General features: G+C 68.8%; 57 protein-coding genes and 1 pseudogene. 32 read left to right on the top strand and 26 right to left on the bottom strand.

Going from position 1 to position 53,315, the window contains the following annotated elements:
* The coding region (locus C475_RS14080; protein ID WP_006884520.1) for a hypothetical protein at positions 1-230 on the bottom strand (230 nt) is incomplete at its 3' end.
* Positions 231-419: 189 nt separating this feature from the next.
* Between C475_RS14080 and C475_RS14075 the strand changes: the two genes are divergently transcribed.
* On the top strand, positions 420-1,166 hold the full coding sequence (locus tag C475_RS14075) for a proteasome assembly chaperone family protein (RefSeq protein WP_006884519.1): 747 nt from the start codon (positions 420-422) through the stop codon (positions 1,164-1,166).
* 20 nt (positions 1,167-1,186) lie between these two features.
* Here the strand turns inward: C475_RS14075 and C475_RS14070 are convergent, their stop codons facing one another.
* A complete protein-coding gene (locus C475_RS14070) occupies positions 1,187-1,423 on the bottom strand; it encodes a hypothetical protein (RefSeq protein WP_006884518.1) in 237 nt (78 codons plus the stop codon).
* Between the two features lie 113 nt (positions 1,424-1,536).
* Between C475_RS14070 and C475_RS22405 the strand changes: the two genes are divergently transcribed.
* Together C475_RS22405 and C475_RS25340 are read left to right on the top strand one after the other, a co-directional pair.
* Positions 1,537-2,172, top strand: coding sequence for an IS6 family transposase (locus C475_RS22405; protein WP_082223324.1), 636 nt, complete (start codon positions 1,537-1,539; stop codon positions 2,170-2,172).
* Positions 2,159-2,431, top strand: a complete 273-nt coding sequence (locus tag C475_RS25340) for an HNH endonuclease (RefSeq protein WP_082223323.1) — start codon at positions 2,159-2,161, stop codon at positions 2,429-2,431. Before C475_RS22405 ends, C475_RS25340 begins: the two co-directional genes overlap by 14 nt.
* Before the next feature lie 108 nt (positions 2,432-2,539).
* Here C475_RS25340 and C475_RS25335 read toward each other — a convergent pair whose 3' ends face one another.
* Together C475_RS25335 and C475_RS23180 are read right to left on the bottom strand one after the other, a co-directional pair.
* The gene (locus tag C475_RS25335; protein ID WP_394295280.1) at positions 2,540-2,734 is read right to left on the bottom strand and encodes an FxLYD domain-containing protein; all 195 of its coding nucleotides are present in this window, start codon (positions 2,732-2,734) and stop codon (positions 2,540-2,542) included.
* A gap of 48 nt (positions 2,735-2,782) precedes the next feature.
* Positions 2,783-3,376, bottom strand: a complete 594-nt coding sequence (locus C475_RS23180; RefSeq protein ID WP_152436423.1) for a twin-arginine translocation signal domain-containing protein — start codon at positions 3,374-3,376, stop codon at positions 2,783-2,785.
* A 140-nt stretch (positions 3,377-3,516) separates the two neighbouring features.
* Between C475_RS23180 and C475_RS22390 the strand changes: the two are divergent.
* Positions 3,517-3,627, top strand: a pseudogene (locus tag C475_RS22390) (IS6 family transposase); the annotation flags it as partial.
* Between the two features lie 20 nt (positions 3,628-3,647).
* Here the strand turns inward: C475_RS22390 and C475_RS14055 are convergent.
* Positions 3,648-4,499, bottom strand: a complete 852-nt coding sequence (locus tag C475_RS14055) for a translation initiation factor eIF-2B (protein WP_006884515.1) — start codon at positions 4,497-4,499, stop codon at positions 3,648-3,650.
* 175 nt (positions 4,500-4,674) lie between these two features.
* On the opposite strand from C475_RS14055, the gene C475_RS14050 reads away from it, so the two are divergent.
* Entirely contained in the window at positions 4,675-5,163 is a 489-nt protein-coding gene (locus C475_RS14050; RefSeq protein ID WP_006884514.1) for a type IV pilin N-terminal domain-containing protein, read from the top strand.
* A 13-nt stretch (positions 5,164-5,176) separates the two neighbouring features.
* Here the strand turns inward: C475_RS14050 and C475_RS14045 are convergent, their stop codons facing one another.
* Positions 5,177-6,640 (bottom strand): RtcB family protein, encoded by a 1,464-nt coding sequence (locus C475_RS14045; protein ID WP_006884513.1) that lies wholly within the window; start codon positions 6,638-6,640, stop codon positions 5,177-5,179.
* Positions 6,641-6,749: 109 nt separating this feature from the next.
* Here C475_RS14045 and C475_RS23175 point away from each other — a divergent pair, with 109 nt between their 5' ends.
* Positions 6,750-7,328, top strand: coding sequence for a hypothetical protein (locus tag C475_RS23175; protein WP_152436422.1), 579 nt, complete (start codon positions 6,750-6,752; stop codon positions 7,326-7,328).
* Between the two features lie 74 nt (positions 7,329-7,402).
* Here C475_RS23175 and C475_RS14040 read toward each other — a convergent pair whose 3' ends face one another.
* The 3 genes from C475_RS14040 to C475_RS14030 form a co-directional block, all read right to left on the bottom strand.
* Positions 7,403-8,494, bottom strand: a complete 1,092-nt coding sequence (locus C475_RS14040) for a DoxX family protein (protein ID WP_006884512.1) — start codon at positions 8,492-8,494, stop codon at positions 7,403-7,405.
* 70 nt (positions 8,495-8,564) lie between these two features.
* The gene (locus C475_RS14035) at positions 8,565-8,996 is read right to left on the bottom strand and encodes an archease (protein ID WP_006884511.1); all 432 of its coding nucleotides are present in this window, start codon (positions 8,994-8,996) and stop codon (positions 8,565-8,567) included.
* Positions 8,993-10,054, bottom strand: a complete 1,062-nt coding sequence (locus tag C475_RS14030; RefSeq protein WP_006884510.1) for a DUF502 domain-containing protein — start codon at positions 10,052-10,054, stop codon at positions 8,993-8,995. Before C475_RS14030 ends, C475_RS14035 begins: the two co-directional genes overlap by 4 nt.
* A gap of 106 nt (positions 10,055-10,160) precedes the next feature.
* Between C475_RS14030 and C475_RS14025 the strand changes: the two genes are divergently transcribed.
* The 4 genes from C475_RS14025 (at position 10,161) to C475_RS14010 (ending at position 14,482) form a co-directional block, all read left to right on the top strand.
* Complete coding sequence (locus tag C475_RS14025) at positions 10,161-10,646, top strand: GNAT family N-acetyltransferase (RefSeq protein WP_006884509.1); 486 nt, start codon at positions 10,161-10,163, stop codon at positions 10,644-10,646.
* Between the two features lie 72 nt (positions 10,647-10,718).
* Positions 10,719-12,260 (top strand): tryptophan 7-halogenase, encoded by a 1,542-nt coding sequence (locus C475_RS14020; protein WP_082223321.1) that lies wholly within the window; start codon positions 10,719-10,721, stop codon positions 12,258-12,260.
* A 70-nt stretch (positions 12,261-12,330) separates the two neighbouring features.
* Positions 12,331-13,491 (top strand): DNA primase small subunit PriS, encoded by a 1,161-nt coding sequence (gene priS / locus C475_RS14015; protein WP_006884507.1) that lies wholly within the window; start codon positions 12,331-12,333, stop codon positions 13,489-13,491.
* A gap of 16 nt (positions 13,492-13,507) precedes the next feature.
* The gene (locus C475_RS14010) at positions 13,508-14,482 is read left to right on the top strand and encodes a DNA replication complex subunit Gins51 (protein ID WP_006884506.1); all 975 of its coding nucleotides are present in this window, start codon (positions 13,508-13,510) and stop codon (positions 14,480-14,482) included.
* Between the two features lie 67 nt (positions 14,483-14,549).
* On the opposite strand, the gene C475_RS14005 is transcribed toward C475_RS14010, so the two are convergent.
* On the bottom strand, positions 14,550-15,722 hold the full coding sequence (locus C475_RS14005; RefSeq protein WP_006884505.1) for a S1C family serine protease: 1,173 nt from the start codon (positions 15,720-15,722) through the stop codon (positions 14,550-14,552).
* 134 nt (positions 15,723-15,856) lie between these two features.
* On the opposite strand from C475_RS14005, the gene C475_RS14000 reads away from it, so the two are divergent.
* A complete protein-coding gene (locus tag C475_RS14000; RefSeq protein WP_006884504.1) occupies positions 15,857-16,177 on the top strand; it encodes a hypothetical protein in 321 nt (106 codons plus the stop codon).
* A gap of 36 nt (positions 16,178-16,213) precedes the next feature.
* Here the strand turns inward: C475_RS14000 and C475_RS13995 are convergent, their stop codons facing one another.
* Positions 16,214-16,570: a hypothetical protein gene (locus C475_RS13995; RefSeq protein ID WP_006884503.1), complete on the bottom strand. Its 357-nt coding sequence runs from the start codon at positions 16,568-16,570 to the stop codon at positions 16,214-16,216.
* 132 nt (positions 16,571-16,702) lie between these two features.
* Here C475_RS13995 and C475_RS13990 point away from each other — a divergent pair, with 132 nt between their 5' ends.
* Positions 16,703-17,434, top strand: coding sequence for a metal-dependent hydrolase (locus C475_RS13990; protein WP_006884502.1), 732 nt, complete (start codon positions 16,703-16,705; stop codon positions 17,432-17,434).
* A 57-nt stretch (positions 17,435-17,491) separates the two neighbouring features.
* Here the strand turns inward: C475_RS13990 and C475_RS13985 are convergent, their stop codons facing one another.
* Positions 17,492-18,877, bottom strand: a complete 1,386-nt coding sequence (locus C475_RS13985; RefSeq protein WP_006884501.1) for a sensor histidine kinase — start codon at positions 18,875-18,877, stop codon at positions 17,492-17,494.
* Positions 18,878-19,023: 146 nt separating this feature from the next.
* Here C475_RS13985 and C475_RS13980 point away from each other — a divergent pair, with 146 nt between their 5' ends.
* Complete coding sequence (locus C475_RS13980) at positions 19,024-19,422, top strand: OsmC family protein (RefSeq protein WP_006884500.1); 399 nt, start codon at positions 19,024-19,026, stop codon at positions 19,420-19,422.
* A 271-nt stretch (positions 19,423-19,693) separates the two neighbouring features.
* On the opposite strand, the gene C475_RS13975 is transcribed toward C475_RS13980, so the two are convergent.
* The gene (locus tag C475_RS13975; RefSeq protein ID WP_006884499.1) at positions 19,694-19,993 is read right to left on the bottom strand and encodes a PRC-barrel domain-containing protein; all 300 of its coding nucleotides are present in this window, start codon (positions 19,991-19,993) and stop codon (positions 19,694-19,696) included.
* 144 nt (positions 19,994-20,137) lie between these two features.
* On the opposite strand from C475_RS13975, the gene trxA reads away from it, so the two are divergent.
* Positions 20,138-20,605, top strand: coding sequence for a thioredoxin (trxA, locus tag C475_RS13970; protein ID WP_049930650.1), 468 nt, complete (start codon positions 20,138-20,140; stop codon positions 20,603-20,605).
* 101 nt (positions 20,606-20,706) lie between these two features.
* On the opposite strand, the gene C475_RS13965 is transcribed toward trxA, so the two are convergent.
* Positions 20,707-21,780, bottom strand: coding sequence for a hemolysin family protein (locus tag C475_RS13965; RefSeq protein ID WP_049930654.1), 1,074 nt, complete (start codon positions 21,778-21,780; stop codon positions 20,707-20,709).
* A gap of 212 nt (positions 21,781-21,992) precedes the next feature.
* Here C475_RS13965 and C475_RS13960 point away from each other — a divergent pair, with 212 nt between their 5' ends.
* Positions 21,993-22,667, top strand: coding sequence for a metal-dependent hydrolase (locus C475_RS13960; protein ID WP_049930645.1), 675 nt, complete (start codon positions 21,993-21,995; stop codon positions 22,665-22,667).
* Positions 22,668-22,685: 18 nt separating this feature from the next.
* Here the strand turns inward: C475_RS13960 and thrC are convergent, their stop codons facing one another.
* Positions 22,686-23,921 (bottom strand): threonine synthase, encoded by a 1,236-nt coding sequence (gene thrC / locus C475_RS13955; RefSeq protein ID WP_006884495.1) that lies wholly within the window; start codon positions 23,919-23,921, stop codon positions 22,686-22,688.
* Between the two features lie 251 nt (positions 23,922-24,172).
* On the opposite strand from thrC, the gene C475_RS13950 reads away from it, so the two are divergent.
* The 6 genes from C475_RS13950 to bioD all read left to right on the top strand — a co-directional run bounded on the left by C475_RS13950 (position 24,173) and on the right by bioD (position 29,979).
* Positions 24,173-24,877: a protein sorting system archaetidylserine synthase gene (locus tag C475_RS13950; RefSeq protein ID WP_049930643.1), complete on the top strand. Its 705-nt coding sequence runs from the start codon at positions 24,173-24,175 to the stop codon at positions 24,875-24,877.
* 66 nt (positions 24,878-24,943) lie between these two features.
* Positions 24,944-26,113, top strand: coding sequence for a biotin synthase BioB (gene bioB, locus C475_RS13945; RefSeq protein ID WP_006884493.1), 1,170 nt, complete (start codon positions 24,944-24,946; stop codon positions 26,111-26,113).
* 24 nt (positions 26,114-26,137) lie between these two features.
* On the top strand, positions 26,138-27,271 hold the full coding sequence (locus tag C475_RS13940; protein WP_006884492.1) for a hypothetical protein: 1,134 nt from the start codon (positions 26,138-26,140) through the stop codon (positions 27,269-27,271).
* 80 nt (positions 27,272-27,351) lie between these two features.
* Entirely contained in the window at positions 27,352-27,951 is a 600-nt protein-coding gene (locus tag C475_RS13935) for a hypothetical protein (protein WP_006884491.1), read from the top strand.
* Positions 27,952-28,033: 82 nt separating this feature from the next.
* On the top strand, positions 28,034-29,245 hold the full coding sequence (locus C475_RS13930) for an aminotransferase class I/II-fold pyridoxal phosphate-dependent enzyme (protein WP_006884490.1): 1,212 nt from the start codon (positions 28,034-28,036) through the stop codon (positions 29,243-29,245).
* Complete coding sequence (gene bioD, locus C475_RS13925; protein ID WP_006884489.1) at positions 29,242-29,979, top strand: dethiobiotin synthase; 738 nt, start codon at positions 29,242-29,244, stop codon at positions 29,977-29,979. The genes C475_RS13930 and bioD overlap by 4 nt, the downstream gene beginning before the upstream one ends.
* 257 nt (positions 29,980-30,236) lie before the next feature.
* On the opposite strand, the gene C475_RS13920 is transcribed toward bioD, so the two are convergent.
* Entirely contained in the window at positions 30,237-31,391 is a 1,155-nt protein-coding gene (locus C475_RS13920; protein WP_006884488.1) for a phosphotransacetylase family protein, read from the bottom strand.
* A complete protein-coding gene (locus C475_RS13915) occupies positions 31,388-33,490 on the bottom strand; it encodes an acetate--CoA ligase family protein (protein WP_006884487.1) in 2,103 nt (700 codons plus the stop codon). Before C475_RS13915 ends, C475_RS13920 begins: the two co-directional genes overlap by 4 nt.
* 210 nt (positions 33,491-33,700) lie before the next feature.
* Between C475_RS13915 and C475_RS13910 the strand changes: the two genes are divergently transcribed.
* Together C475_RS13910 and dpsA are read left to right on the top strand one after the other, a co-directional pair.
* On the top strand, positions 33,701-34,087 hold the full coding sequence (locus C475_RS13910) for a hypothetical protein (RefSeq protein ID WP_006884486.1): 387 nt from the start codon (positions 33,701-33,703) through the stop codon (positions 34,085-34,087).
* A gap of 123 nt (positions 34,088-34,210) precedes the next feature.
* Positions 34,211-34,759 carry a DNA starvation/stationary phase protection protein DpsA gene (gene dpsA / locus C475_RS13905; protein ID WP_006884485.1) on the top strand — a complete coding sequence of 183 codons (549 nt, stop codon included), beginning with the start codon at positions 34,211-34,213 and terminating at the stop codon, positions 34,757-34,759.
* Between the two features lie 3 nt (positions 34,760-34,762).
* Here the strand turns inward: dpsA and C475_RS13900 are convergent, their stop codons facing one another.
* On the bottom strand, positions 34,763-34,957 hold the full coding sequence (locus C475_RS13900) for a hypothetical protein (RefSeq protein ID WP_006884484.1): 195 nt from the start codon (positions 34,955-34,957) through the stop codon (positions 34,763-34,765).
* Between the two features lie 134 nt (positions 34,958-35,091).
* Here C475_RS13900 and C475_RS13895 point away from each other — a divergent pair, with 134 nt between their 5' ends.
* The 3 genes from C475_RS13895 (at position 35,092) to C475_RS23910 (ending at position 37,608) form a co-directional block, all read left to right on the top strand.
* Positions 35,092-36,189 (top strand): Gfo/Idh/MocA family protein, encoded by a 1,098-nt coding sequence (locus C475_RS13895; RefSeq protein WP_006884483.1) that lies wholly within the window; start codon positions 35,092-35,094, stop codon positions 36,187-36,189.
* A 79-nt stretch (positions 36,190-36,268) separates the two neighbouring features.
* Positions 36,269-36,997: a DUF7547 family protein gene (locus C475_RS13890; protein ID WP_006884482.1), complete on the top strand. Its 729-nt coding sequence runs from the start codon at positions 36,269-36,271 to the stop codon at positions 36,995-36,997.
* Between the two features lie 128 nt (positions 36,998-37,125).
* Positions 37,126-37,608, top strand: a complete 483-nt coding sequence (locus C475_RS23910; RefSeq protein ID WP_006884481.1) for an HTH domain-containing protein — start codon at positions 37,126-37,128, stop codon at positions 37,606-37,608.
* 125 nt (positions 37,609-37,733) lie between these two features.
* Here C475_RS23910 and C475_RS13880 read toward each other — a convergent pair whose 3' ends face one another.
* From C475_RS13880 to fabG, 5 genes are all read right to left on the bottom strand, one after another.
* Positions 37,734-38,111, bottom strand: coding sequence for a Zn-ribbon domain-containing OB-fold protein (locus C475_RS13880; RefSeq protein ID WP_006884480.1), 378 nt, complete (start codon positions 38,109-38,111; stop codon positions 37,734-37,736).
* The gene (locus C475_RS13875) at positions 38,111-39,259 is read right to left on the bottom strand and encodes a thiolase family protein (protein WP_006884479.1); all 1,149 of its coding nucleotides are present in this window, start codon (positions 39,257-39,259) and stop codon (positions 38,111-38,113) included. Before C475_RS13875 ends, C475_RS13880 begins: the two co-directional genes overlap by 1 nt.
* Positions 39,260-39,349: 90 nt before the next feature.
* Positions 39,350-39,706, bottom strand: a complete 357-nt coding sequence (locus tag C475_RS13870) for a hypothetical protein (RefSeq protein WP_006884478.1) — start codon at positions 39,704-39,706, stop codon at positions 39,350-39,352.
* Positions 39,706-41,328, bottom strand: a complete 1,623-nt coding sequence (locus C475_RS13865) for an acyl-CoA carboxylase subunit beta (RefSeq protein WP_006884477.1) — start codon at positions 41,326-41,328, stop codon at positions 39,706-39,708. The genes C475_RS13870 and C475_RS13865 overlap by 1 nt, the downstream gene beginning before the upstream one ends.
* Before the next feature lies 1 nt (position 41,329).
* Positions 41,330-42,073 (bottom strand): 3-oxoacyl-[acyl-carrier-protein] reductase, encoded by a 744-nt coding sequence (gene fabG / locus C475_RS13860; protein ID WP_006884476.1) that lies wholly within the window; start codon positions 42,071-42,073, stop codon positions 41,330-41,332.
* Positions 42,074-42,376: 303 nt separating this feature from the next.
* Here fabG and C475_RS13855 point away from each other — a divergent pair, with 303 nt between their 5' ends.
* Genes C475_RS13855 through C475_RS13830 form a run of 6 tightly spaced genes read left to right on the top strand, consistent with a single transcriptional unit; the run spans position 42,377 to position 50,198 of the window.
* Positions 42,377-43,546: an alpha-1,4-glucan-protein synthase gene (locus C475_RS13855; RefSeq protein ID WP_006884475.1), complete on the top strand. Its 1,170-nt coding sequence runs from the start codon at positions 42,377-42,379 to the stop codon at positions 43,544-43,546.
* A gap of 49 nt (positions 43,547-43,595) precedes the next feature.
* Positions 43,596-44,768: an extracellular solute-binding protein gene (locus C475_RS13850; RefSeq protein WP_006884474.1), complete on the top strand. Its 1,173-nt coding sequence runs from the start codon at positions 43,596-43,598 to the stop codon at positions 44,766-44,768.
* Entirely contained in the window at positions 44,769-46,373 is a 1,605-nt protein-coding gene (locus C475_RS13845; protein WP_006884473.1) for an ABC transporter permease, read from the top strand. It begins immediately after the preceding gene.
* 19 nt (positions 46,374-46,392) lie between these two features.
* The gene (locus C475_RS13840) at positions 46,393-47,544 is read left to right on the top strand and encodes an ABC transporter ATP-binding protein (protein ID WP_006884472.1); all 1,152 of its coding nucleotides are present in this window, start codon (positions 46,393-46,395) and stop codon (positions 47,542-47,544) included.
* Positions 47,544-49,604: an ArnT family glycosyltransferase gene (locus C475_RS13835; protein ID WP_006884471.1), complete on the top strand. Its 2,061-nt coding sequence runs from the start codon at positions 47,544-47,546 to the stop codon at positions 49,602-49,604. The genes C475_RS13840 and C475_RS13835 overlap by 1 nt, the downstream gene beginning before the upstream one ends.
* Before the next feature lie 6 nt (positions 49,605-49,610).
* On the top strand, positions 49,611-50,198 hold the full coding sequence (locus C475_RS13830; protein WP_006884470.1) for a gluconate 2-dehydrogenase subunit 3 family protein: 588 nt from the start codon (positions 49,611-49,613) through the stop codon (positions 50,196-50,198).
* A 21-nt stretch (positions 50,199-50,219) separates the two neighbouring features.
* Here C475_RS13830 and C475_RS13825 read toward each other — a convergent pair whose 3' ends face one another.
* From C475_RS13825 to trmB, 3 genes are all read right to left on the bottom strand, one after another.
* Positions 50,220-50,924: a dolichyl-phosphate hexose transferase gene (locus C475_RS13825; protein WP_193366312.1), complete on the bottom strand. Its 705-nt coding sequence runs from the start codon at positions 50,922-50,924 to the stop codon at positions 50,220-50,222.
* A 161-nt stretch (positions 50,925-51,085) separates the two neighbouring features.
* Entirely contained in the window at positions 51,086-51,877 is a 792-nt protein-coding gene (locus C475_RS13820; protein ID WP_006884468.1) for a helix-turn-helix transcriptional regulator, read from the bottom strand.
* 357 nt (positions 51,878-52,234) lie between these two features.
* Positions 52,235-53,293, bottom strand: a complete 1,059-nt coding sequence (gene trmB / locus C475_RS13815; protein ID WP_006884467.1) for an HTH-type sugar sensing transcriptional regulator TrmB — start codon at positions 53,291-53,293, stop codon at positions 52,235-52,237.
* Positions 53,294-53,315 lie beyond the last annotated feature (22 nt).

The following is a 53,315-nucleotide window of genomic DNA, read 5'->3' as shown; positions in this document are numbered from 1 at the left end:
AACTGTGAGACGAAGTAGGCGAGCGCGATGACGACCAGCGACTGGGCGAGGTGGATCACGGGGAGGGGTGTGGCGTCGAGGACGCTCCGCACACCGTCGGGGAGCCACGAGTAGTCCGTCGCATCGCTGCCGGGCGTCGCGGTCGCGTCGCCGCCGGGCGTCCCGGTCCCCTCGGTCGGCGTGGCCGCCTGTCCGACCGCGATCGAGAGCGCCCGCACCCACTGGACCATGCCGAGGTGTCCGTCCCACCCGGCAAAAGGGTTGTGTCACAGGCAGTTCGAGCGACGGGGTCCCCGCGGGTCGACGGCGAGCCACGGACCGCCGGTCGTGCGTCGAGGCGAGGTGTTCGACCCGATCGGCCGGCGACACCCCCGTCGAGGCCGGGCAACCGCTTTGTGGTTCGTGGTCGTAGCGCCCCTATGGACCCACAGTCGGCGACGGACGCGACGTTCGAGATCCACGAGACGGGCGACACCACGGGCGAAGCGCTGGTGGCTGGATTCTCGGAGTTCGGGCTCGCTGGCCTGACAGCGGTGGACTACCTGGTCGAACAGCTGGGTCTCGAACCGGTGGGGCACGTGACCGCGCCCGACCTACCGACGATCACACCGTTCGACCAGGGAACGCCGCGCCACCCGGTCCGGCTGTTCTCCGGGGAGTCGGTCCCGGTCGTCGTACTCGTGAGCGAGCTGTTCGTCCCGACCACCGCAGCGCGGTCGTTCAGCGACGCCCTGCTCTCGTGGACCGAAGACGCGGATATCTCTGAGACGGTCGTCTGCTCGGGCGTCCAGATGCCCCACGCCGAGACGGACCACCGCACGTTCTACGTCGCTACCGAGGACTACCGGCAGGCGCGGCTCGACGACGCCGACGTGCCGCCGATGGCGACCGGGTTCACCGACGGCGTCAAGGCGAGCGTCCTGGCCCGCGGGATCGACTCGCCGCTGGGAGCCTGTGTCTTCGCCACTCCGGCACACGCGCAGGCACCCGACGCGGAGGCGGCCCTCCGCCTCGTCGAGACGGTCGACGACGTGTACGGCCTGGGCGTCGACACCGGCCCCATGGAGTCGTTCGCCTCCGAGGTCCAGCGCCACTACCAGGATCTGGCCGAACGCGTCGAATTGGCCCGCGAGGAGCAACAGCCGGAAGACCGCATGTATATGTAACCGGTCGCCGTCGGCCGCGGTTACTCGGTGTCGCCGCCAGTGCCGGCCAGCGGCGACGCGCCGGCGACGATAGCCCCCGCGGCCAGGATGGCCGCCGAGAGCGCGACGAAGTCGCCGCTCGGCGAGTACCCCGCCAGTCCCGCCCCCACGTCGACGATGAACACCGTGACGAAGAAGCTGAAGATGGCGAACACCAGCAGTACGAGTGACGCGACGATACTCCCAACGAGCGCTCCGAACGAATCCAGAATTCCCATCGAACTTGTCTCCACGCACCGTTCAGCTACCAGATACTAATGCGTTGGCCCCGATCGGCCGGTCGTGTTTAGTTACGCGTGAAAAGTGGGGCAGGCGAATTTCTTGCTGATTCATGGCAGAAATTGCCCGCCTCAGCGGTCATAGAGACTGGATAGATTTGGATTTTGTGGAGCGCGAGCGGACACCCAAGCCCGCGATGGCGCAAGGTGTTCAATCGCACGTTGCGGGATTGTCGCTGTCGAATACCACCGATCTACTCGAAGCCCTGGGTGTCGAACGGAGTCCCAAAGCGGTCCACGATTGGGTCCAGAAAGCCGATCTACAGCCTGAATCTGGCCGATCGCCGAATCAAATCGCGCTCGACGAAACAGTGATTCGGATCAACGATCAGCAATTCTGGCTGTACGCCGCTGCAGACCCCGAAACAAACAACCTGCTTCACCTCCAGCTCTTTGCAACGACTACGACAGCTCTCACCGAGATTTTCCCCCGCGAACTGCGGCACAAACACGATGTTGAAACCGCCGTCTTTCTCGTCGACGGCGCGAAACACCTCCAAACCGCACTGCAACGAGCTGGACTCCGATTTCAGATGCGTCGCCACGGAAATCGCAACGCTATCGAGCGGATCTTTCGAGAACTGAAGCGTCGAACGTCGTCGTTCTCAAACTCCTTCAGTCACGTTGAACCGAAAACCGCCGAATCATGGCTGCAAACCTTCGCACGCTGGCACAATGCCACTAACTAAACACGACCTATCAAACACGCCTGAATATTACGGCGCAAAGTGGCATCGGTATCGGAAGAAGGCATGGAAACGGGATTTTTACCAATACCAACACTGCGGGATGGGGCAAGAAGAGCACCGCGAAAAACACGGAAGAGGATTAGATGTCCATCACATTCAGCCAGTCCGTGCATTTGATTACGAGAGCACCGCTCATATATTAGAAAATCTCGTGACGCTGTGTCGTGCTTGTCACGCCAACGTAGAACCAGATGGCTAACCGAACGGGAACGCGTTCGAGGTGTCCACGACCAAGCCTGTGGGTTAGCCGAGGAGACCGAAGACCCGCTAACAGATACCTGCAAAGTGCCGAAGACACAGCCGGAATCTACGTAGTCAGTACCACGCTGTAGTCGCTGACCGCGCCGTTTCGACCGTTTGTTATCGACTCTTGCTCGAACGAGACGCTTCCTCCTGCGGAGATCTCGGTGAAGTTCGTCCACACAGTCCCAATGATAGCGCCGGTATCGTTCCATGCCTGGGCGATCACCTCGATGTAGTCAAGCGCGGTTGTTCTGGATATCGCCTCGGATGAGGACCTGCTGCTCGCTCGCCAGGAGTTCGTCGTTAGTTACGGAGACTCCATCGTGGGGCGCACGACCTCGTAGGTGGTCTGAGCATCAAAGTCAGTGAGGCGGAACTGGACGGTCATCGGCTCTGAATAGGCGAACGGTCTCTCCTCGGTGCCTGTTTCGCCTGGTTCGAGCGGGCCGATATTCAGTGTCGCCGACTCCCGCCACTCGTCCAATTGTTTCCTGCTGACTTCCAGTTCCCCTACGAAGGTACCGGCCTGTCCACCGGTGTTTCGGATCTTAAGCCCGTAGCTGTGCATTTCGTCGACCTTGACTGAGTCAGGGACGAGCCACTCGACGACCTCGAACTGCGCGGGTTCGGGGGTACCTGTGTCAATCGGTGTCGGCGAGTTGGTCGGGGTCGGATTCGGCGTCGGCGAGTCGGTCGGGGTTGGCTCCGGCGTCGGCGAGTCGGTCGGGGTTGGCTCCGGCGTTGGAGAGGGAGTCTCACCGCCCGACTGATCTGCCGGCCCGGGCGTCGGTGTCGAGTTATCGCCGCCGCCTCCGTCGCCGCTCGTGCCCGAACCGTCATTCCCGCAACCGGCCAGTAAGAGACTTGCTGGCACCGCTGCGAGGAACTGTCGTCTGTTCATAGTCTGGGGATTGTGTCTGGGTACATAGAAGTACTCCCCAGAGACGGACCGGATCCATCAGATCCACCCCCGTTGATTATCTTACCTAGGTAAATTCGTGCTCCTCGGCTGGTGGGCATCTCTGCTCTGGACCACCGCTGGAACTCAAACGTCGAACGTCGTCGTTCTCGAACTGTTTCAGCCATGCCGAACCAGAAACAGCCGAATCATGGCTTCAAGCCTTCGCTCGCTGGCACAATGCCACTAACTAAACACGACCGATCGGCCGGCCTCAGAACTCGTGGACCTGCTCGTCGGTGATGGCGGCGTCGAGCAGGCGCGTCGGCGTCGCGTCGTAGGCGGGGTTCTCGACGGTGAACCCGTCGGCGGGCTCGCGGATCACTTCGCTGACCGAGCGGTGTTCGTTCTCGAAGGCGAACCCGCCGGTGACGACCTTCGCCTCGGCGCCGACGACGCGGACGGGCACGTCCGAGTCGTGTGCGGTCGCGGCCAGCGGGTAGGTGCCGATGCGGTTGTACAGCGTGTCCTCGACGATGCAGTCCATCCCGACGACGAACTGGTCGATATCCGGGAGGAAGTGGCCGGCCGCGCCGTCGACGATCAGGTGCGCGTCGACGCCGTCGAGGTCGGCCAGCGTCCGCACCATCTTCCGACCCAGGTAGCGCGGTCGGGCCTCGGTGCAGTACACTTCCAGTTCGGCGCCCGCGGCGACGGTCCGCTCGATGGCTTCGAGGACGGTCGAGGAGTAGTCGTGGGTCAGCAGCGTCGTCCCGTCTTCGATGTACCCGACGGCGCGTTCGGCCGCTCGCTCCTTGGCGGACTCGACGCGCTCGGCGACCGACTCGACGGCGTCGTGGGTCCGGTCTTTGGCCGCGTCGACGGAGTCGGCGTCGGCCTCTTCGACGGTCGAGAGGATCTCCCGCTGGGTCGTCTGCAGGGAAGCGTGAGAGGGGTTTGCCCGCCTGAGCGCGTGGCTGTTGCGTTCGAGCGTCCGGACGTACTCCTCGACGGTCGGATACTCCCGCTCGGTGAGCGCGAGCAGCGCCTCGGCCGCCTTCACCGCGACGACGGACGAACTGTGCGTCTGCATGTCCGCGATCTCCTCGACCGTCTCGTCTATCATGCTAGGACCGTCGCCGCTCGCGCTCAAAGGCTTTCCCCCTGCCGATCACGCCCGGCAGGACGGGCGCCTCGCTCCCGGATGCCCGCCCCGTTCGGTCGCCGGCGCGCCCTCGTCCTATCGATTCTGATACTCCCGCCGAAGCTGGTTTAGTGTCGGCCCGCGCTACGACGAACACATGGCGGGTGGCGACGGGAGAGGAAAGCGGACCGACCGCGCGGCGAGCGACCGTCCCGGCGGTCGGGGCGAGAGCGACCGCGGCGTCTCGGAGTTCGCCGGCGTCGCGATCCTGGTCGGGATCACCCTGATCGTGACGGGATCGGTCGGGCTGTACGTGCTCGTCGGTACGACCGCGGACGGTCCCGGACAGAACGCGAACTTCTCGTTCCGGTACATCGACGACGCGTCGGTCCTCATCACCACGTATGACCGCGGGGACAACTTCACGGCCTCGAACCTCACCTTCCGGGGGCAGGGAACCGACGTGCGGTGGTACGAACTCGCCGGTACCGACCCCAACGGGACCGTGGCTCCCGGTGCGACCGTGCAACTGAGCGACCAGAACGCGTACGGCCGAGAGGTCACGTCCGGAGCGAACATCTCCATCGTTCACGTGCCGCCGGGCGGCAACGAGACGGTCCTCGACCGCTGGACCGGAACCGTCTGACCGCCCGCTCCGGCTATCCTTTGATGTTACAGACCGGGAACGTCCGCGCGACGCGGTCGCCGATACCCAGCGCGTCCGAGACCCGGACGACCTCGTCGACGTCCTTGTAGACGCCCGGCGCCTCTTCGGCGACCGTCGCGCCGCTCTGGGCCTTGACGTAGATCTGCTCGCCCTCGCGCAGGTCGTCCTGCACGTCGCCCCCCCAGAACTCCTGTTTGGCCTGCGTCCGGCTCATCAGCCGCCCCGCGCCGTGGGCCGTCGAGCCGAACGTCTCCGTCAGCGACTGCTCGCCCCCGCGCAGGACGTAACTCCCAGCGCCCATGCTCCCCGGGAGCAAGATTGGCTGGCCCACGTCCCGATACGCGGGCGGCACCTCCGGCCGCCCGGCGGGGAACGCCCGCGTCGCGCCCTTCCGGTGGACGTACACCTCTCGGTCCTCGCCCCCCTCCACCTCGTGAGTCTCCTTCTTCGCGATGTTGTGGGCCACGTCGTACAGCAGGTCCATCTCCATCTCCTCCCACGAGCGGTCAAACACCGTCTCGAAGACCTCGCGAGTGCGGTGCATGATCAGCTGACGGTTCACCCACGCGAAGTTGATGGCCGCACACATCGCGCCGTAGTAGTCCTCCGCCAGCTGCGAGCCCGCGGGTGCGGCGGCCAGCTCCTTGTCCGGCAGCTGTGAGAGCAGCCCCGAGTGGGCCTGTTCGATCTCACGCAGGTAGTCCGTACAGACCTGGTGGCCCAGCCCCCGGGAGCCGCAGTGGATGAGGACGACGACCTGGTCGGATTCGAGGCCGAAGTCGGCGGCCACGTCCTCGCGATAGATATCCGTCACCCGCTGGACTTCGAGGAAGTGGTTGCCGCTGCCGAGGCTGCCGATCTGGTTCTTCCCGCGGTCCTTGGCCTTCTGCGAGACCGTGCTCGGGTCCGAATCGTGACGGACGCCCTCGTCTTCGCAGTGCTCCAGATCTTCGGGGACGGCGACCCCCTCCTCCAGCGCCCACTCCATGCCGCGGTCGAGGATGGCCTCCACGTCGTCGATCGACCCCTCGTAGACGCCGCCGCCGCCCAGCCCCGACGGAACGTTCGCGAACAGCGCGTCGACGAGTTCCTCCTCGCGGCCCCGGAGGTCGTCGTAGGTCAGATTAGTTGTCATCATTCTGACGCCGCAATTGATATCGTAGCCCACTGCCCCGGGCGAAATACAGCCGTTCTCCGCATCGATCCCGGCGACGCCCCCGACCGGGAAGCCGTAGCCCTGGTGGCCGTCGGGCATGCAGACGGCGTACTTGCGGACGCCCGGCAGATGGGTCGCGTTCTTGAGCTGCTGGAGCGTCTTGTCGTCGCTGATCTCGTCGAGCAAGTCTTCGCTGGCGAGCACGCGCGCCGGGACGTTCATGTCGCCCTCTCGTGGGATTTCCCAGACGTAGTCCCTGACCTTCTCCAGGGTGATGCCGTCGGCGTCGTAAGTAGTCATACGCGAACGTCCGCCCGGCGCGCCGAAAGCGGTTTCGCTGTTCCGTGAGACGGTGTTCGGTTCGCGTGCAAGCGTAACAGTAAGTTCAGCCACGCTGTCCCGAAAACATATGCCAGTCATCAACAAAGCTGGAGTCATGACTCGCCCTTGGTCCCGGCGGGCAGTTCTCTGTTCGACAGGCACAGGAATTGTGCTCCTAAGTGGCTGTGCTTCCTTCGGCTCAGAGCAATCCACAAACTCACCGATAGCGCCGGTATCGGTGGAAGAGATTGCGAGCGTCAAGTGCCCACCATCCGGCGATGACGACGCGACGGTGTGTTCGCAGACGGTTGAAGCTGACGCTGCCTCGGTGTACCTTCTTCCAACGCCGACTGTCGGTGAGACCCCGGATTCACTCGAACTGACGTTCACGAATGCATCAGGGGCCGATCTTACGTTCAACCCGTATTCGTGGTCGGTCTGGAGAAAGAGCGCGTCCGGCTGGTCTGAGATCGAACAGGAGAGTTCGGGTGGCGGGGAGCTAACGGTCGCAGCTGGTAACTCGGAGACGTGGACTGTCGAAACAGTCGTTGGGTACATCGACGAGTCGGCCGCGCTTCATTCGGGAGCGTACGCTGCGGGAATCAATGTCCCAAACCCGGACGGTGACGACTGGATAACGTGTCTCGCCGTGTTCGGCCTTCGGTGACGACTGGCGAATTACTGTTCGTTTCCCCTGTCGACGATCGATGCACTCCCTGTGCCGAGCACCGCGCGCGACGGTCAGTCGGCCGTCGGAACGGCGCCGCCCTCGCGCTCGCGGCCCTCGGCGGCGCTCAGCCAGGCGTCGAGCGAGAGGGGGCCGCTGCCGAGCGTGAAGATGGCCGAGATCATGCCGAACAGCGTGATGTGGGCGAGGACGGGGTCGTCGGGGAGGCCGAACAGGGTCATGACGAGCATGGTGAACGCGACGGCGGCGGCGCCGCGGGTGTAGTAGCCGACGACCAGCAGCAGGCCCACGCCGATCTCGGTGAGGCCGGCGCCGAGCACCCACAGGCCGGGGTCGACGGGCACGACGGCGGTCAGGTCGTACCTGTAGACCACCTCGACCGCGCGGGAGGGGTCAGCGAGTTTCTCGACCAGCCCGAGGTAGGCGAACGCGAGGCCGACACCCACTCTGAGAACGGTCGCGACGTAGCGCTCGTAGGGGGCGATCCGCTCGGCGAACCGCGCGGCGACGCCGCCGACGGGGTCGATCCGGCCGTAGTAGGTTCCGGCTGTACCCGCGACTTCGCCGAGCATGTGGTCCGCACTGGGCCGCCCACCGCCGACGAGGACGATGGCGAGGAATCCGGGGACGTACTCGATCGCCAGGACGAGCCCCGGGTTGAACGCGAAGGCGGCGAGATACGTCAGGAGCCCGGCGGCGGCGACCGCACGTGTCGCCAGCCCGAAGAGCAGGAAGAAGCCGAGTCCCACCTGGAGGACTCGGGCCTCGGCGGGAACGGCCGGGCTGAAGAGGTAGCCCGCGAACCCGGCGCCGACGAGCGGCAGGCCGAGGCTCAGCCGCAGCATCCACGGGACGTACTCCCGGTAGGACGCCAGCGCGGCCCGCAACGCCTCGATGTCGGGCACCGTCGGTCGGACCACGAGCAGCGCGGTCAGGAGGCTGACGACCCCGACCGTTCCGCCCGCGACGAGCGCGAGGTTCAGCGGGTCGGAGAGCACTTCGAGGGCGAACTCGATCGCGTCCCGCGTCGCCGTCGGCGGGTCGGTGACGTAGTCGACGTGCGCGCTCGCCCGGCCGACGAGCGCCGTAAGCGCGAATCCGACCAGAAGCAGGCCCGAACCCGGCCGTACACCCGGTTTGCTCATATCCGACAGTTGGTATCGGCCGGGGATAAATGGCGTCTTCTCGGCCGGTCGGCGGTCGGGACGGGCCGACTCACACGTCGAAGACGACGTAAGCGTGCCAGCCGTCGTCGGTCTCCGAGACGTCCATGTCGGAGTAGGTGACCGCTTTCAGGTCCCGCGCCGCGACGTCGGCGAGGGGGACGCCGCGGGCCGACCCCGAGAGGGTCCATTCGTCCGGTACCTCGTCGTCGGATCGGGGGGCCGAGACCGCGGCGTCGTTGTCGACCGGGAGGACGACGCGCACGTCGCGCTCGTAGATGAGTTCGTCGAGGTAGTCGAACAGTAGCGCCTCGCGGCCCTCCGCAGCGACGGTGAACTCGAAGCGCTCGCCGCCCTCGACGGGGATATCGTCGCACATGGCCGCGGCCATGCCGTCGGCGACGGCGCCGAAGACGGCGTCGAGCGACTCGCCCGTTGCCTCGACGGCCACGTCGGCGGTGTGCTCGCGCAGTTCGAAGCTCACGCGTCACCACCCCCAGGGCCGTCGACCGTCGTGTCACCGTCGGACGGCGTCTCGTCGGCGGGTTCGCCATCCACTTCGGCAGGTGCTCCGTCGGTCGGCTCGCCGTCGCCGTCGGCCGGCCGCTCGCTCGCGGCGCTGCTCTGTTCGAGCATGTAGTGCCGGACGGCCTCCTCCTCGTCGATCTCGGACTCGTCGATGTCGGGGTGGAGCGCGGCGAACTCCCGGCGGGCCTGCGCCCGGAGGTCCTCGGCGGCGTCGCCGGTCAGCTCGCTCAGGTCGTCGACGGTGCGGGTGCCCCACGCGCTCAGGTCGCCGACGCCGTCGCGGGCCTGCTCGCGGATCGTCTCCAGATCGACCAGTTCGTCGGACGGTTCGTCGTCACCGCGGTCGCCGGTCGCGACCCCGCTGGTGACGATCGACCGGATCCCCTGCTCGACGGTCAGGTCGATGTCGTACACCCGATCCGAGGAGACGTGGATGACGTACCCGCCCATCACGGGATTCGGTGCCAGCGGCATGAACAGCGTCGTCACGTCGTCGTGGCCGGTAGTCTCGGCGATGGTCGGCGGCGAGTCGGCGGTGACGAAGGCGAGCGAGTAGGAGCCGTCGGTCGGGAACTCGACGAGTTTCACCTCGCGGAAGCTGTCGGCGTCGTTCGACAGCAGGAGTTCGGTCATCTCGTTGAAACTCGTGTAGACGGATCCGATACCCGGGATGCGGGCCATGAGCGTGTCGAACACGCGTTCGAAACCGCTGCCCGAGCGGGCCTCGGCGACGAGTCCGACGACGAATATCAGCGCGACGAGGGTGAGAACCGCGAGCAGTTCCATGGCGAGCGGCGAGACGTTCGACCCGATCCCGTAGGTGTCGTCGAGGAAGACGACGACCGGGCTGATCGCCTGGAGAATGAAGTTGACGACGAACGCGAGGATAATCACCGTGATGAGGAGGGGGATGGTCAGCGCCGCACCGGTGAGAAACACCTGCCGGACCGCCTCAGAAAGCGTCGTGCCCGACCCGGTGGTGTCCGGTGTCGGCCCGGACGAGAGCAACACCATACTCACTGCTGGCCGCGACCCCCCGAAAGGTTTGCGGCCGTTGGGTGCCCAGCGGCCGCGTCGACGCCGATGGAATTATAGTGGCTTACTCGCTATACCACGGTTAGTGAGCGTCAACGTCGAGCGACGGGTCGTCGACCCAGGGGACGCCGACTACGTCGAGCAGGCCTGGCAACTCAAAGAGCGCATCCGCGCCCGAGACGGTGTGCTCCGCCAGCGCCGCGGGTTCTTCGAGAACGCCTACGAGCGCTCGACCGTCTACCTGTTCGTCGACCGCGCCGACCGCAACGCGATGGTCGGCTTCGCCGCGGTCCGCCGCGACGGCTACATCCTCTTTCTCGCCGTCGACTCGGCCTACCAAGGCGAAGGGTTCGGCGAAGCGCTGGTCGCTCGCGTCGCCGAGGACTACAGCTCGGTGACCTGCCACGCCCGGACGACCAACCGCGACGCGCTCAGGTTCTACCAGCACATCGGCTTCTCCATCGAACGCCGCATCGACAACTACTACGAGGACGGCGGCGACGCCTACTACCTCAAGCTCGGCGAGGAGGAGGGGCTGGCCGACCGGCTCTCGAAGTTACTCGGCGGGTAGCGGCGCCGGGACTGCCCCCGAATCGACGACCAGTCGATATCGTTTTCACCGTCCCGTCCTGTACGATAAAGGATGTCTGGCAGGGCAGACGACATAGTGATCGCAGGTGGTGGCGACGTCGGGCTGCTGACGGCGCTCAGTCTCCGAAAGCTGGCGCCGGGGACCACCGTTCGAGTAGTCGACGACTTCCAACGGGAAGTTCCGCAGGTCGGCAAGAGCACGTACCTCGACATTCAGCGGGTCCTCCACGGGGCGCTCGATATCGACGAGATCCGGTTCGTCTCGGAGGTGAAGCCCGTCTGGAAGGCGAGCGTCTACTTCCGTGACTGGTGTGAGTCGCCGCCGTTCCAGTACACGTTCGACTCGGCGGATTCGTTCACGGGACCGCAGGCGGGCGACCTCGCCGGCCGGAGCCAGTTCTACTACGAGGCGCTGGCGGGGAACGCGGACTACGAGAGCCGCGCCGGAGAGCTGGTCGAACAGGCGAAATCGCCGTGGTACTACGGGCGAAACGGCGACCTCGCGAAGTACGACAAGTTCGCCTACCACCTCACCACGAAGCGGTTCAACCCGTTCCTCCGGGAGCTCTGCCGAGAGCGCGGCGTGCGTCTGGTCGACGACGAAATCGTGGCCGTCGAGACGACCGGAAGCCACATCGACGCGGTCCGGGGCGAACGCGAGGGCTACGAGGCGGACCTCTACGTCGACGCGACGGGGTTCAACCGGGTGCTCCGGTCCGAACAGGACGCCGCGTTCAGGACCTTCGACTTCCCGCTAGACAGGGCGTTCAACGCCCGCATCGAGCGGCCGCTCTCGGAGGTCGTTCCCGCGACGGTCATCGAGAGCGGCGACCACGGCTGGTTCTGGCAGATAGACACTTACGACAACCGCGACCTCGGATACGTTTACGCCTCGGAGTTCGCCGACGAGGCGGCCGCTCGCGAGGAGTTCCGCGAGTTCGTCGCCGACGTGGCGCCCGACGGCGTCGACCCGTCGGTCTCGGCGGACGAGATGGACACCTACGAGTTCACGTCGGGCTATCACGACCGGGCCTGGGTGGACAACTGCATCGCCATCGGGAACGCGGAGGGGTTCGTCGAGCCGCTGCAGTCGACGGCGCTCACGGCCAACGCCTCGCTCGGGCTCGCCCTCGGCGAGCAACTGGGCGGGAACGACCGCGTCGTCGACGACGGCGTCCGCTCGGCGTACAACGAGCGGGTCCGCGAGACCTGGGAGTCCATCTACGACTTCGTCGCGACCCACTACGTCTACGCCTCGGGGGAGACGCCGTTCTGGCGGCGGGCGTCGTCGATCGATGTCAGCGACCGGCTGGAGCGGATAATCGACCTGTTCGACGAGCGCGGATTCGACCCCGCGGTCGTCGAGAACCCCGGGGAGGACCTCTCGGACCTCGCCGTCTTCCAGCCGTGGGACTTCTTCGTCGTCATGCGGAAACTCGGCGCGTCGTCCCAGGTACACGAGAACGGCAGCCGTCGGGACGACGGGACGTTCCGCCGCGGGGCCGAGCGGTACTACCGGGAGATGCGCGAGGAGGTCGAGGCGTCCCATCTGACCACGGAGGAGTTCTACGTGGGCGTCCTCCAGGGCAGGTAACTGGCCCGGCCCCGACCGCACCGACCGCTGAGCGAAACCGCTTTCACGCCCGGTCCGAAACCGGGTAGCCGTGCAGGAACAGACGCGGGCGTACCTCCGGGGTCGGTTCGGCGACCACTACCGTCGGTCGGAGCTGTCGCCGCCGCCGGAGGCCAACGAGCGCGAGTGGGGGTACATCCCCTGGACCGACGGCCCCGGCGAGACGATGATCCGCCATCGCTCGCTGCTCGACATGGGCAACCTCGAGGACTTCCTCGCCCGCGAACGCCCGAAACACGTCTACTTCTCCGCCGGCCGCTACGAGAGCCCCGGCGCGAGTTCGATGAGCGAGAAGACCTGGCGCTCGTCCGACCTGGTGTTCGACCTCGACGCCGACCACCTCCCGTCGGTGACGCTGGGCGAGGACAGCTACGCCGAGATGCTCGCCAAGTGCAAGGACGCCCTCCGCCGGCTGCTCGATTTCCTCGACGACGACTTCGGCTTCGACGACACGACGGTCGTCTTCTCCGGCGGTCGGGGCTATCACGTCCACGTCCGCGACGAGGCGGTCCAGGACCTGGGGAGCGACGCCCGCCGGGAGATCGTCGACTACGTGCGGGGGATCGGGCTGGACGAGGAGTACGTCCAGACGAGCGAGATGCGCGGCGGCGTCAGCCGGCGCGTCGTCGAGACGGAGGGCGGCTGGGGCCGGCGCGTCCACGAACGGCTTCTCGAATTCGTCGACGAGCTGCTCGCGATGGGCGACGAGGAAGCGACGGCGCGGCTGCGAGAGCTCGACGGCATCGGCGAGGGGCGCGCCGACACCATCTACGGCGCCCTGGAGAGCAACGCCGAGGCGCTGGAGGCGGGCAACGTCGAACTCGGCGGCGTCGGGCTGCGGACGCTGCTCGACGCGTTCGTCGACGAGGTGGTCGAGGAGCAGAACGCGCCCATCGACGAGCCGGTGACGACCGACGTGAACCGCCTCATCCGCTTGCCGGGGAGCCTCCACGGCGGGAGCGCGCTGGAAGTGCAGCGGATCGACCGTGCGGCTCTCGACGCGTTCGACCCACTGGTCGACGCCGTCCCGGAGACGTTCGTGGGCCACGAGATCAACGTCGAGGTGACGACCCCCGGGGAAGTGGATCTCCGTGGCGATAGCTTTAATCTCCAGGCGGGAGTCCGTTCCGTTCCGGAGTACCTCGGCGTGTTCCTGATGGCCAGAGGTCGCGCCGAGAAGGCACCAGAATGAGGACCAGACCGCGATGATGGACCTGAACGAACTCCAGTCGGCCCAGAGCCGCGAACGGCAGACCGACAGCCTCCAGCAGCTGCGCGAGTCGTTCTACAAGGACGCCGGCGAGTTCATCCAGCAGCTCCACCGCGAGCGCGAGCGCGCCGCCGAGGAGGCCGACGACCCGTGGGACGCCCCCGAGGTCAACCGCCTCAGCGACGACATCGACACCGCTGAGGGGACCGTCGAGGCCATCTACGAGCGCCGCGTCGGCAAGATCGTCAAGATGGCGTCGCTCGCCGCCGCGGACATGCCCACCGAGGACGAGGGGCTCACCACCGAGGAGCGGTCGCTCTTCGAGACGCTGGTTGGCACCATCGAGGAGAACCGCGCGAGGGTCGAGGCCGTCATCGACGGGGAGAACCCCGCAGCGGCCGCGGCCGACGTTGATACCCCGGAGCCGGAGCCCGCGGTCGGCGGGGACTCGGCCGACCCAGCGGACGCGGACCCGGTCGCCGACACCGCCGCGGCGGACGCCTCGCCCGCAGACCCGACACCGGAACCGTCGCCCGCCGACGGCGATCGACGCGACGTACCGAGCGACCCCGACGAGCTGGGCGACGCTCCCGGAACGGCGCCGCCTGCGGATGCACCCCCAGCGGACGCACCTGCAGACGACTCGGTGTCGGCTCCGAGCCCGCCGCCGGACGACCCCCCGGAGGGGTCCGGCGTCGACGCGGCCGACCTGATGGGCGACGGCTCGGAGACGGCCGAATCGATCGACTCGGGCGACCGGTCGTCGGACGCGGACGCCCGCGACCGGCCGCCGCAGGCAGACGGTGGAGCGGACGCGGTCGACCGCGCGACGGTGAAGATCACGAGCGACGTGGGCGAGATCTTCGGCGTCGACGAGCGGTCCTACGACCTCACCGCAGAGGACGTGGTGACGCTGCCCGAGGCCAACGCCGGGCCGCTCGTCGAGCGCGACGCTGCCGAGCGGCTGGACTGACTGTGCTTCTCGATCTCGGGAAAACGAGCCCGCGAGCGGCGGCCGTCTGCCGGTGGTCCCCGACCGGTCAGACCGGGTCGGGCCGCGAGCCGAGCGTGAGTTCGACCGTCTGTTCCTCGCCGTCGCGGAGGACGGTCACGTCGATGGTGTCGCCGGGGCTGGTCTCCAGCGCGAGGTAGCTCGCGAGCGCTTCCCTGGTCGGGACCGGAGCGCCGCCCATCGAGACGACCACGTCGCCGCCGGTCTCGACCCCCGACTGGCCGGCGACGGTCTCCTCGCCGGTCGACCCCTGCAGGACGCCCTCGGAGGGGCCGCCGTCCCGGACGACGGCGATGTAGACGCCGACGCGCTCGTCGATGTCGTTCGCTTCGGCGAGCAGCGGACCGACCGTCTGGAGGCGGACGCCCATGTAGGAGTGTTCGAACTCGCCGTCCTCGAGCAGGGCGGGGACGACGCGGCGCACCAGCGGCGCCGAGATGGCGAAGCCGAGATTGTTGCCGCCGCCGGAGTTGATGACGCCCGCCACGGACCCGTCGAGGGTGACCAGCGGCCCGCCGGAGTTGCCGGGGTTGACCGGCGCGTCCGTCTGGATGGCGTCGGGGATGCTGAAGTTGTTCGGCGCCGGGAGCGTCCGGTTGACGCCGCTGACGATGCCCGAGGAGACCGACCCGACGAACCTGCCGAACGGGTTGCCGATGGCGATGACCTCCGTCCCCACGTCGGGGTCGGACTCCCGGAGCGCCAGCGGATCGGCGCTCTCGGGCAATTCATCGACGGAGAGGACCGCCAGATCGCTGTACACGTCCGTCCCCTCGACGGTGGCGTCGATCCAGCCGCCGTCGCTGAACCGGAGGTAGATCGTCTCGGCCCCTTCGACGACGTGCTGGTTCGTGACGACGTGGCCGTCGCTGTAGACGAAGCCGGTGCCACTGGACGGGCCCGGTCGGTCCGTGTACACCTGGATCTGGGCGACCGAGGGGACGGTCGAGCGGTACACGTCGGTGTAGGTGCTCTCCTCGTCGGCGTCGAACTGCTCGAAGTCACCGGCAGCGCCGTCCCCACCGCCCGCGCCGCCGTCGCCCCCGGGATCGGGAATGGGCGTCGACGGCTCGGGGTCGACGGGCGTCGTATCCTCGGTTTCGCCGCCGAGGATCGAGTCCGAACAGCCGGCAACCCCGGCCGACAGCGCCGTCCCGCACACCGCGAGGAACCGTCGCCGCGACGAGTCGGAGTCGTCCATACCGGCACGTAGGCCACCAGCCGAATAAAACCGCGGACGAGCGCGCCGGTCGGGGGGCGTGGCTCGCCCCTCGCGGAGTCTCCCGATGCGACGAGGGGACAAACTACAACACGGAGTTTCCCGAAGGGGCCCGTATGAGCGGATGGGTCGCGACCGACGAGTCGGGGCGGCCGGACTGGCGCCGGCCCGCGCTCCGGGTCGGTCTGGAGATCAGCCTCGTCGCGCTCGTCGCGGCCTACCTCGCCGTCCACCTCTCCTCGCCGCTGGTCGTCGCGCTGATCGTCGTCGGGGCCGTCGTCGGGTCGGCCGCGCTGCTCTTTCGCGCGCTCGACCGACAGGCCTACGCCTGGGTCCGCTACGCGAGCAACCGAGCCCAGGAGAGCCAGCGGAAGAAACGACGGGAGCGCGAGCGGCGTCGGCGGCGCCAACAGCAACGATCCGAAACCGAGGAGTGAGAGGAGTGGACTGCCGCTGGGGCGGGCTCCCGTCGTTCACCCGAGCAGTCCCACGAGCGCCGTGACCAGGATTCCCTGTACGCCGATCCCGGTGAGGAAGAATCCGAGCGGGACGAGACGGGAGCCGGGCGAGACCACCGCGCGCTGGCGGGTGTCGGCGTCGAGTATCACGCCCATCTCTGAGGCGGCCCCGAGTTCGCTCATCCCGGACTCGCCCCAGCCGAGGATGACGGCGCCGGGCGTGAGACAGACGAACGCCAACGCGAGCGTCGTCCCGACGAGGTCGTCGTAGGTCGCGCCGCCGAGCCAGAGCCCGCCGTAGACGACCAGCGTCACGGCGCCCGCGCCGCGGACGCCCCAGCGATAGGCACACCGGAGGGCTTCGTCGGTCACGGTCGAATCGTCACAGCGATCTAACAAAAACTCTCCGGGCGGTCGGGAGCGAGCGGGCGTCGACACCCCTCGGCCGACGACCTGCCGGTGGTCGTGCCATTAAGTGCGTCTGCTACGTAGCCCGGAGCGACTATGGAACTGACCTGGTACGGCCACTCGACGTGGCACGTCACGGTGGGTAGCACGGATCTGCTGATCGACCCGTTCTTCGAGAACCCGAAGACGGACACCGATCCGGAGGAACTGGACCCCGACTTCGTCCTGCTGACCCACGGCCACGCCGACCACATCGGCGACGTGGACCGCTACGAGGGAACGAAACTGGTCGCCACACCCGAGGTCGTCGAGTACTGCCGCGACGAGTACGGCGACTTCGAGGCCGTCGGCGGGATGGGGATGAACCTCGGCGGCACGGTCGAGATCGGTGACGCCTTCGTCACGATGCACCGCGCCGACCACACCAACGGGATGGACACCAGCTACGGCGCGTCCGGCGGCATGCCTGCGGGCTTTATCATCTCGGACACGAAGCCGACGCAGGTCGAAGACGAGGAGAGCGAGACGTTCTACCACGCCGGCGACACCGGCCTCATGACGGAGATGCGCGACGTTATCGGACCCTTCCTCGAACCGGACGCCGCGGCGCTGCCGGTCGGCGACCACTTCACGATGGGACCGATGCAGGGCGCCATCGCCGCCGACTGGCTCGGCGTCGACCACGTCTTCCCGATGCACTACGACACGTTCCCGCCGATCGAGATCGACACGCAGGACTTCGTCAACGAGGTGGCCGCCAGCGGGAGCGACGCCGAAGTCCACGTCCTCGACGGCGACGAGACGTTCGACCTCTCTGAAGGCTACTGACGACGCCGGCCGTTCGAACTGCGGTGACGGCCGCTCCGGACTGCGACGGCGACCCGGTCACTCGGGCTCGGGCCCGTCGACGCCGCTGAAGCCGAATCGCGCGCCGCCTTCGTCCCTGTTCTCCGCGGTGAGTGTCCAGCCGTGGTCGGCGGCGATCCGCTGGGCGACGTAGAGACCGAAGCCGTCGCCGTCGCCGGACGCGGCGAACCCCGCGTCGAACACGCGGTCGGTCGGCTCGGCGTCGATACCCGGTCCGTCGTCTTCGACGGCGAACCCGCCCTCCGTTCCGCGAACCGTGACGGTCACGTCGGGGCCGCCGTGGTCGACCGCGTTCGACAGGAGGATCTCGAAGCAGATCCGGAGCGATTCCAGATCGGCCCGAATACGCGCGTCGTCCTCGACGACCAGCGTCGCCCCGGGCGCCTCACGGGACGCCCACACTTCCCGAGCCACCGTCGAGAGCCACACCGTCCGTTGGTCGATCTCGACCCGTTCGCGGGTGGCGAGTCGGACGATGTCGTCGACGGTCGCGGCGAGCCTGCGGTGGGACTCGGCGACCACGTCGACGTGGGGCGTGTCGTCGGGGACGGCTTCGAGGCGGCCGCTGGCCACCTGGAGCTCGTTCCGGAGTTCGTGGGCGGCGACCAGCGCGACCTTCGCGAGCCGTTCGTTCCGGCGGCGTAGCTCCCGTTCGTGTCGCTTGCGCTCGGAGATGTCCCGCGTGATCCCGACGAGACCGATCACCTCGCCGTCGTCGTCGTACCACGGGACCTTCGTCGTGAGGGCGTACTCGTCGTCGTCGCTGGCGGTGTACTCCGCCGTCTCGACCACCGGCTCGCCCGTCTCGATCACCCGGCGGTCGTCGGCGTGGGCTCGTTCGTGGTGGTCTGGCGGCCCGTCGGTCAGCGCCAGGTCGGTCCGCCCGATCACGTCGGTCAGGTCCACCGTCGCGCCGGTCGCCAGCGCGTGTCGGGCCGCCTCGTCCTTGGCGTAGAGATGCATCGGAAACCCCTCGACCATCGACAGCAGCAGCGTCTCGGCCCGTGAGGGCGGTCGCCCGGCTGCCGACTCGACGTCGGCGTCCAGAGCCGCGGCGACCGCGGCCACCGTCTCGGCGTCGCTCACGTCCGCCGTTTCGACGCGGACCGTCCGCCCGCCGTCGGCCCCGGGACCGTCCTCCCGGTGCTCGTCGGCGCCGACCAGCACGACCGGGAGGTTCGGATAGAGCGCCCGCACGCCGCGTTCGAGATGTCGGGGCGCGACCGGTGCGCCCTCGCCCGGGACGACGAGACAGTTCACGACGTCGTAACAGAGCGCCTCGAACAGCTCGGCGAGCGACCCGACCGAATCGACCGAGGCCGCGACTTCGGCGCGGTCGAGCGCGCCCGTGAGCGCCGAGGCGTCGGCCCGGTCGGTCGAGACGACGAGAACGTTGTCGGCCATCGCGGTCCGTTATCTTCGATCGTGAGTATCCGCATTGAGTGTTTTCCCCGTCAGCGGCCGCCAGCCGTCTCCGGCCGCCAGCCGTCTCCGGCGCGTCCGATTCGCTTGGGCAGCTTTTAGAAGGGGGCGGGCGAACACCTTCGCGTATGTCCGACATCGAAGTTACGAGCGTCTGTGAGGAAGGGTACACGGTCGAGAACGAGATCGACGGCGAGTGGTCGCTGGTCGTCGACGCGCTCGAAGAGGACGGCCCGTCGCCGAACCAGGTCCTCGCCGCCGACTACGCGTCCTGTTACATCCCGGCGTTCCGCGTCGCCGCCGACCAGACCGGCTACGACGACATCGGGCACGTCGAGATCGAGGTCGAGGCCGACCTCGACGAGGACGACGACCTCGAATCCATGACCTGGACGCTGAAGGTCGAGGCCGCCCTCGGCGAGGACGGCCAGGAGATCGTCGAACTCGGCGAGGAGATCTGCCACGTCCACTCGGCGCTGCGCGAGGAACTCCACGCCGACATCACGCTCGAAGACGACGCGTTCTGAGGTAACCACCCCACCGTCCTCGGTCTCGGGGACGGTTCGGAGCCGTCTACCCGCAACGGGGTGATCGCTGGTCGAGCAGCCGGTCGCGGAGCGAGGGCTGGAGGCGCTCGCTGTCGTGGTCGGACTCGCGCTTCTGGGACGGCGGTGGCGCGAGACGGGGAACGGCGGTCAGAACTGAGAACGGAGCGTCAGACGGATTCTTGCGAGCGGTTCCCGGGTCGACCGCACGACAGCGTGCGGTCGATCCCGGAACGAGTTGGAAGAACCCGTATCAGGCCGCGACCTCTTCCTCGTCGCTCTCGTCGCCGTGGACGCGCTCGACCACGTCGTTGACGATGACGATGTCGCCGACGGCCTGCACCCAGCGGTAGGGGACGATGACGCCGCGGGACCCGGAGACGTCCGGGCCGAACAGCTCCGCGTTGATCTGGTGGAGCGCGAGACCGGTCACCTGCTCGACGTTCAGATCGAGCCGCAGGTCCTCGACCTCGCCGACGAACACGCCGTTTTTGGTGTAGACTTCCCGCCCCACGAGCGTCGTGATCTCCTGTGGCGCCGTCTCGGGATTCATATGCCGTAACTCGGTTGGCGGGGTCTTAAATTCTTGTTCTGTGTCTGACGCAGTCCCCGAATTTCCGTCCGTCGGGCGTCGTCCGTGCGTCCGACGGACACGACGCCGTGGCGGTTATACGCGAGCGACCCCTACCGGGCGGCGATGAGCGAAGCCAGCGACGAGCCGAACGAGGAGCCGGCCGACGAGGAACTCGAACGGATCCGCGAGCGGAAGAAGGAACGACTCGAGTCCGGCGAGAGTTCGACGCTCTCGGACGACGCGGGCGCCGACGGACCCGCCGGAGCGGCGGCGACGCCCGACGAGCCGGTCCACGTCGAGACCGAGAGCGAGTTCGAGGAGATCGTCGCCGAGGGGGTCGTGCTGGTCGACTTCCACGCCGACTGGTGTGGCCCCTGCAAGATGCTCGAACCGATCGTCGCGGACATCGCCGAAACGACCGACGCGACCGTCGCGAAGGTCGACGTCGACGCCCACCAGGGGCTGGCTCGCGAGTACGGCGTCCAGGGCGTTCCGACCCTGCTCCTGTTCGTCGACGGTGAACTGGCCGAACGCCGCGTCGGCGTCCAGGACGAAGGGGCGCTGCGCGAACTCGTCGGCCAGCACGTCTGATACGGATTACTGCAAGCCATTCCGGGATCGACCGCACGCTATCGTGTGGTCGACCCGGCAACCGCTCGCAAGAATCTCTATGACGGCGACGGTCGCCCCGGTCAGTTCGGGGTCGTCTCGCCGGTGTCGATCGGGTCCTCGATGTCGCCGGTGACCGATTCGAGCAGGTCCGTGACGGTGACCATCCCGACCACCTCGCCGTCTTCGATGACCAGGGCGAGTTCCTGATTTTCGGCCTGGAACTGGTCGATAGCGTCGCTCACGTCCGCGTCGGGCGAGAGCGTCATCGGCGGCGCCGACAGGCCCTCGAAGTCCACGTTCCCGCCGTCAGCCAGTTGCTCGCGATGGCCCGCGAGGACGGGGAGATAGAGGATCCCGCGGAAGTCGGTCAGGTTCTCACCGACCAGCGGGTAGCGCGTGTGGGGGTTGTCCTCCATCCGCCGGAAGTTCTCCTCGGTGTCCGCCGTCGTCGAGAGCGCGACGATGTCGTCGGCGGGGACCATCACCTCGCGGACGGGGCGCTCGCCGATGTAGAGCGCGTTCATCACCTCGTCGCGCCGTTCCTCGGTGAGGTCGCCCTCGTCTAAGACCGACCCCATCTTGTTCCGCAGGTCGGCGCGGGACTCGATGACGTCCTCCTCGGTCTCGAGCCACGCGCCGGTCATCTCGATGCCGAACAGCCCCAGCGTCGCCTTGGCGACCCAGTCGCCCAGGGTGATCAACGGGGAGATCGCCCAGTTGAACCAGTACAGCGGGCCCGCGCCGTACCGACAGACCATCCGCGAGCGCTCGACGCCGAGATACGTCGGCGTCTGCTCGCCGTGGGTGAGGTGGACGAGGTTGATGATCAGGAACGCGATGATGGCACCGGCGCCGATAGTCGCCAGTCGCGTCCCCTCGAACAGCGGGGAGAAGAGCGCAGCCAGCGCGGGTTCGGCGACGATCCCGACCGCGATGCTGGAGGCGGTGATCCCGACTTGGCAGGTCGTGAGGTAGATCTCCAGGTTGTTCGTCATCTCCCAGGCGCGTTCGAGCGCCGCGCTGCCGTCCACGAACTCCTCCTCGGTGAACTGCCGCGCCCGGGTCAGCGCGAACTCGATCGCGACGAAGAAGCCGTTGGCGAGGATCAACCCGACCCCCGCGATCAGCCGGATCCAGACCTCCAGGGAGGCCATCGAGCTGTGCGCCTGCGCCACGCCGACGCCGCCGATCAACCGGACCCAGGTCTCGAGACCGATCATCGCCGCCGGTTTCACCTCCGAGGGATATAGAAGCGGCGGAACGCCCGATCCCGCCGACGAGCGGCGCTTCGAGCTCGCTTCGTTCGATTTCCGTGGTCGCCGAGGCGCCCTGAAAAGTTATGCTACTGCATCCCACAGCCACGGGTATGCCTTCGACGCTGGTGCATCTCGCCTTCGGCGGGATGATCGCCGCCGCGCTGCTGGGGTCGATGTTCGACCGCCGGTCGCTGTTGGTCGTCCTCGCCGTGGTCGCCGCACCGGACCTGGACTCGTTTCTCGCCCTCCTCTTCGTCGCCGGCCACCGGACGCTGCTCCACACCTTCCTCATCCCGATCGCTGCGAGCGCGCTCCTGTACGCCGATCTCCGCCTGCGCGACCGCTCGTTCGTCCGCGGGCGCTGGGGGCCGGAGGGAGTCCGCCTCGCGTGGGTCAGCGTCGTCGCGCTGGCGTTCGCGGGCATCGGGCTCGACTTCGTCGACCACGGTGTCAACCCCCTGTGGCCGCTCCACGACCAGTTCTACGTCCTCGACGGCCGCTTCGAGGTCTCCGACCAGCGAGGGATCGTCCAGAGCTACGTCGACCTGAGTCCCGAGGCCGAACAGTCCGGCCCGCGCAGCCGCGGCTCCTCCCAGGAGGTCAACATCTCGACGGGCGTCGACCCCAACCCCGGCGGGGAGGGGGGCGGGCCGGACCCGGACACCGTCGAGGACCCCGAGCGGATGTTTCCGGTGGTGCGCCACGGCTGGCAACTGGCCATCCTCGTCACCGGGACCGTCGTGACGGCCGCGCGGCTCGGACTCGGAGAGATCGAGGAGCGCTGAACGACCGCCAACCCGTCTTCAGAGGTCTTCCGGCAGGCCCTGCCCGGCGGCGTCGACGGAGATCACGTCGTCGACGGCCTCGCGGGCGCTGGCCGAGTCCTTGAGTCCCGTTCCGGTCGCGACGGTGACGACGCGCTCGCCGGGCGCGACGGTCCCCCTATCGACGGCCGCCCGGATCCCCGCGACCGCCGCGGCGGAGGCCGGTTCGGCGAAGACGCCCTCGCACTCGCCCAGGAGGCGCTGGGCGTCGCGGATCGCCTCGTCGGAGACGACGACGGCGTCGCCGCCGCTCTCGGCGAGCGCGCGGCAGGCCTTGCCCGCGTTGTGCGGGACGCCAACGTCGATGCTGTCGGCGGTCGTGTCGCCGCCGTCCTCGCGTTCCCCGGTCCGAGACCCGGCGTCGCTGTCGTCCGACTCGGCGACGAAGCGGTCGTGGATGGCGGTCGCGCCCGCGGCCTGGACGCCGAGCAGTTTCGGCGTGTCCTCGACGACGCCGAGCCGCTCGAACTCCCGGAGGCCCTTCCAGGCGCCGGCCAGCGAGCAGCCGTTGCCCATCGGCATCGCGACCCAGTCGGCGTCGGGCGCCTGTTCGGCGAGTTCGAACCCCAGCGTGCGCTTGCCCTCGACGGCGTAGGGGTTCATCGCGGCGTTGCGGTTGTACCAGCCGCGCTCGGCGGAGACCTCCCGGCAGAGTTCGTAGGCGTCGGCGTACGTGCCGTCGACGCCAAGCACCGTCGCGCCGTAGAGGCGCGGCTGGACGGCCTTGGCTTCGGGGAGGTCGGCGGGGACGAAGATCCGGCAGTCGAGCCCGGCGCGGGCGGCGTAGCCCGCGAGCGACGCGGCGGCGTTGCCGGTCGAGGCGCAGGCGACCACGTCGTGGCCCTGCTGGCGCGCCCGCGAGACGGCGACGGCGCTCCCGCGGTCCTTGTTCGAGCCCGTGGGGTTGGTCGTCTCGTTTTTGACGAGGGCGTCGACGCCCAGCGCGTCGCCGAGCGCGGGCGCGTCGAGGAGGTCGGTGCCGCCGGCGCCCAGCCTGACCGGCTCGCCGTCGACCGGGAGCAGCGGTTCGTACGTCCACAGGTCCTCCGTGGGGCCGTCGAGAACACCGGCGAGTTCGTCGCTGACGGCGTCGTACTCGTAGCGTACGTCGAGGATGCCCGCCACGCCGTCGTGCTCGGGGCAGGTGTACTCGACGTCGGCGGGCGCGTACCGGCGCCCGCAGCGTTCGCAGGCCAGGGCCTCGACGAGTGTCATAGGGTTGCCTTGCCCTACCTGTCTATCCGAGCGTCACAAATGCCTTCTGGCTTTTCGGCGTCCTCGGCGCGGCCGACCGGCATCGGTCCCGCAACGGTCGAACCGCGCGAGCGCGTCGAATCGCTCGCGGAGGCCCTCGACGTCGTCGGGGAAGCAGGGCCTGTCGAGGGCCGCTCTCCGCGGATCCGGCGGTCGCGAACGACGACCGCGCTTCCCCGTGATTGATGTACCCGCTCACCGACCGGGCTGGTATGAGCGAGGGGTTGCGCGTGCGCGAGCGCCTCGGCGTCGCCGACGCCATCACGCTCGGCAACGCTGTCGTGGGGTTCGCCGCCGGCGTCGTCGCGCTCTCGGACCCCCACCTGGCCGCCCGACTCGTCCTGCTGGCCGCCATCGCCGACGCGCTCGACGGGATCGCGGCCCGGACCTTCGGTGGCACCGAGGTCGGCCCGCTACTCGATTCGGTGACCGACGTGGTCTCGTTCGGCGCGACGCCAGCCCTGCTGGTCGTCGGCGTCGCCGGCTCCGGGTGGGGCTGGCTGGCCGACGGGATCGGGACCGCACCGCCCGCCCAGGCCGTCGCGGCCGTCGGCGTCGGCGCGCTGTTCGTCGTCTTCTCGGTCCTGCGGACCAGCCTCTACAGCGAGTTCGTCGGTCCGGACGAGAACCGCCCGGGCATCCAGAACACGCTCGGCGCGACCATTCTGGCCGCCGCCTATCTCGCCGGGCTGACGTGGGTCCCGGGCCTGCTGGCCGTCGCCGCCGCGCTCTCGGTGGCGATGGTCGCCCCGGTCCCCTATCCGAAACTCCGCGCCCGGGACGCCGGGGTTCTGGGCGTCGTCCAGGCGGCGGCCGTCCTCGCGCCGTTCGCGTACGGGCGTGTCCTCCCGCGTTTCCTGCTCGTCGCCGCGCTGGGGTACATGTTCCTCGCGCCCCGGTTCTACTGGGGGGAGTGAGGCCGTCAGCCTTCGCCACCCGCCCGCTGGGGAACTTTTTTGCACCCGTCAACCGACGGTTCGATCGTGGTTTACGAGACCGGCAACCGAACGATAGACGACGCCGTTGAGCGCGTGCTGGCGGGCGAGCGTCTGGACCGCCGCGACGGGCTGGCGCTGATCGCACAGCCGGTCGACGAGCTGGCGGCGGCGGCCGACGCGGTCCGCGCCGAGTTCGGCGACGGCACCGTCGACGCCTGCTCGATCGTCAACGCCAAGGCCGGCGACTGCGCCGAGGATTGTGGCTTCTGCGCACAGTCGGTCCACTTCGACACCGGCATCGACAACTATGGCTTTCTCGGCCCCGAGAAGATCCTCGAAGCGGCGAAGCGGGCCGAACGCGACGGTGCCCAGCGGTTCGGCATCGTCGTCGCCGAGAAGGGCGTCTCGAAGGAACACCGCCCGGAGGAGTGGGAAGAGGTCCTCGAAGCCATCAGGCTGGTCCGCGACGAGACCGACGTGGAGGTCGACGCCTCGCTCGGCATCCTCACCGAGGATGAGGCGGAGATCCTGGCCGAGGAGGGGCTCAACCACTACAACCACAACATCGAGACCTCCCCGAACTTCTTCCCGGAGATCGTCGATTCGCACTCCTTCGAGGACCGCGTCGAGACCCTGGAAGTCGCCAAGGGGGCCGGCATGGACCTCTGTGCCGGGGTCATCCTCGGCATGGGCGAGAGCCCGGCCGACCGCGTAGACGCGGCGATTGCCCTGCAGGACGTGGGGGTCTCCTCGCTCCCTGTGAACATCCTCAATCCCGTCGCGGGGACGCCGCTGGGCGAACGGTTCGACGACGGCGCGGCGATCACGACCGAGGAGATCGTCGCGACGATCGCCGTGTATCGGTTGCTCCACCCGGAGGCCAGGGTCAGGCTGACCGGCGGTCGCGAGGCCAACCTCGCCGAGGACGAGCAACACCTCCCGTTCGAGGCGGGCGCCGACGGCATGCTCACCGGCGACTACCTCACGACGGAGGGCCAGTCGCCCGCCGAGGACATCGAAGTCGTCGAGCGAGCGGGGCTGGAACCGAACACGGACGCTAACGGCTTCGACCCCGACGCGGTGAAGGCGCGCGCGGCCGACCGAAGGGAGGCCGCGGACGGAGCGAGCGGCGAAGCCGCGAGCCGCGACGGGACGGACACCGAGAGCGACATCGAGACCGCCGCGGGCAGCGCGACCAGCAACGTGTCCGACTGACGACGCGACTTCGACACTCAATCCATGGACGACGACGTGACATTCGCGGTACTCGGCACCGGTGGCATCGGCAGACGGACGCTCGACGTGGCGCGGCACAAAGACGGGCTCACCCCCGTCGCCGCCTGCGACCGCAACGGCGTCGCGGTCGATCACTCGGGACTCGACGTGGACGAACTGCTCGACGCGACCGAGGGCAACATCGCCTCGGGTCCCGAGGCGGACGGGGACACCCCGGCGACGCCCGAGAGCGACTACGCGTCGGACGGTGGGGCCGCTGCTGTCGAGGGCGGATCGGTCGACGACGGGACCGCGACGGCCACCGACGGCGTGAAGCAAGCCGGCGAGGACGCCGGCATCGTCGCCAGCGCGCAGGGCGAACCCACCGAGACACCCATCGACGACGTGATAGCCGAGAGCGACGGAATCGACGCCGTCCTGCTCGCGCTCCCGAACCTCGAACACGACTTCATCCCGCGGGTGGCCGAGCGCTTCGCCGGCGCGGGCTACGAGGGCGTCCTCGTGGACGTACTCAAGCGCTCGCGGGTTATCGGGATGCTCGACGACCGCACCGACGCCCTCGAAGAGAGCGGCATCACCTTCGTCTGCGGCGCGGGCGCGACGCCCGGGTTCCTGACGGGCGCGGCGGCGCTGGCCGCCCAGTCGTTCGTCGAGGTCGAGGACGTCGAGATCTGGTGGGGCGTCGGGCTCAAGTCGGGGTACGAGGACAACCGCGGGACCGTCCGCGAGGACATCGCCCACCTCGACGGCTACGACATCGAGACGGCTCGCGAGATGAGTGAAGAGGCGATCGAGGAGCTGATCGCCGAGCACGGCGGCCAACTGGAGTTCCACGACATGGAGCACGCCGACGACGTGCTCCTGGAGCGGGCCGGCATCTGCGACGCCGAGGACGTGTCGGTCGGCGGCGTCCTCGACGTGCGCTCCGACGAGAAGCCGACGACGACGACCGTCCGCGTCACCGGCACCACCTTCGACGGCGAGCGCGGCACCAACACCTTCGAACTCGACGACGCGACCAGTATGGAGGCCAACGTCAACGGCCCCGCGCTGGGCTACCTGAAGGCCGCCGTCCTCCGCAACCGCGCCGGCGACTACGGCGTCTACGGCCCCGCGGACGTCATGCCGAGTTTCTGAACGTCGCGGGCGCTCGATCCCCTCGTTCACCGTTCGCACGCTTCGACCAGCGTTTAGTCCCTCGCCCGCCCAGAACGGCCATGGTCGACATGGAGCCGTTCGGCGAGTACTGCGAGTTCGGCGGCGACCGGGTGTACCTGCTCGTAGCGCTCGCGCGGGCCAAGGAGAACGAGGGGACGACGAGCAATTCCGCCCCGGCGATCCGGAAGGTCGTCGAGGACGGGGACGAACTCGGCCGGAAGGCCGCCGAGCTGGACCACGCCGCCAGGCGGTTCGACGAGCGATTCAGGCTCTACCTGACGGCAAACGCCCGCGACGCGCTGAAAGCGACGTTCGAGCTCCGGCGGTCGATGGACGACTGGCTGGAGGGCCGGATCCACGGCGACGAGGGCGTCCGGGCGAAGTTCAAGCGGGTCGACAGCGAGTTCCTGTCGACCCTGCAGTCGGACGCGTGTCGCGACGAGACGAACTTCGTCTTCGACCTCGACGACGCGACCGCGGCCGACCGCGACGCCCTGATCGACGACTTGCGGAGTCACACCGAGGTCGCCCTCACTCGCGAGACGCCGAACGGGTACCACGTCGTCACCGAGCCGTTCGACTACAACGAACTCGCGACCGACATCGAGTACGAACTGAAGACAGATGGGATGGTCTTCGTCTCGTATCTCGACGGGTAGGGGTGAACGGTCGCGTCGCCGATCGGTCGCGACCCGACGACCGACCGAAAGGACGAGGGGCGGGCGGCCCCCGCCCACGGGTATGACCGACCGCGGTTTCGACCTCGACGCGCGGCTGCGGGAACGAGAGCGCGCGGGCCTGCGACGCCGCCTCGACCCCGCCGAGTCCGTCGGCGCGCGGACCCGCTTCAGTCCGGACCCGCGGGGTGGGGCTCCGGACTTCGGCGACCGATCGCTCGTGTTCGCCTCGAACAACTACCTCGGGCTCGCCAGTGACCGTCGGGTCCTCCAGGCCGCCGAGAACGCCGCCCGTTCGGTCGGGACCGGCGCCGGCGCCTCCCGCCTCGTCACCGGCGACACCGGCCTCCACCGGGCGTTCGAGCGCGACCTCGCCGACTGCAAAGGCACGGACAGGGCGCTGCTGTTCTCGTCGGGTTACGCCGCCAACGTCGGGACCATCGAGGCCCTCGGGCCGGACGCGGTGTTCTCCGACGAACTCAACCACGCGAGCATCGTCGACGGCTGCCGGCTCGGCGCCGACGAGACCGTCGTCTACGACCACGCCGACCCCGACGACCTGCGGGCGAAGCTGGCCCAGCGAGCGGCCGGGTCCCTGGACAGCGCGACCGAAGAGGACTGGCTCGTGGTCACCGACTCGGTGTTCTCGATGGACGGCGACGTGGCGCCCCTGACGGAGGTCTGTGACGCGGCCGAGGCGTTCGACGCGTGGGTGATGGTCGACGAGGCCCACGCGACCGGACTGTTCGACGACGGCGGCGGGGTCGTCCAGCGCGAGGGGCTGGCCGACCGCGTCGACGTGCAACTCGGCACGTGCTCGAAGGCGCTGGCGAGCCAGGGCGGCTACGTCGCGGGGGACGAGGCGCTGATCGAGTACCTGTTGAACGCCGCGCGCTCGTTCGTCTTCTCGACGGGGCTGGCGCCGCCGGCGGTGGGCGCCGCCCGCGAGGCGCTCCGGATCGCCCGCGAGACGGACCGAGCCGACCGGCTCTGGGCGACCGTCGCGACGCTCCGCGAAGGGCTGGAGTCGATGGGGTACGAGGTCCTCGGCGAGACGCAGATCCTTCCCGTCCTCGTCGGGGACCGCGACGACGCGCTGGCCCTGGGTGACCGCCTGGCCGACCGGGGGATCGAGGCGCCGGCGATCCGCCCGCCGACGGTTCCGGAGGGGACCGCCCGCATCAGGGTCGCACCGATGGCGACACACACCGACGAAGAGGTCGCTCGCTGTCTCGACGCCTTCGAGGCCGCCGGACGGGAGGTGGGTCTGCTGTGAGCGACGACCGGACGGGGCGTGCGTCGGAACTCCTCGTCGACGACGTGTCGGAGTTCGCGGTCGTCGGCACGGACACGGGCGTCGGGAAGACGGTCGTCACGGCGGGGCTGGTCGGGTGGCTCCGGAGGGCTGGGGTCGACGCGCGGGCCGTCAAACCGGCACAGACGGGCTATCCGCCGGACGACGACGCCGGTTTCGTGGCCGAGGCGTGCGGGACCGACGCGGCCGCGACCTGCCTCGAACGGCTGAAGCCGGCGCTCGCGCCGGCCGTCGCGGCCGAGCGCGAGGGCGTCGATCTGTCCTACGAGTCGATCCGCGACGGCTGTGCGCGCGAACTCGCCGATGCGGCGGTCGGCGTCGTCGAGGGCGTCGGCGGGCTGCGCGTCCCGCTGGCCGACGACCGGGAGGTCGTCGACCTCGTGGCGGATCTCGGTGCGCCCGCGCTGGTCGTCGCTGGCTCCGGGCTCGGGACGCTCAACCACACGGCGCTGACGGTCGAAGCGCTCGAACGCCGCGGGTGTGCGGTGGCGGGCGTCGTTCTCAACGAGTACGAGGGCGCGTCGGTCGCAGAGCGGACCAACCCCGACGTGCTCGCCGACATGACCGACCGCCCGGTCTGGACGCTCCCGCCGCTGGCCATCGACGAACCCGGCGACGCCGTCGCCGGCGTCCGCGAACACCTCCCGGTCGACGTGTTCCCGACTCACCGACGCGACGCGTCTCCGGCCGAATGACGCGGTCGCTCCCGGGCGTGGACCGCGGAACAAAGGGGAACGGTGGGGCGGGAGGCCCCAGCGTGTGACACTACGGAGCCAACTGGCTCCATCGGAAACGAAGGTTCGAGAGCGTAAAAGTGTACGCGATCGTTCGCGGTCCGAATCCCTACGTTACCGAGGTAAGACCCCGTTACCCGTCGAGCAAGACCCTTCCGAACTGCCGCGTCCCGGTTTCGAGGGCTGTTTCGGGTCCGCCGGTGCCCGCCTTCGTGTCGTCACTTCTCGCCGGTCTCGGCGTCGTCGTCGGGTTCGGTACCGCCGTCGGTGCCGGTGTCGTCGCCGGCCTCGGAGTCGGTATCGAGACTCGGTTCGCGGGCCGCGAACAGCCCGTCTAGGTCGGCGTGGTCGGCCAGGAGGTCGACCATCCGCTCGACGGTCTCGGGATCGCGGGTCCGCCCGGTCGAGAGCACGCTCTCGATCCGGTCGACGGTGACTTTGGTGTCGGACTGGACGAGCAGGACCGGCACGTCGGCCTCCGCCGCCTTGCCGAGGATGGCGCCGGAGGGTCTGAGCCCGCCGGTGAGGACGATCGTCTCGATGCCCGGTGCTTCGAGGGCGGCCGCCTGGATCTCCGAGCGGTCGCCGCCGGTTATCATGGCGGCGTTGCGCATCCGTCGGAAGTGGCGCAGCGCCGCGTCGCTGCCCATCGCGCCGACGGCGAAGCGCTCGACGAAGCCGTCGGTCGAGGCCTCGGGATTGAGGAGGTCGGCACCGACCGCGTCGGCCAGGTCCGCGACGGTGATGCCGGCCAGTTCCTGCACGCGCGGGACGATGCCGAGGACGGGGATGTCCCGCGCTTCGAGGAACGGCACCACGTCCGTGTTCAGCGAGTCGAAGTTCGCGTCCGCGACGGCGTTGAACAGCACGCCCGCGAGGTGGTCCTCGAACTGTCGGGCGGCGGCGAGCACTCCGTCCACGTCGGCCGGGTTGGCGTAGCCGCCGACGACGACCGTGCGAGCGTCGAGCAGCTCGGCCACGTCGGGGTCGGTCAGGCCGACGATGCCGCCGGTCTCCAGGCGGCCGCCGCCCTCCACGACGACGAGGTCGTAGTCGTCGGCGAGGGCGTCGAAGTGCTCTCGCACCCGCTCGCGGACCTCGCCGTCGCGGTTGCCGCGGATCGCCTCCTCGATGAACGCGGGGGAGTAGACGACGGGTTCGAGGTCGGCGAGGTCGGCCTCGATGCCGAGCATCTCCCTGGCGAGCAGCGGGTCCTCGTCGCGGGTCTTCCCGACGGGGCTCTTCAGTCGCGTGCCCTTCGGCTTGAAGTAGGCCACGTCGAGGCCGCGGTCCTGTGCGAGTTTCGCGACGGCGATCGCGATGGCTGTCTTGCCGGTGCCTTCTCCGGTCGAGGTGACGAATATCGGGTTCATAGCTGCTCCTGGTCGATGGTGAGTCGCACGTCGACGGCCTGTGCGCCGTCGGGGGTGGCGACGAGCGGGTTGATGTCCAGTTCCACGATAGCGGGGAAGTCGGTGACCAGCTGCGAGAGGCGCTGGAGCGTCTCGACGACGCTCCCCTCGTCGACCGGGTCGCGGCCGCGGGCGCCTCGCAACAGCGGCGCGGCGTCGATCTCGTCGAGCATCTCGCGGGCCGACGACTCGCTGACGGGTGCGACCCGGAGGGTCGTGTCCTCCAGCACCTCGACGAAGATGCCGCCGAGGCCGAACAGGACCAGCGGCCCGAACTGCGGGTCGCGGTTCATGCCCGCGATCGTCTCGACGCCGCTGTCCAGATCGACCATCTCCTGGACCTGCACGCCGAGGATCGTCGCGTCGGGCTGGTAGTTGCGCGCGCGGGTCACCAGGTCCTCGTAGGTGTCGCCGACTTCCCCGGGCGGGACGCCGACGGCGACGCCGCCGATGTCCGACTTGTGCAGGATGTCGGGGCTGACGATCTTCATGACCACCTCGCCGTCGGGTGCTATCCGCTCGGCGGCTTCGACCGCGTCCGAGCGGGCGTCGACGATATCGCCGTCGGGCGTCGGGATGCCGTAGGCGTCGAGCAGGTCCATCGCCTCGACGCCCAGTCGGTTGGTGTCGCGGCGGGCCGCCGATTCGAGGATCTCGCGGGCCGCCTCGCGGTCGACGTCGAACGTCTCCGGTTCGGTGTACTCCCGCTGGCCGATCTCGCGGTACGCCCGGAGTGCGTCGAGGCTGCGAACCGCGCGGGCGGGGTCGAAGTACGTCGGGATGCCGACCTGCGAGAGCCGTTCGTTGGCCTCGCGGGCCGAGGAGCCGCCCATCAGCGTCGCGGCGACCGGGACCTGGTGGTCGGCCTGTAACTCGACGACCGCGTCGGCCAGGACCTCGTAGGAGAGCGGCGCCGTCGGGCAGGCCAGCACGACCGCGGCGCCGACGTTCGGGTCGGCCAGCGCGATGTCTAGCGCCTCCGCGAAGCGCTCGACCGGCGCGTCGCCGATGATGTCGACGGGGTTGTAGACGTTGGCCTCGTCGGGGAGCGCCTCCTGGAGCCGCTCGACCGTCTCGTCGGTGAACGAGGCGAGCGAGAGGTCCGAGTCGCCGACGGCGTCGGTCGTCATCACGCCGGGGCCGCCGGCGTTGGTGACGATCGCGACGCCGTCGCGCTCGGGCAGGGGCTGCCCGGCGAGGATGCTCCCGAAGTCGAAGAGGTCCTGGACGGTGTCGACCCGGAGCACGCCCGCCTGGTCGAGCGCGGCCTCGTAGGCCTCCTCGGAGCCGGCGATGGCGCCGGTGTGGGAGGCGGCCGCGGAGGCGCCGGCCTCGGTGCGGCCGGACTTGACGACGACGATGGGTGTGTCCTGCGAGACCTCCCGGGCCGATTCGACGAACGCGCGGCCGTCGACCACGTCTTCGAGATAGCCCAAGATTACGTCGGTATCGGGGTCCTCGCCCCACTCGCGGACGAAGTCGGACTCGTCGAGGACGGCCTTGTTCCCCAGCGAGACGACGTTGTGGAACCCGAGGTTGCGGTCGTTGGCCCAGTCGACGACCGCGGTCACGAACGCGCCCGACTGGCTCATGAACGAGATCGACCCCTCCTGAGCGTTCTCGGGGCCGAACGTGGCGTTGAGACCGACACCGGTGTTCATGATTCCTAAACTATTGGGCCCGACGACGTTGAGGTCGTACTCGGCGGCCAGTTCCCGGAGCTCCCGCTCGCGGCGGGCGCCCTCGCTGCCGGACTCGCCGAAACCGGCGGTGATGACGACCACGTCGCGGATCCCCGCCTCTGCGGCCTCGCGGATGGCGTCGAGGACGATAGGGGGCGGCACCACGACGACGGCCACGTCTACGTCGGGGACGGCTCCGACACTGTCGTGGCTCTCCAGTCCCAGGACCTCGTCTTTCGTGGGGTTGACGGCGACGACGTCCCCCTCGAAGTCGGCGAGGAGGTTCGCCGTGATCGCCCGCCCGACCGACCCGTCCCGGTCGGTCGCGCCCACGACGGCGACTCGTTCCGGTCCGAAGAGCGTCGCTAGTTCGCCCATCTACTCCGACGTTCGACCCGACCGGCTTTATAGGCTACCCCGGCTTCTCACATCGCAAGAAGACGGGTGGGTGGATCGGGACTCCGGTCCCCGGCCGCCGCTAACGGCTCCACAGTCCGTCGCTCCGCCTACGAACCGCTCCGCCTCGCGGACCGCGTCTCCCCCGCGGGAGCGCAAGGATAAACCCGCTGGCACGTCCACTATCGGCGAATGACCAGAGACGAACTCGCGGCCTTCGACGAGGCGGTCCTCGAGTCGGTCGCGGCCGACCGCGACGTTGCCGTCGAGCGACTGACCGACATCGTCCGCACGCACCAGTCGAACGTGCGCGAGCTACCGGGCGTCGAGGACATCGTCTACGAGTGGCGCAACTACTTCCATCAGGACCCGCTCGTGGGGCGGACCGAGGGCGCGTACTACTTGGCGCTCCCCGAACACGTCTGGGCGGAGTTCACCGACGACCTCGGACTGGACGAGACGGAGAGCGCTGCCCTGCTGGCGGTTCACGACGCACAGGCGCGGGCCGCCCCGTCCGAGGCGGGCGTCGAGACGGGGCGGCTGGACGGCGACGCCGCGCTCGTGTTGACGCGTCCCTGAACCGTCACGATGCACGCACCTGCGAGGATTCGGGTCCAAAAGGACAATCTGTTTTGCCGAATCTGAAAAAATAGTTTTCGAATAGCAATCCTTATGCGTCGAGCGCCCGTCGATCCGGACGCAATGAGTACACAGAAACACGTGCGACAGGAAGCCGGGACGGTCGAGGAGAACTCGCTGCGGCTCGAACGGGGGAAGGCCGAGCAGATCGTCGAGGCGCTGAACGCGGACCTGGCGTCGACGTACGTGCTCTACCACCAGCTGAAGAAACACCACTGGAACGTGGAAGGCGCGGAGTTCCGCGACCTGCACGTCTTCCTCGGTGAGGCCGCGGGCAACGCCGAGGAGGCGGCCGACGAGATCGCAGAGCGGCTGCAGGCGCTCGGCGGGACGCCGGTGTCGAGCCCGACGAACATCGCCGAGACGGCGCCCGTCGAATCCGAAGGCGACGACGTGTACGACATCCGGACGTCGCTGGAGCACGACCTGGCGATCTACGGCGACAACATCGAGAGTCTCCGCGACCACGTCGAACTCGCGGCCGACCTCGGCGACCACGCTACCGCGGAGATCCTCCGCGAGATCCTCGTCCAGGTCGAGGAAGACGCCCACCACGTCGAACACTACCTCGAAGACGACACGCTGGTCACGCCCGAAGCCGTCGAGAAGTGAGCCCTACTGCCGGGGCTCGACCGTCAGGTCGGTCGCGATCCAGCCGTCGCAGTTGTCCGCTTCGGTGAGCACCGTTCGCGTCTCCGTCGCGGAGTGAGCGGCTATCCCCGGCCGCTCTTCGAAGTCCCGTTCGGCAGCCCGGTCGTCCGCGTCGACACTGGATCGGCCCCCCTCGGCCGACTCGTCCGTCGTTTCCATACTTCGATTTAGGCCCACCTAAACGAATAAGCGTTCCGGTCGGTCCCGTTATCCGACGAGGGTCGCGAATCCGTTCGGCGGAACGTCCGTCCGGAGTCGTGGGGATTGATTAGCTCGCTCGCATACCCCAGCCTATGGATCCGCTCTCGGTCGGTCTCGTCGGTTGTGGCAACATCAGCTCCCGGTATCTCGCCGCGGACGACGTCCACGACGCCTTCGAACTGGTCGCCTGCGCCGACCTGGACGCCGATCTGGCGCGCGAGACGGCCGCCGAACACGGGATCGAGGCGATGGCGGTCGACGAACTACTCGCCGCCGACGCGGTAGAGGCCGTGGTCAACCTGACGCCGCCCAGCGCCCACGTGCAGGTGATCACGGACGCGCTTGCGGCGGGCAACCACGTGTACACGGAGAAGCCCTTCGCCACGACGCCCGAGGAGGTCGCCGAGATCCGCGACCGGGCCGCCGAGTCGGACCTGCTCGTCGGGTCGGCGCCGGACACGTTCCTCGGCGCGGGGCTCCAGACCGCCCGGCGGGTCCTCGACGAGGGTCGCATCGGCGAGCCCGTGGGCGCGACCGCCCACTGGACCTCGCCGGGCCACGAGCTCTGGCACCCGAACCCCGACCTCTACTACAAGGAGGGCGGCGGGCCGCTGTTCGACATGGGGCCGTACTACGTGACCGCGCTCGTCTTTCTCCTGGGGAGCGCCGAGCGCGTCGCCGGCTCGGTCAGCCGCCCGCACGCCACTCGAACCATCGAGAGCGATCCGCGGAACGGCGAGGAGATCGACGTCGAAGTACCGACCCACGAGGCCGGCATCGTCGACTTCGCGAGCGGCGCGACGGCGAACCTGCTGATGAGTTTCGACGTCGAGGCCTCCACGATGCCGTTCCCCGCCTTCGAAATCTACGGCACCGAGGGGACGCTCGCGCTGCCGGACCCCAACCACTTCGAGGGGCCCGTCCGGATCCGCGACCACGAGGACGACGACTGGGAGACAGTCCCGCTGACCCACGAGTACACCGCCGGTCGCGGCGCCGGGCTGGCTGACCTCGCCTTCGCCGTCCGCAGCGACTGGGAACACCGCGCCAGCGGCGCGCTCGCCGGCCACGCCCTCGACGTGATGGCGGCCGTCCGCACGTCCTCCGAGGAGAGCGCGTTCGCGACCATCGACTCCGATCCCGGCCGCCCCGCACCGCTCCCCGCCGACTTCCCGGACGTGGACCTGTAAGTCCCCGACCCGCCGGTCCTGTCGATCACCCGTCCCGCGAGTGGTGACGTTTTTTCCGTCGGGCCTCGTTGGTCGGAACATGGCAGACGACTCCTCGGACGAGGACCTGGCGCGGCTGGTCACCGACCTCGTCCGGACGCTCCGCGAACTCGAGGACGAACTGGAGCCCCCGCGGCCCGACGAGGGGCCGCGCCTCCCGACGCCGCGGGACCTGCGCCGGTTCGCCAGCGAGGTCGCGATCCCGGGGTTCATCCTGATCCTGGAGACGAACATCCGCGCGCTCAGGCTCCTCCAGCGCGCGCTCCGGCTCGCCGACGGCGCCGAGACGGCGAGCCGCGAGACCGAACAGCTCCGCGAGCGGGCCAAATCGGCCAGCGAGTCGACGCTCTCGCGGCTCGACGAGGCGCTCGTCGGCCTCCAGGACGCCGTCGAGGGCCGACCGAACGACGACGAAGCCGCGGAGTTGCTCGACGACGCCCGAGAGTTGCGCGCGGAGATCCAGCGGCGGATCCGCGAGAGCACTCCCGACGACGGCGCGACCCGGTCGCCGGACGGGGACGCCGACGAGTCGTCGGGCGACGGCCGGGCCGACGCGGACGGCGACGGTGACGACGCCGTCTCGGTCGACGTCGACGCCGAGTTGGAGTCGATCAAGCGCGACCTCGACGACCTTCCGGACGCCGACGACGCCCCGACCGACGGTGAAGGCGAGGAGTCCGGAAACGGCGACGCCGGCGACAAAAGCGACGACGGACCGTCCTCCGACGCCTCGCCCGACGACGGGTCCGACGGTTCGAACCGCGAGTAGCCTGCCCCGTTCGTCGACTGCCCTCTCGGGTCGGACCGTCGGACGATATCTGGAACGGTCGTTCGGAATCGTAGCACCGAGAAAACATAATGATTTATTATCCACCACGATCATAGGTCGGAGTACCCATGACGCCAACCGAGCGGAGGGGGGACCGGCGCGTCGCGCTGCATCTCAGGGAGACGCTCCCGGAGCCGGCGGCGCGCCAGCGAGACCGACTCGCGGATAGACTGCGCGAACTCGAGGCGGCGGGGCAAGTCGATTCGTTCGAGGTGACGACCTGCCCGAAGCGCATCCGCCGTGAAGACCCGAAAGACGTAGCGGCGCGGGACCGCTACCTGTCGTTCTCGCGATGGGCGCGCGACCGCGGCGTGCGCTTGCTGCCGTTTTTCGCGACGCGCGAGTGCTACGCCGCGGACACCGGCGAGTTGTGCGACTGGCTGGTCTTCCCCGCGATCACCCTCGCCGTCTACGACGAGGGCGACCTCGTCGCCGTCTACCCGCACGCCGACGGCGAGGAGTACCGCTCGGTAGCGGATGGGTTGTCTGCCCTCGCCGGGGACGCCGACGACCCTGTCGGCGACCGCACCTCTGTGGTGCCCGCCGACTGAACCCTGCTGTCAGCCACCGCAACCACCCCAACCACCCCAACCCTGCCACCCCGGCGAGGCGGGCCGGCCTCGCGCCGGTCCGGATTCTCCGCAGAAGACCGACCGTGAGCGCTGTCCGAGCCAGCTCAGACCGGCTCGAACCGGTAGCCGTCCCACTCCTGGCTCTCGGGGACCTTGATGCCCGCTTCGGGGTCCCGAAGCTCCTCGACGTAGGTCGGTTCGACCGCGTCGCCCGTCTCGACCTCGTCGATCGTGACCTGCCCGACCGCGCGGACGTAGTCGTCGGCCAGGTCATCTCCGTCGAGGTCGAACTGGACGATGGCGATCGTGTTCGGTGCCCGCACTCCGGGCGGGGTCGCCGTCGACTTCGTCCAGGTGACGACCTCGCCGGTGCGCTCGGAGAGATCCAGCGTCTCGGTCTGTTTCGCGCCGCAGTCGGGACACAGCGTGTGCCCGGGGTAGGTGACGTGGCCGTGCTCGCAGACGTGGGCGTCGAACGACATTATCGTGCCTCCATGATGGTGGTGATGACGCAGTTTCCGAACCCGCCGACGTTACAGGCGAGGCCGGTGTCGGCCTCGACCTGTCGCGGCCCCGCCTCACCGACGAGCTGTTTGTATATCTCGTAGCCCTGTGCGACCCCGCTGGCGCCCAGCGGGTGGCCCTTCGACTTGAGCCCGCCCGAGGTGTTGATCGGCAGTTCGCCCTCTCTCTCGGTGCGGCCCTCCTCGACCTGCTTCCAGGCCTCGCCCTGCTCGGCGAAGCCACAGCCCTCCATCTGGAGGAACTCCAGGATGGTGAACATGTCGTGGAGTTCGGCCACGTCGATATCGTCGGGACCGATACCGGCCATCTCGTAGGCGTCGTCGCTCGACTGGACGACCCCGCCCATCACGGTCGGGTCGTCGCGCTCGTGGACGACGTGGGTGTCCGTGGCGCCCGAGATACCCGAGACGACGGCGTAGTCGTCGGTGATCTCCTTCGCGCGCTCCTCGGTGGTGAAGACCATCCCCGCGCTGCCGTCGGTGATCGGGCAGAAGTCGTACAGCCGGAGCGGGTCGGCGACGATGGGGCTCTCAAGGGCGGTCTCCTCGTCGATCTCCTTCCGGAACTGCGCGTGGGGGTTGTCGACGCCGTTTTTGTGGTTCTTGACGGCGACTTTCGCCAGCGAGTCCCGCGGCGCGTCGAACCGTTCGAGGTAGTGCCGAGCGGTCATCCCCGCGAACGAGGGCAAAGTCAGGCCGTGTTTGTACTCGGCGGGGTGGGTGATCGAGGCGATGATGTCCGTCGACTCGGCAGTCGAGCGGTGGGTCATCTTCTCGCCGCCCACCAGGAGGGTCATGTCGCTGGCACCGGAGGCGACCGACTGCCAGGCCTCGTAGATGCCCGCGCCGCCCGAGGAGGAGGTCTGGTCGACCCGCTCGCTGTACGCCGGCATCACGCCCAGGTCGTGGGCGAGGGCGTTCATGATCCCCGTCTGTCCCTGGAACTCGCCGCTGGACATGTTCGAGACGTAGAGGTGATCCACGTCGTCGGGCCCGATGTCGGCGTCGTCGAGCGCGGCCTCGCCCGCCTGGGCGATCAGCTCCTGTATCCAGGCGTCGCGCTCGCCGAACTTCGTCATCGACGCGCCGATCACTGCGACTGTCATGTGTGCCACCTCGGAGGGCTGTAATGTGGGTGTTACGGTGGCGACGGTCCGCCGGCGCGGTGGTCGGCCCACCGCCGGTCCCGCGCCCGGTCAGTAGAACGAGCGAGCGCTGGCCTTCCACTCCTCGCCGCGTCGGACGTCTTTCGGCCAGCGGCTCCGACCCATCGACTTCATCCGCCCGGCGAGTGTCCACGCGTCCACGCTGTCGGGTTCGTCGTCCTCGGCGGCAGCCGCGGCCGCGGCGACCTGCCGGTCGTGGAGGTGCGCGCCGACCGCCGAGGCGATGGCCGCGGCCTCGGTCTCGCCGGCGTCCGCCGGGATCGACAGCGACACTTCCTCGCCGTCGACGGTGAGCGTCACGGTCCCGTCGTTCGGTCCGCCGCTCGGTCCCTCGGCGGTCGCGTCGGCGTTCGATTCCTCGCCGTCGGAGAGTGCTGATTCGGCCATTACAGTGGGATGTTACCGTGGTCTTTCGGCGGGCTGTCCTCGCGCTTGCGTTCGAGCATCTCCAGGTCGCGGACGAGCCGTTTGCGCGTGTCCTTCGGCTCGATCACGTCGTCGAGGTACCCGCGCTTGGCCGGGCCGTAGGGGTGGGCGAACTCCTCGCGGAACTCGTCCATCAGCTCCTGGCGGCGCTCGTCGGTGTTCTCGGCCTGCTGGAGCTCCTTCCGGTAGAGGATGTTGACCGCGCCGCGCGGGCCGAGGACGGCCATCTCCGAGGCGGGCCAGGCATAGTTCACGTCCGAGCCGAGGAACTTCGAAGACATGACGATGTACGCCCCGCCGTAGGCCTTCCGGACGACGACCGACAAAAGCGGCACCGTCGCCTCGGCGTAGGCGTAGATGAGCTTCGCGCCCCGGCGGATGATCCCGTTGTGCTCCTGGTCGGTCCCGGGCATGAACCCCGGCACGTCCACCAGCGAGACGATGGGGACGTTGAACGAGTCACAGGTGCGGATGAACCGGGCGGCCTTTTCCGAGGCGTCGATGTCCAGGGTCCCCGCGCTGACGCGGGGCTGGTTGGCGACGATGCCGACGACGCGGCCGTCCATGCGGGCGTAGCCGACGACGACGTTCCGTGCCCAGTTCTCGTGGACCTCGAAAAAGGAGTCCTCGTCGACCACGCGGTCGATCACCTCCGTCATGTCGTAGGGCTTGCGCGGCGCTTCGGGCACGATGTCGGTGATGCCGTCGAGTTCGCGGTCGGGGTCGTCCCAGGAGGCGACCCGCGGGGGGTCCTCCATGTTGTTCTGCGGGAGATACGACAGCAGCCGCCGGATGTCGTCCAGCGCCGCCTCCTCGTCCTCGCAGGCGAAGTGGGCGACGCCGGATTTCGTGGAGTGACTGCCCGCGCCGCCGAGTTCCTCCTTCGATACCTGCTCGCCGGTGACCGTCTCGATCACGTCCGGGCCGGTGATGAACATGTGGGAGGTGTCTTGCACCATGAACGTGAAGTCGGTCAGCGCCGGCGAGTAGGTCGCCCCGCCCGCACAGGGGCCCATGATCGCCGAGATCTGAGGGATCATCCCCGAGGCCTTCGTGTTGCGCTCGAAGATCTTGGCGAACCCGACGAGCGAGTCGACGCCCTCCTGGATCCGCGCGCCGCCGGAGTCGTTGAGCCCGACGACCGGGACGCCCGCGTCGACCGCCCGGTCCATCACCTTGCAGATCTTGTCGGCGACGACCTCCCCCACGGAGCCCCCCAGGACGGTAAAGTCGTGGGCGAAGACGAACACTTTCCGGCCGTTCACGTCGCCGTAGCCGGTGACGACGGCGTCGCCGGGGAACTCCTTCTCGTCCATGCCGAAGGAAGTCGCCCGGTGCTCGACGAACGCGTCGACCTCGGCGAACGTCCCGTCGTCGAGGAAGTACTCGACGCGCTCGTGGGCGGTCATCTTCCCGCGGTCGTGCTGGCGCTCGATGCGGTCCTCGCCGCCGCCGAGCCGCGACTCCTCCCGTCGCCGGCGAAGCTCTTCGAGAGCCGTCTCCTCGTCCGCCGTCTCGGTCTCTTCGGCGGAGGCGTCCGATGCGTCGGAATCCGTTGCGTCCTCTGTCTCTTCCTGGCTCATCTCACCACTCCATGCCGCCGTTGACGCCGATTACCTGCCCGGTCATGTAGCTCGACTCCTCGCTGGCGACGAACGAGACGATCCCGCAGATGTCCTCGACCGTGGCGAACCGGTCGAGCGGGATCTCACGCAGGATCTTCTCCTGGACGCGCTCGGGCACCTCCTCCAGCATGTCGGTCTCGACGAAGCCGGGCGCGATGCAGTTGGCGGTCGACCCCGAGGAGGCCATCTCCAGAGCGAGCGTGCGCGTGAACCCGAACAGGCCCGACTTCGTAGTCGCGTAGTTGGCCTGGCCGTAGTTGCCCTGCTGACCGACGACCGACGAGATGTTGATCAGGCGGCCGTGGCGGCTCTCCTTGATGTCGTCGAAGAAGGTCTTCGTGCAGTTGTAGACGCCGCCGAGGTTGACGTTTATGACGGTGTCCCAGTCCTCCCGAGTCATGTACTCGAACTTCTTGTCGACGGTGACCCCGGCGTTGTTGACGAGCACGTCGACCGGGCCGAAGGCGTCGACGATCTCCTCGCGCATCGCCTGTACGTCGTCGAAGTCGGACACGTCCGCCTGCGCGGCGATCGCGGTTCCCCCCGCTTCCTCGATGGACTCAACGACCGCCTCGGCCTCCGCCGCCGACGAGCGGTAGTTGACTACCACGTCCGCGCCGCGGTCGGCGAGATCCTTCGCGATACCTCTGCCGATGCCACGGGAACTCCCCGTGACGAGACAGGTCTGGCCCTCCAGGTTCATGGACCTGCCCTCCGTTCGCGACGGTACCGAATCATATCTACAGTGCCCCCCGGAGACGGGTTAATAGTTCCCCTTGAAATAGTTACATAAATAGCTGGTACTGTCGTGCGACTGTTCTGAACGAAACGTCCGGTATACGGCGATCAGGGGGTCAAAGCGCCTGATGCGTCCACAGTGTAAACGTGCGTGATAGGAACTACTTCCCACGTGGGCACGGGCACTGTCTCCGGCGCTCGCTCGCCGTTCGCCCGACAACGACAGTTATTTTAGGGCGACCTAAAGAAATACGGGCGAGAGAAACCGATGCCCGGAGATATCTGCGTCGTGGTGCCGACGATCCGCGAGTACGAGTGTGTGCGAGCCTACGCCGAGAACGCGCGCGAACACGGGTTCGACCTGGACCGTCTGCAGTTCGTCCTCGTCACGGAGGACTTCTGCGACACCGACGAGATGCGGGCGATGCTCGACGAGGAGGGGCTGTCCGGCGGGGTGTTCGACGGGAGCCGCCGCGAACAGTGGTATCGCGACCACGGGGTCGCCGACTACGAACACGTCGTCCCCGCTGCGAGCCACGCCGAGACGAGCTTCGGACTGCTGTATATGTGGGCCGGCGACTACGAGATCGGCTTCTTCATCGACGACGACACGCTGCCCCACGAGGGCGTGGACTTCTTCGGTCGCCACCTCGACAACCTCGCCTACGAGGGCGAGATCACCGAAGTGTCCTCCGACGAGCGCTGGGTGAACGTCCTCTACCAGAACGTCGACGACCACGAGCTGTACCCCCGCGGGTACCCCTACAGCGCGATGGACGAGGCTGTCGAGACCGAAACGACGGAGGTCTCGGACGTGGTCGCTTCCCAGGGCCTGTGGACGAACGTCCCCGACCTCGACGCCGTCCGCATCCTCATGGATGGGGACCTGCAGGGCCAGGCACAGACGCGGCTCACGGCCGAGGACTACGGCGAGGACTTCGTCGCCGCGCGCGGGAACTACCTCACCGTCTGCTCGATGAACCTCGCCTTCCGCCGGGAGGTGATCCCCGCGTTCTACCAGCTTCCGATGGACGACAACCCGTGGGACGTAGGTCGGTTCGACGACATCTGGTCGGGCGTGTTCCTCAAGCGCGCCTGCGACGTGCTCGGCACGCGCATCTACAACGGCGCACCCCTCTGCGAGCACAACAAGGCTCCTCGGTCGACGTTCGGCGACCTGAACAACGAGGTCCCGGGCCTCGAACTCAACGAACACGTCTGGGAAGTCGCCGACGCGGTCGGCGGCGACGGCGAGACGTACGCTGGCGTCTTCGCGGCGATCGCCGACGAGCTCGCCGAGAGCGAGTTCGACTACGAGAACGGCGAGTTCCTGAACTTCGTCGGCGAATACATGCGCGACTGGCTCGCCTGCCTCGACGAGATCGACGGGATCGACGCCGAGACACCGACCGCCGACCCCGTCGCCACCGACGACTGAGCGCGACGATACCGGGAAGTTTTTATTTCTTTAGGTAGGCCTAAACCATATGGCCGAGGACACAGGATTCGGGCGGCGTCGGTTCGTGAAGGCACTCGCGGCGGGATCGGCGGTCGGGTTAGCCGGGTGCGGCCTCGCGCCCGGGTCGGGTACGGCCACCGAATCCGGTGACGGGGGCACGAACGCCGAGATCCCGTCGCTCACGGAGTTCCGCGGGTCGGGGACGCTCGCGTCGGGCCGACCGGCGCCGGACGGGACTTCGATCCAGGACCTGCCGGACCTATCGGGCGACCTCAATCTCTACATCGGCGGCGGCGAAGGCGGCATCTACTACCAGTTCGTCGAGATGCTCCAGGATATCTACCCCGAGTTCACGGTGTTCTCCTCGGACGCGGGGTCGTCCTCGCTCGCCCAGACTATCGTCGACGAGGTCGAGGCCGGCGCCGCCCAGGCCGACGTGTTCTGGTCGATCGACGCGAGTTCGCTCGGCTACGTCGCGAACAACGACGCCTACGAGCCGCTGCCCGACGAGGCGATCGAGTCGGTCCCGTCGGAGTTCCGCGGCGACGACAACGCGTGGGTCGGCGTCGCCGGCCGCGCGCGGTCCGTTCCGTACAACACCGACGAGCTGAGCGAGAGCGATATCCCCGACAACGTCGCGGACTTCCACGACACCGACGCCCTCCAGGACGGGATGGGCTGGGCGCCGACCTACGGGGCGTTCAAATCGTTCGTCACGGCGATGCGACTCCAGCGCGGACCCGACATCGCTCAGCAGTGGCTCGAATCGATGCAGGAGTCGGGGATCGTTCGCCGAGGCAACGAGTACGTCGTCTCCCAGCAGGTCGCGGACGGCACGCTGTCGGCCGGGTTCGCGAACCACTACTACGCGATGCGCGTGCTGAACCAGCGGCCCGACGCTCCCATCGACCTGGCGTTCACCAGCGGCGACGCCGGCGCGCTGGTCAACGTCGCCGGCGCGCTCGCGGTCCAGGGCACCGAGAAGGCCGACCTCGTCGCGAACTTCGTGCGTCACCTCCTCTCGGCGGAGGCCCAGGAGTTCTTCGCCACCGTGAGCTTCGCCTACCCGATGATCCCGGGCGTTCAGCCGGTCGGCGGCCTGCCGACGGTCGACGAACTCAACCCCCCGGACATCGACCTGGCGGAACTCGCGAACCTCCAGCCCACCCTCGACCTGATGCGGGAGGCGGGCGTCCTGTAGATGAGCGTTCGCGAGCGCGTCGGACCGGCGAGCGACCTCCTCCCCGAGGACGGAGTAAACGCTCTCTACGCCGTGCTCGCGACGCTGCTGGCGTTCGCGCTGGTCGCGCCGCTGGCCTGGCTGGCCGTCGACGCTGCCGGCCTGGGGAGCGAGGCGCTCGACTTCTTCGTGGCCTCGGAAACGCTCGCGGTGCTCGTTCGCAGCGTCGCGCTCGTCGCCGTCGTCACCGCCGGCGGCGTCGCGATCGGCGTCCCGCTGGCGGTGCTGACCGTCCAGGCGTCGATCCCGTTTCGCCGGTTCTGGACGGTGCTGATCGCCCTGCCGCTGGCGGTCCCGAGCTACCTCGGCGCGTTCGCCGCGATCTCCGCGTTCGGCCCTTCGGGTCCGCTCTCGACGGCGCTGGGCGTTCCGCTCCCGGCGGTCGAGGGGTTCGCCGGGGCCGCGATCGTCCTCACGCTGTACACCTATCCGTACATCTTCCTCACGACGCGGGCGTCGCTGCTCTCGCTGGACGCGTCGCTGGTCGAGGCGGCGCGGACGCTCAACTGCGGGCGCCTGGCGGCGTTCCGCCGGGTGACGCTCCCGCAGATCCTCCCGGGGATCGCGGCGGGGGCGCTACTGGTCGCGCTGTACGCCCTCGCCGACTTCGGGACGCCGAATTTCATGAACCTCGAAGTGTACACGCAGTTCATCTACAGCCGCCACCGGGCGGGCTTGGGCGGGTACGCCGCGCTGCTCTCGCTGCAGCTACTCGCCGTCACCGGCGTCATCCTCGCCGCCGAGTCCGCCATCGGTGCCGACGACTCCGGCGCCTACGCCAGCCGCGGCAACCGCGGCGCGGCCGAACTCGACCTCGGTGCGTGGCGCTACCCCGCGATGGCGCTGCCCGCGCTGGTCGCCACCGCCGCGCTGGTGCTCCCGATCGGGATCTTCGCGTTCTGGCTGCTGCGGGGCGGTCCCGGCTACGAGTTCGCGCAACTGACGTTCTCGTGGACCTACGGCTGGAACTCGGTGAAGGTCTCGCTCGTGGCGGCGGTCGCGTCGATCCTCGTCGCTCTCCCGATCGCGCTGCGCTCGGCGACGGCCGACTCGAAACTGTCGTCGCTGGCGGCGCGAGTCCCCTACGTCGGCTACGCGACGCCGGGGATCGTGCTGGCCATCGCGTTGATCTCCTTCACGCTGAACGCGGCTCCGTCGCTGTACGAGCTGGGCCGCGACACGGTCGCGCTGGTCGTGTTCGCATACGTCGTCCGGTTCATGCCCCAGGCCATCGGCTCGATTCAGACCTCGACGATGCAGGTCGACGGCCGGCTCATCGAGGCCGCGCGCACGCTGGGCCGATCGCGGTTCGAGGCGTTCCGCGCCGTGACGTTCCCGCTCATCGTCCCCGGGATCGTCACCGGCGCGGCGCTCGTGTTCCTCACGTCGATGAAGGAACTCCCGGCGACGCTGCTGTTGCGGCCGTTCGGCTTCGACACGCTCGTCACGTTCATCTGGCGCGCGGAGGAGGCGGGCCTGTACGGCCAAGCCGCCGTCCCAGCCTTCGTCCTCGTCGTCGTCTCGGGCCTCTCGATGGCTGTGCTTTTGGCCCAGGAGGACGACTGATAGGACAAGAGTTCCGACGATGATCGAGCAAACAGTTCCCTCGGCGGCCGACGACCGCGTGCGGACCGACGACGAGCACGACGGCGAGCCGGTGCTGAATCTCGACGGCGTCACTCGCGAGTTCGGGGTCGAGACCGCCGTCGACGAGCTGTCGCTGTCGGTCTACGAAGGGGAACTGCTCACGCTGCTGGGGCCGTCGGGCTGCGGGAAGACGACGACGCTCCGCCTGCTCGCCGGCCTCGACCGCCCCGACGGGGGCACCATCCGCGTGGACGACGACATCGTCGCCGGCCCCGACAGATTCGTCGCGCCCGACGACCGCGACGTGGGGCTGGTCTTCCAGTCCTTTGCCCTGTTCCCGCACCTCACCGTCGGCGAGAACGTCGCCTTCGGTATCGACGACTGGCCCGCCGACGAGCGCGAGGCCCGCGTCGAGGAGCTGCTCGACCTGGTGAACCTCGCCGACTACCGCGAGGGGTCGCCGGACGACCTGTCGGGCGGCCAGCGCCAGCGCGTCGCGCTCGCCCGCTCGCTCGCGCCCGAACCGGACGTGCTGCTGCTCGACGAGCCGTTCTCGAACCTCGACGTGAGCCTCCGCGTCGAGATGCGCGAGGAGGTCCGCCGGATAATCAAGGAGACCGGCGTCACCGCCGTCTCCGTGACCCACGACCAGGAGGAGGCACTCTCCATCTCCGACCGCGTGGCCGTCATCCACGACGGGAGCGTCGAACAGGTCGGTCGGCCGGAGGTCGTCTTCGAGCAGCCCGAGTCGCGGTTCGTCGCCGAGTTCCTCGGCCAGGCCGGGTTCGTCTCCGGGACGCTCGACGACGGGAGCGTCGAGACGGACCTGGGGACGCTCCCGGCGGACGTGATCGAGGGGCTGGGCCGCGAGTACGCCGGCGCGCGCGTCGACGTGATGGTCCGTCCGGATGACCTCGTCGCGACGCCCGCCGACGAGGAGTCCTTCGAGGCCGCGGCCGACGCCGACCCCGGCAACGGCGAGATCGTCCACCGCCAGTACACGGGGCCGTCGTTCGTCTACCAGGTGACACTCGACGGCGGCGACCACGTCTACTGCGAACACAACCACGCCGACGACCTCGCGCTGGACCAGCGGGTCCGCGTCGACCTCCGGGTCGACCACCCGCTGGCCTGGTTCCCCGCCGAATGATGCGCCGGCGGAGCGCGACCCTCGGAACGGCCGCGCTCGCGCTCGCTGGTGCCCTCCTCGTCTGGTTCGTCTCCACGACCCTCTTTCCGTACCACTCGCTGAACCACGACGAGGCCGTCTACCTCCAGCAGGCCGCGATGCTGCTGGAGGGCCAGCTCTACCTCGACCCGCCGGTCGAGGGGGTGTTCCGGCCGTGGTTCTTCGTCGACGCCGCCGAGGGCATGTACCCCAAGTACGCGCCCGTCCCCGCGGCGATGTTCGCCGTCGGGGAACTGCTCGGCGGCTACCGCCTGACGCTCGTCGCGGTCGCCGCCGGGAACCTGGCGCTGGCCGTCGGCGTCGTCCGCGAGGCCTTCGACGCGCGGACGGGACTGCTCGCGGCCGTCCTCGTGCTCGCCTCGCCGCTGTTCGTGATCTCTTCCTCGGTGTTCCTCCCCTACGCGCCGACGCACGTCCTGAATCTCGCGTTCGCGTACTGCTACCTGCGGGCCGACCGTATCGGGAGCCGGCGCTGGGCCGCCGCGGCCGGGGCGGCGGTCGGACTGGCCTTCTTCGCGCGGCCGTACACGGCGGTCCTGTTCGCGCTGCCGTTCGTCGGGCACGCGCTGTGGTCGCTCCGGGGCGAGATAGACGTCGCGCGGCTCCGCGCCCCGCTCGCGCTCGTCCGCGACTCCGACGCGGTGGGCCGACAGGCGACGACGGCGGCGCTGGGGCTGGCGGGCGTCGCGATCGCGCTCGGGTACAACGCCGTCGTGACCGGCCACGCGCTGACGTTCCCCTACGCGGCGTTCGCGCCGCTGGACGGCCTCGGCTTCGGTCAGCGTCGCATCCTGAACCACGAGGTCGCCTACACCCCCGAACTCGCGCTGGAAGCCAACGGTCGCGTACTCTGGATCTTCTTCGCGAAGTGGGTCGCCGGCGGGCTGGTCACCGCGGGGCTGGCAGGCCTCGGCGTCGCCGTCGCCGTCCGCCGGGGACTGACCGACCGACAGGCGCCGCTGGCCGGTCTCCTCGTCTCGATCCCCGTCGGCAACGTCTGCTTCTGGGGCAACTTCAACGTCCTCGGCGGTCTCGACACCGCTGGGGACGGCCTCGTGTCCGCGCTCGGGCCGTACTACCACTTCGACCTGCTGTTGCCCACCGCGGCGTTCGCGGCCGTCGCAGCGCTCGCGATAGCCGCCCGGGTCAGCGACGCGGTCGCGGCCCGCCCTGAGTTCGACGCGCGGACGGGTCGCGTCGCGGCCGCCGCCGCCGTCCTCGTCCTCGCTGGCGGCGTCGGAGCGGTCGCGGCCGACATCGCCCGCGAGCCCGTCGAGCGCAACGCGGAGGTGACCGACAGCTACGAGCGGGCCTACGAACCCTTCGAGGGCGGCCCGCCGGCGAACTCGCTCGTCCTCTTGCCCGACCCGTACGGGAACTGGCTCAATCACCCGTTCCAGGCCGTCCGCAACGACCCCGGCTACGACGGCCGGGCGGTCTACGCGATCGACGACCGGCCGTTCGCGACGGCCGACGCGTTCCCGAACCGGACGCTCCACCGGTACGTCTACCGCGGCGGCTGGGCGCCCTACGACGGGTCGCCCAGCGCCGCGCGCCTCCAGCGGGTCGAAGACGTGCGCGGCGACCGCCTGACGCTGACCGCGACCGTCGGCGTCCCGGCCGGGGCCGAGAGCGTCACGGTCCGCGTCGGCACCGGCGACGGGAGCGTCTACCGCGTCGCGAGCGCCGCGAACTCGTCGGTCGAGTTCCGACTGGTCGTCACCGACGAGCGCGTCGCGGTCGAGGGACTCGGCGGGCCCGCGAACGAGACGTTGACGATCGACGGCGTCGAGACGGTCCGCGCGAGCGCCTTCGTCGACTACGGCCCGGGCGGGAGCTTCAGCTACCGCTTCGACCTGCCGGTCGACGCGACCGACGGGCGGGTGCGCGCGCTCTCACCCGGCGTCGAACTCTGCCGCGGCGTCCGCTCGTGCGGTGGCGCGGCGGCGTACGTCCCGGAGACCGCGCCCGACGGCGTCACCGTCGAGACGGACCTGGCCGCGACGGACGGAGACACCTGACCACTCATGACCACCGACGACACGGAACTGACGCGACGCGACGCGATCGCCGCCCTCGCGGCGGCCGGAATCACCGGTAGCGCCGCGCTGGCGGGCTGTTCGACCACCGACGACGGCACACCGGCCGACGGCGAGACGCCGACGGCGGCTGCCACCGGGCCGCCACCGGACCCGCTCGAACGGCGCCACCTCGACGTGCTGACGGCCGCTGCGGAGGTGGTGTATCCGAGCGATCTCGACGGGATCGACGCGTTCGTCGAGACGTTCGTCGAGGGACGCGCGGCCGAGCGACCGGACCACGCGGCCGGCGTCGCCGAGGCAGCGGAACACGCCGTCGAGTGGACGCGCTCGTGGCTGGACGCCGAGTTTCCCGCGCTCGAACTCGACCGCCGCGAGGAAGCGTTGGACCGGATGGGTGCGCGCGAGGCGGAGCCGGACCCGGAGGGGTCGGACGCCGAGCGCGTCCGCTACTACCTGGTCAACGAGTTGCTGTTCGCGCTGTACGCCTCGCCGACCGGCGGCGAACTCGTCGGCATCGAGAACCCGCAGGGCCACCCGGGCGGCGCGGAGAGCTATCGGCGCGGGCCGCGGTGAAACGGAGACCCGCGCGCCCACTCAGCGCCGGCGTTCTTCGAGACAGACTTTCACGATCGACTTGGCGATGGCGGCGCCGCCGGCGAGCGGGTCGAGTTTCGTCTCGCCCGTGCGCTCGTCGTACTCGATGGGCACCTCGCGCACGTCGTAGCCCCGCATCAGGGGACGGACGAGCAGTTCGGCCGAGAGGCCGGTGTTCTCGGTCCAGGTGATCTCCTGGACAACCTCGCGGCGGTAGGCGCGCATCCCCGTCGTCGTGTCGTGGACGCGCTCGCCCAGCAGAGCGCTGGCGAGCAGAGCGAACGCGCGGTTGCCCTGGCGGTTGAACGCCGGCATCGCGTCGGCGCCGGGGGTGATCCGGTCGCCGCTGACCACGTCGGTGCCGTCGTTGACCAGTTCCAGGAACTCCGGCAGGGCCTCCATCGGGTAGGTGTCGTCGCAGTCGGTCGTGACAACGACGGGGCGGTCGGCCGCAAGCACCGCTTCCCGGACGGCCACGCCGTAGCCCTGGGGGTCCTGTTCGATGACGCGTGCGCCGTGTTCGCGAGCGATCTCCGGGGTTCGGTCGTCCGACCCGTCGACGCAGACCACGTTCGCTCGGCCGTCCGTCACCTCGTCGACGTCGTCGAGGACCGCGCCGATCGCCGCCTCCTCGTTGTACGTGCCCATCACGACCGTCACGTCGTCGAACGTGAACTCGCCGCCCGTCTCGGTCGCCCTCTCCATCCCTGACTCGACCGCAGCGTCGCCCGCGTTCGTCGTTCGACCGTCCGCGTTCTCGGCGTCGTCTTCGGCCACGTCAGTGCGCCCGTCCCGCTGTAGCTGACCCATTGCTCACCACTCTCGACTCGACCCTCTTGAGTTTTTAGGTTCGCCAAAAACAGGCGCTACGGTGGGTCGACGAAGTACTCGGTGACGAACTCGTCGTTGGGCGTCGCGCGGTCCCAGTAGTGTTCGAACAGGTCGCGGCCCCACTCCATGGCGCGGTCGTCCGCGGCTACTATCTCTGTCCGGGAGTCCCACTGGCCGTCGATGGTGGGCAGCGAGAGCATGATCTCCTCGTCGGTGACGGCGATGCCCACGTCCGCGTCGAGCACGCGGACGGCGGTCTCGGTCCACTGGTCGGCCTCGTCGGGCGAGTCGACGCGTTCGAGGGCGTCGAAGGCGACGCTCCTGTCGACCAGCAGTCGGGCCTCGGGCGAGTCGGGCATGACGGCCTCGTACTCGGCCTGATAGATCGGCGTCACGATGTCGACGTTCGCGCCGGCCCGGTCGACCCGGTCGCGGACCTCCCTGACGACCGCGTGAGGGTCGGTGTCTGAGGCGCGGACCACCTCGGCGCCGGCGAGTTCGGTCAGCCTGAGTCGGAACCGCCGCGGGAGCGCGGACACGTCGTGGCTCCGCCAGTAGTCGTCGGCGAGCAGTCGACAGAGGTTCCGCTGCTGTTCGATCAGGTCCGCGACCAGCTGTCCGCTCCCCGTCGCCGCCCAGCCCGCCTCCAGCGAGCGTACCAGCCCCTTGCGTTCGAGGTCGCTGACGGCGTTGTAGACGGCGGACTCGCTCGCCTCGACCGCGTCGATGAGCGCGCCCATCGACCGCCGCTCGGCGACGACCGCGAGCAGCACGTCCGTCCGAACCGACGACCCCAGCACGTAGCCCACGATCGACTCCGAACTCACCTCGCTTCCCCCCGCGACCGTCGAACGGGTCCGTCACTCGATACCATATCGGATTCCATACCCTTCGGAATCACTTCGCTCTTGCGGAACGATTTCTACGGGATGGAATTCTTTTCGGGTGAAAAGTTCAAGATTTATACCGTTGCGGGAGTGAGGACACAATGCGGTTCGATGGGGGATGTAGGGTCCCTGCTGGCCTCTCGACCTTGAGGGGGGAGAGCGGCTCGCTGGCGTTGTCCGCCCCGGCCCGGCCCACGTTCTTTCGGCCCTCCGCTCGCGAGCGTTCCGCCGTCCCGACGGTAGTCCGTCGACTCGACAGTCGGTGGATACCTCGACAGTCGGTCGATGATCCGCCTGTCAGTCGGCGGGTTCCGGTGGCGAGTCGCGGCCGATGCGGATCTCGAAGGATTCGATGTCTTCGAGCGCGGCGACCTGGCCGCCGACGGTGACTCGCCCCTCGTCCGTCTCGACGACGAGCGACGCCTCTTCGAGGCTGGACGTGATGCTGGCGTCGACGACCTTCCCCGCGACGACCAGCTCCTCGCCGGTCAGCACGTCCCGTCCCTCGATGGTCGCGTAGAACTCGCCGTCGAGGTCGACCATGTCGGCGATGGCGCGGCGGATCGTGCCGTAGCGCCGCGGGAACGTCAGCTCCTCGCCGTCCGTCCGGACCGTCTCGGCGGTGGTCCAGAGGACGGTGTTCATGAACATCGAGACGAGAAAGCCCAGCTCCGAGCGGTCGAAGATGACCCCGTAGCGGTCGGTGTCGCCCTTCAGGCTCTCGCGGGTGGCGTAGATCGAGTAGCGGCCGTCGGCGACGGCGACGACGGGCGTCGTGACGCCGCGGCGCTGCTTGACCGTGCTGGCGAGGTCGGCGTAGTCGAACTCCTCGGGCTCCGAGACCTCGGTCGCCGGCGAGATGAGGAGTTCGATGGCGACGCCGTCCTCGTACTGGCGGCGGAGCTGGCTCTCGAAGCGCTCCAGCAGCTCGGGCGTCAGCGAGAGCATCAGCTCGTAGTTGGCGGAGTCGATGACCTCGGAGAGATACCGGAGGATCGTGGGCCGGGACTTGACGAGCGAGACCGCCTCCGTGCCGCGGGCGGGCTGGGTGTACTGCTGTTCGAGCCCGTCGACGAGGGTGTCCAGCGACTCCTGGAGGTCGTCGAACGCCTCGGCGGGGTCGAGCGCCAGCACTTTCATCGGCCGCGACTCCTGCAGTTCGACGAGGCCGATGTCGCTCAGGCTGCGGACCGTGTCGTAGACGCGCGGCTGGGGGATGTCCGTGTAGTCGGCGATCTCCGACGCCGTGACCTGTCCGTGTTCGAGGATCGTGAGGTACGCCTTGGCTTCGTACTCCCCGAAATTGAACCGCTCGGAGACGGCTTCGAGCGAGGCGAGGAGGTCGTCACCAGCCATGTCGGTTCCCTCTTTCGCCACC

It is taken from the genome of Halosimplex carlsbadense 2-9-1, from assembly GCF_000337455.1.
GTDB lineage: Archaea > Halobacteriota > Halobacteria > Halobacteriales > Haloarculaceae > Halosimplex > Halosimplex carlsbadense.
This window is presented reverse-complemented; position numbering and strand designations above follow the sequence as displayed.

Excerpts from the sequence above, each read along its gene's own strand:
- fabG (WP_006884476.1), bottom strand. The coding sequence starts at position 42,073 with ATGAACCTGGAGGGCCAGACCTGTCTCGTCACGGGGAGTTCCCGTGGC.
- C475_RS13855 (WP_006884475.1), top strand. The coding sequence starts at position 42,377 with ATGCCCGGAGATATCTGCGTCGTGGTGCCGACGATCCGCGAGTACGAG.
- C475_RS14010 (WP_006884506.1), top strand. The coding sequence starts at position 13,508 with ATGGACCTGAACGAACTCCAGTCGGCCCAGAGCCGCGAACGGCAGACC.
- C475_RS13935 (WP_006884491.1), top strand. The coding sequence starts at position 27,352 with ATGGTCGACATGGAGCCGTTCGGCGAGTACTGCGAGTTCGGCGGCGAC.
- C475_RS13975 (WP_006884499.1), bottom strand. The coding sequence starts at position 19,993 with ATGAATCCCGAGACGGCGCCACAGGAGATCACGACGCTCGTGGGGCGG.
- C475_RS13985 (WP_006884501.1), bottom strand. The coding sequence starts at position 18,877 with ATGGCCGACAACGTTCTCGTCGTCTCGACCGACCGGGCCGACGCCTCG.
- C475_RS13830 (WP_006884470.1), top strand. The coding sequence starts at position 49,611 with ATGACCACCGACGACACGGAACTGACGCGACGCGACGCGATCGCCGCC.
- C475_RS23175 (WP_152436422.1), top strand. The coding sequence starts at position 6,750 with ATGCCAGTCATCAACAAAGCTGGAGTCATGACTCGCCCTTGGTCCCGG.
- C475_RS13880 (WP_006884480.1), bottom strand. The coding sequence starts at position 38,111 with ATGTCGTTCGACGCCCACGTCTGCGAGCACGGCCACGTCACCTACCCC.
- C475_RS14075 (WP_006884519.1), top strand. The coding sequence starts at position 420 with ATGGACCCACAGTCGGCGACGGACGCGACGTTCGAGATCCACGAGACG.
- C475_RS13890 (WP_006884482.1), top strand. The coding sequence starts at position 36,269 with ATGGCAGACGACTCCTCGGACGAGGACCTGGCGCGGCTGGTCACCGAC.
- C475_RS13940 (WP_006884492.1), top strand. The coding sequence starts at position 26,138 with ATGGACGACGACGTGACATTCGCGGTACTCGGCACCGGTGGCATCGGC.
- C475_RS13915 (WP_006884487.1), bottom strand. The coding sequence starts at position 33,490 with ATGGGCGAACTAGCGACGCTCTTCGGACCGGAACGAGTCGCCGTCGTG.
- dpsA (WP_006884485.1), top strand. The coding sequence starts at position 34,211 with ATGAGTACACAGAAACACGTGCGACAGGAAGCCGGGACGGTCGAGGAG.
- C475_RS14070 (WP_006884518.1), bottom strand. The coding sequence starts at position 1,423 with ATGGGAATTCTGGATTCGTTCGGAGCGCTCGTTGGGAGTATCGTCGCG.
- C475_RS13870 (WP_006884478.1), bottom strand. The coding sequence starts at position 39,706 with ATGGCCGAATCAGCACTCTCCGACGGCGAGGAATCGAACGCCGACGCG.
- C475_RS13990 (WP_006884502.1), top strand. The coding sequence starts at position 16,703 with ATGGAACTGACCTGGTACGGCCACTCGACGTGGCACGTCACGGTGGGT.
- thrC (WP_006884495.1), bottom strand. The coding sequence starts at position 23,921 with ATGACACTCGTCGAGGCCCTGGCCTGCGAACGCTGCGGGCGCCGGTAC.
- C475_RS13835 (WP_006884471.1), top strand. The coding sequence starts at position 47,544 with ATGCGCCGGCGGAGCGCGACCCTCGGAACGGCCGCGCTCGCGCTCGCT.
- C475_RS14055 (WP_006884515.1), bottom strand. The coding sequence starts at position 4,499 with ATGATAGACGAGACGGTCGAGGAGATCGCGGACATGCAGACGCACAGT.
- C475_RS13895 (WP_006884483.1), top strand. The coding sequence starts at position 35,092 with ATGGATCCGCTCTCGGTCGGTCTCGTCGGTTGTGGCAACATCAGCTCC.
- C475_RS14050 (WP_006884514.1), top strand. The coding sequence starts at position 4,675 with ATGGCGGGTGGCGACGGGAGAGGAAAGCGGACCGACCGCGCGGCGAGC.
- C475_RS14040 (WP_006884512.1), bottom strand. The coding sequence starts at position 8,494 with ATGAGCAAACCGGGTGTACGGCCGGGTTCGGGCCTGCTTCTGGTCGGA.
- C475_RS22405 (WP_082223324.1), top strand. The coding sequence starts at position 1,537 with ATGGCAGAAATTGCCCGCCTCAGCGGTCATAGAGACTGGATAGATTTG.
- C475_RS13865 (WP_006884477.1), bottom strand. The coding sequence starts at position 41,328 with ATGAGCCAGGAAGAGACAGAGGACGCAACGGATTCCGACGCATCGGAC.
- C475_RS13980 (WP_006884500.1), top strand. The coding sequence starts at position 19,024 with ATGTCCGACATCGAAGTTACGAGCGTCTGTGAGGAAGGGTACACGGTC.
- C475_RS13850 (WP_006884474.1), top strand. The coding sequence starts at position 43,596 with ATGGCCGAGGACACAGGATTCGGGCGGCGTCGGTTCGTGAAGGCACTC.
- C475_RS13965 (WP_049930654.1), bottom strand. The coding sequence starts at position 21,780 with ATGGCCTCCCTGGAGGTCTGGATCCGGCTGATCGCGGGGGTCGGGTTG.
- C475_RS13900 (WP_006884484.1), bottom strand. The coding sequence starts at position 34,957 with ATGGAAACGACGGACGAGTCGGCCGAGGGGGGCCGATCCAGTGTCGAC.
- trxA (WP_049930650.1), top strand. The coding sequence starts at position 20,138 with ATGAGCGAAGCCAGCGACGAGCCGAACGAGGAGCCGGCCGACGAGGAA.
- C475_RS14005 (WP_006884505.1), bottom strand. The coding sequence starts at position 15,722 with ATGGACGACTCCGACTCGTCGCGGCGACGGTTCCTCGCGGTGTGCGGG.
- C475_RS13920 (WP_006884488.1), bottom strand. The coding sequence starts at position 31,391 with ATGAACCCGATATTCGTCACCTCGACCGGAGAAGGCACCGGCAAGACA.
- C475_RS13840 (WP_006884472.1), top strand. The coding sequence starts at position 46,393 with ATGATCGAGCAAACAGTTCCCTCGGCGGCCGACGACCGCGTGCGGACC.
- C475_RS13845 (WP_006884473.1), top strand. The coding sequence starts at position 44,769 with ATGAGCGTTCGCGAGCGCGTCGGACCGGCGAGCGACCTCCTCCCCGAG.
- C475_RS14045 (WP_006884513.1), bottom strand. The coding sequence starts at position 6,640 with ATGACTACTTACGACGCCGACGGCATCACCCTGGAGAAGGTCAGGGAC.
- C475_RS13825 (WP_193366312.1), bottom strand. The coding sequence starts at position 50,924 with ATGGAGAGGGCGACCGAGACGGGCGGCGAGTTCACGTTCGACGACGTG.
- trmB (WP_006884467.1), bottom strand. The coding sequence starts at position 53,293 with ATGGCTGGTGACGACCTCCTCGCCTCGCTCGAAGCCGTCTCCGAGCGG.
- C475_RS14030 (WP_006884510.1), bottom strand. The coding sequence starts at position 10,054 with ATGGTGTTGCTCTCGTCCGGGCCGACACCGGACACCACCGGGTCGGGC.
- C475_RS25340 (WP_082223323.1), top strand. The coding sequence starts at position 2,159 with ATGCCACTAACTAAACACGACCTATCAAACACGCCTGAATATTACGGC.
- C475_RS13930 (WP_006884490.1), top strand. The coding sequence starts at position 28,034 with ATGACCGACCGCGGTTTCGACCTCGACGCGCGGCTGCGGGAACGAGAG.
- C475_RS13875 (WP_006884479.1), bottom strand. The coding sequence starts at position 39,259 with ATGACAGTCGCAGTGATCGGCGCGTCGATGACGAAGTTCGGCGAGCGC.
- C475_RS13910 (WP_006884486.1), top strand. The coding sequence starts at position 33,701 with ATGACCAGAGACGAACTCGCGGCCTTCGACGAGGCGGTCCTCGAGTCG.
- C475_RS14000 (WP_006884504.1), top strand. The coding sequence starts at position 15,857 with ATGAGCGGATGGGTCGCGACCGACGAGTCGGGGCGGCCGGACTGGCGC.
- C475_RS14020 (WP_082223321.1), top strand. The coding sequence starts at position 10,719 with ATGTCTGGCAGGGCAGACGACATAGTGATCGCAGGTGGTGGCGACGTC.
- C475_RS13960 (WP_049930645.1), top strand. The coding sequence starts at position 21,993 with ATGCCTTCGACGCTGGTGCATCTCGCCTTCGGCGGGATGATCGCCGCC.
- C475_RS23180 (WP_152436423.1), bottom strand. The coding sequence starts at position 3,376 with ATGAACAGACGACAGTTCCTCGCAGCGGTGCCAGCAAGTCTCTTACTG.
- C475_RS23910 (WP_006884481.1), top strand. The coding sequence starts at position 37,126 with ATGACGCCAACCGAGCGGAGGGGGGACCGGCGCGTCGCGCTGCATCTC.
- C475_RS13950 (WP_049930643.1), top strand. The coding sequence starts at position 24,173 with ATGAGCGAGGGGTTGCGCGTGCGCGAGCGCCTCGGCGTCGCCGACGCC.